Annotated in this window: 44 protein-coding genes, 3 pseudogenes and 1 riboswitch; of the genes and pseudogenes, 21 read left to right on the top strand and 26 right to left on the bottom strand. The window is 44.1% G+C overall.

What is annotated here, in order from left to right; translation table 11 throughout:
• Window positions 1-383 (top strand): annotated as a pseudogene (locus NE536_RS17615) (transposase); the annotation flags it as partial.
• Window positions 384-871: 488 nt separating this feature from the next.
• On the opposite strand, the gene NE536_RS17610 reads toward NE536_RS17615, so the two are convergent.
• From NE536_RS17610 to NE536_RS17590, 5 genes are all read right to left on the bottom strand, one after another.
• Window positions 872-2,779: a hypothetical protein gene (locus NE536_RS17610; RefSeq protein WP_261273499.1), complete on the bottom strand. Its 1,908-nt coding sequence runs from the start codon at window positions 2,777-2,779 to the stop codon at window positions 872-874.
• Complete coding sequence (locus NE536_RS17605; RefSeq protein WP_261273498.1) at window positions 2,769-3,272, bottom strand: ABC-three component system middle component 5; 504 nt, start codon at window positions 3,270-3,272, stop codon at window positions 2,769-2,771. The genes NE536_RS17610 and NE536_RS17605 overlap by 11 nt, the downstream gene beginning before the upstream one ends.
• Window position 3,273: 1 nt before the next feature.
• Window positions 3,274-3,912 carry an ABC-three component system protein gene (locus NE536_RS17600; protein WP_261273497.1) on the bottom strand — a complete coding sequence of 213 codons (639 nt, stop codon included), beginning with the start codon at window positions 3,910-3,912 and terminating at the stop codon, window positions 3,274-3,276.
• A gap of 2 nt (window positions 3,913-3,914) precedes the next feature.
• The gene (locus NE536_RS17595; RefSeq protein WP_261273496.1) at window positions 3,915-4,274 is read right to left on the bottom strand and encodes a hypothetical protein; all 360 of its coding nucleotides are present in this window, start codon (window positions 4,272-4,274) and stop codon (window positions 3,915-3,917) included.
• A 187-nt stretch (window positions 4,275-4,461) separates the two neighbouring features.
• A complete protein-coding gene (locus tag NE536_RS17590; RefSeq protein WP_261273495.1) occupies window positions 4,462-5,370 on the bottom strand; it encodes a nuclease-related domain-containing protein in 909 nt (302 codons plus the stop codon).
• Window positions 5,371-5,722: 352 nt separating this feature from the next.
• On the opposite strand from NE536_RS17590, the gene NE536_RS17585 reads away from it, so the two are divergent.
• Window positions 5,723-6,538, top strand: a complete 816-nt coding sequence (locus tag NE536_RS17585; RefSeq protein WP_261273494.1) for a substrate-binding periplasmic protein — start codon at window positions 5,723-5,725, stop codon at window positions 6,536-6,538.
• 61 nt (window positions 6,539-6,599) lie between these two features.
• On the opposite strand, the gene NE536_RS17580 is transcribed toward NE536_RS17585, so the two are convergent.
• On the bottom strand, window positions 6,600-6,845 hold the full coding sequence (locus NE536_RS17580; RefSeq protein WP_006080205.1) for a DUF3297 family protein: 246 nt from the start codon (window positions 6,843-6,845) through the stop codon (window positions 6,600-6,602).
• A gap of 165 nt (window positions 6,846-7,010) precedes the next feature.
• Window positions 7,011-7,637 carry a short chain dehydrogenase gene (locus tag NE536_RS17575; RefSeq protein WP_259572995.1) on the bottom strand — a complete coding sequence of 209 codons (627 nt, stop codon included), beginning with the start codon at window positions 7,635-7,637 and terminating at the stop codon, window positions 7,011-7,013.
• Between the two features lie 99 nt (window positions 7,638-7,736).
• Between NE536_RS17575 and NE536_RS17570 the strand changes: the two genes are divergently transcribed.
• Together NE536_RS17570 and NE536_RS17565 are read left to right on the top strand one after the other, a co-directional pair.
• Window positions 7,737-8,624 (top strand): LysR family transcriptional regulator, encoded by an 888-nt coding sequence (locus NE536_RS17570; RefSeq protein WP_261273493.1) that lies wholly within the window; start codon window positions 7,737-7,739, stop codon window positions 8,622-8,624.
• Between the two features lie 167 nt (window positions 8,625-8,791).
• Window positions 8,792-9,208 carry a ribosome recycling factor family protein gene (locus tag NE536_RS17565; protein ID WP_261273492.1) on the top strand — a complete coding sequence of 139 codons (417 nt, stop codon included), beginning with the start codon at window positions 8,792-8,794 and terminating at the stop codon, window positions 9,206-9,208.
• A gap of 31 nt (window positions 9,209-9,239) precedes the next feature.
• Here the strand turns inward: NE536_RS17565 and NE536_RS17560 are convergent, their stop codons facing one another.
• Together NE536_RS17560 and NE536_RS17555 are read right to left on the bottom strand one after the other, a co-directional pair.
• Window positions 9,240-9,419: a DUF6435 family protein gene (locus NE536_RS17560; RefSeq protein WP_261273491.1), complete on the bottom strand. Its 180-nt coding sequence runs from the start codon at window positions 9,417-9,419 to the stop codon at window positions 9,240-9,242.
• A gap of 199 nt (window positions 9,420-9,618) precedes the next feature.
• Entirely contained in the window at window positions 9,619-11,283 is a 1,665-nt protein-coding gene (locus NE536_RS17555; RefSeq protein WP_261273490.1) for a methyl-accepting chemotaxis protein, read from the bottom strand.
• 320 nt (window positions 11,284-11,603) lie between these two features.
• Between NE536_RS17555 and NE536_RS17550 the strand changes: the two genes are divergently transcribed.
• The gene (locus tag NE536_RS17550; protein ID WP_106651614.1) at window positions 11,604-11,834 is read left to right on the top strand and encodes a hypothetical protein; all 231 of its coding nucleotides are present in this window, start codon (window positions 11,604-11,606) and stop codon (window positions 11,832-11,834) included.
• Window positions 11,835-12,467: 633 nt separating this feature from the next.
• On the opposite strand, the gene NE536_RS17545 is transcribed toward NE536_RS17550, so the two are convergent.
• From NE536_RS17545 to NE536_RS17530, 4 genes and pseudogenes are all read right to left on the bottom strand, one after another.
• On the bottom strand, window positions 12,468-14,384 hold the full coding sequence (locus NE536_RS17545) for an alpha/beta hydrolase family protein (RefSeq protein WP_261273489.1): 1,917 nt from the start codon (window positions 14,382-14,384) through the stop codon (window positions 12,468-12,470).
• Between the two features lie 65 nt (window positions 14,385-14,449).
• Window positions 14,450-16,495, bottom strand: coding sequence for a TonB-dependent receptor domain-containing protein (locus tag NE536_RS17540; RefSeq protein WP_342455089.1), 2,046 nt, complete (start codon window positions 16,493-16,495; stop codon window positions 14,450-14,452).
• Window positions 16,496-17,107: 612 nt separating this feature from the next.
• A pseudogene (locus tag NE536_RS17535) lies at window positions 17,108-17,296 on the bottom strand (TonB-dependent receptor plug domain-containing protein); the annotation flags it as partial.
• 21 nt (window positions 17,297-17,317) lie between these two features.
• A complete protein-coding gene (locus NE536_RS17530; RefSeq protein ID WP_261273488.1) occupies window positions 17,318-17,662 on the bottom strand; it encodes a hypothetical protein in 345 nt (114 codons plus the stop codon).
• 744 nt (window positions 17,663-18,406) lie between these two features.
• Here NE536_RS17530 and NE536_RS17525 point away from each other — a divergent pair.
• Window positions 18,407-20,596 (top strand): OsmC domain/YcaO domain-containing protein, encoded by a 2,190-nt coding sequence (locus NE536_RS17525; protein ID WP_261273487.1) that lies wholly within the window; start codon window positions 18,407-18,409, stop codon window positions 20,594-20,596.
• A 160-nt stretch (window positions 20,597-20,756) separates the two neighbouring features.
• Here the strand turns inward: NE536_RS17525 and NE536_RS17520 are convergent, their stop codons facing one another.
• Complete coding sequence (locus NE536_RS17520) at window positions 20,757-21,665, bottom strand: GGDEF domain-containing protein (protein ID WP_261273486.1); 909 nt, start codon at window positions 21,663-21,665, stop codon at window positions 20,757-20,759.
• A 381-nt stretch (window positions 21,666-22,046) separates the two neighbouring features.
• Here NE536_RS17520 and NE536_RS17515 point away from each other — a divergent pair, with 381 nt between their 5' ends.
• Window positions 22,047-22,517 carry a cupin domain-containing protein gene (locus NE536_RS17515; protein WP_261273485.1) on the top strand — a complete coding sequence of 157 codons (471 nt, stop codon included), beginning with the start codon at window positions 22,047-22,049 and terminating at the stop codon, window positions 22,515-22,517.
• Between the two features lie 225 nt (window positions 22,518-22,742).
• Window positions 22,743-23,522 carry a prolipoprotein diacylglyceryl transferase gene (lgt, locus tag NE536_RS17510; protein ID WP_261273484.1) on the top strand — a complete coding sequence of 260 codons (780 nt, stop codon included), beginning with the start codon at window positions 22,743-22,745 and terminating at the stop codon, window positions 23,520-23,522.
• Window positions 23,523-23,601: 79 nt separating this feature from the next.
• Here lgt and NE536_RS17505 read toward each other — a convergent pair whose 3' ends face one another.
• Window positions 23,602-24,519 carry an alpha/beta hydrolase gene (locus tag NE536_RS17505; RefSeq protein WP_261273483.1) on the bottom strand — a complete coding sequence of 306 codons (918 nt, stop codon included), beginning with the start codon at window positions 24,517-24,519 and terminating at the stop codon, window positions 23,602-23,604.
• 422 nt (window positions 24,520-24,941) lie between these two features.
• Here NE536_RS17505 and NE536_RS17500 point away from each other — a divergent pair, with 422 nt between their 5' ends.
• Window positions 24,942-26,303, top strand: a complete 1,362-nt coding sequence (locus NE536_RS17500) for an MATE family efflux transporter (protein WP_261273482.1) — start codon at window positions 24,942-24,944, stop codon at window positions 26,301-26,303.
• Between the two features lie 27 nt (window positions 26,304-26,330).
• On the opposite strand, the gene NE536_RS17495 is transcribed toward NE536_RS17500, so the two are convergent.
• Both NE536_RS17495 and NE536_RS17490 read right to left on the bottom strand, forming a co-directional pair.
• Window positions 26,331-26,936 carry a DUF4274 domain-containing protein gene (locus NE536_RS17495; RefSeq protein ID WP_259583299.1) on the bottom strand — a complete coding sequence of 202 codons (606 nt, stop codon included), beginning with the start codon at window positions 26,934-26,936 and terminating at the stop codon, window positions 26,331-26,333.
• Between the two features lie 99 nt (window positions 26,937-27,035).
• Window positions 27,036-27,461 (bottom strand): CBS domain-containing protein, encoded by a 426-nt coding sequence (locus NE536_RS17490; protein WP_261273481.1) that lies wholly within the window; start codon window positions 27,459-27,461, stop codon window positions 27,036-27,038.
• 255 nt (window positions 27,462-27,716) lie between these two features.
• Between NE536_RS17490 and NE536_RS17485 the strand changes: the two genes are divergently transcribed.
• Window positions 27,717-29,483, top strand: coding sequence for an alkaline phosphatase D family protein (locus NE536_RS17485; RefSeq protein ID WP_261273480.1), 1,767 nt, complete (start codon window positions 27,717-27,719; stop codon window positions 29,481-29,483).
• A gap of 285 nt (window positions 29,484-29,768) precedes the next feature.
• Window positions 29,769-30,335: a phosphoribosyltransferase gene (locus tag NE536_RS17480; protein ID WP_006080219.1), complete on the top strand. Its 567-nt coding sequence runs from the start codon at window positions 29,769-29,771 to the stop codon at window positions 30,333-30,335.
• A 326-nt stretch (window positions 30,336-30,661) separates the two neighbouring features.
• On the opposite strand, the gene NE536_RS17475 is transcribed toward NE536_RS17480, so the two are convergent.
• The gene (locus tag NE536_RS17475) at window positions 30,662-31,939 is read right to left on the bottom strand and encodes a glycerophosphodiester phosphodiesterase family protein (protein WP_006080220.1); all 1,278 of its coding nucleotides are present in this window, start codon (window positions 31,937-31,939) and stop codon (window positions 30,662-30,664) included.
• A 370-nt stretch (window positions 31,940-32,309) separates the two neighbouring features.
• On the opposite strand from NE536_RS17475, the gene NE536_RS17470 reads away from it, so the two are divergent.
• Together NE536_RS17470 and NE536_RS17465 are read left to right on the top strand one after the other, a co-directional pair.
• Complete coding sequence (locus NE536_RS17470) at window positions 32,310-32,612, top strand: DUF3622 domain-containing protein (RefSeq protein ID WP_006080221.1); 303 nt, start codon at window positions 32,310-32,312, stop codon at window positions 32,610-32,612.
• 366 nt (window positions 32,613-32,978) lie between these two features.
• The gene (locus NE536_RS17465; RefSeq protein WP_261273479.1) at window positions 32,979-34,163 is read left to right on the top strand and encodes a DUF3103 domain-containing protein; all 1,185 of its coding nucleotides are present in this window, start codon (window positions 32,979-32,981) and stop codon (window positions 34,161-34,163) included.
• A gap of 99 nt (window positions 34,164-34,262) precedes the next feature.
• Here NE536_RS17465 and azu read toward each other — a convergent pair whose 3' ends face one another.
• The 3 genes from azu to rihA form a co-directional block, all read right to left on the bottom strand.
• The gene (azu, locus tag NE536_RS17460; protein ID WP_106651603.1) at window positions 34,263-34,739 is read right to left on the bottom strand and encodes an azurin; all 477 of its coding nucleotides are present in this window, start codon (window positions 34,737-34,739) and stop codon (window positions 34,263-34,265) included.
• Window positions 34,740-35,065: 326 nt separating this feature from the next.
• Window positions 35,066-35,977, bottom strand: a complete 912-nt coding sequence (gene rbsK, locus NE536_RS17455) for a ribokinase (RefSeq protein ID WP_261273478.1) — start codon at window positions 35,975-35,977, stop codon at window positions 35,066-35,068.
• A gap of 19 nt (window positions 35,978-35,996) precedes the next feature.
• The gene (rihA, locus tag NE536_RS17450) at window positions 35,997-36,953 is read right to left on the bottom strand and encodes a pyrimidine-specific ribonucleoside hydrolase RihA (protein WP_261273477.1); all 957 of its coding nucleotides are present in this window, start codon (window positions 36,951-36,953) and stop codon (window positions 35,997-35,999) included.
• A 234-nt stretch (window positions 36,954-37,187) separates the two neighbouring features.
• Here rihA and NE536_RS17445 point away from each other — a divergent pair, with 234 nt between their 5' ends.
• The 3 genes from NE536_RS17445 (at window position 37,188) to NE536_RS17435 (ending at window position 41,940) form a co-directional block, all read left to right on the top strand.
• On the top strand, window positions 37,188-38,630 hold the full coding sequence (locus tag NE536_RS17445) for an RCC1 domain-containing protein (RefSeq protein WP_261273476.1): 1,443 nt from the start codon (window positions 37,188-37,190) through the stop codon (window positions 38,628-38,630).
• Window positions 38,631-38,834: 204 nt separating this feature from the next.
• Window positions 38,835-39,503, top strand: coding sequence for a hypothetical protein (locus tag NE536_RS17440; protein WP_261273475.1), 669 nt, complete (start codon window positions 38,835-38,837; stop codon window positions 39,501-39,503).
• 136 nt (window positions 39,504-39,639) lie between these two features.
• Window positions 39,640-39,872, top strand: a riboswitch (cobalamin riboswitch).
• A 109-nt stretch (window positions 39,873-39,981) separates the two neighbouring features.
• Window positions 39,982-41,940, top strand: a complete 1,959-nt coding sequence (locus tag NE536_RS17435; RefSeq protein WP_261273474.1) for a TonB-dependent receptor — start codon at window positions 39,982-39,984, stop codon at window positions 41,938-41,940.
• Window positions 41,941-42,004: 64 nt separating this feature from the next.
• On the opposite strand, the gene NE536_RS17430 is transcribed toward NE536_RS17435, so the two are convergent.
• Complete coding sequence (locus NE536_RS17430; RefSeq protein ID WP_261273473.1) at window positions 42,005-43,219, bottom strand: hypothetical protein; 1,215 nt, start codon at window positions 43,217-43,219, stop codon at window positions 42,005-42,007.
• A 575-nt stretch (window positions 43,220-43,794) separates the two neighbouring features.
• Here NE536_RS17430 and NE536_RS17425 point away from each other — a divergent pair.
• Window positions 43,795-44,523 carry an HDOD domain-containing protein gene (locus NE536_RS17425; RefSeq protein WP_226058180.1) on the top strand — a complete coding sequence of 243 codons (729 nt, stop codon included), beginning with the start codon at window positions 43,795-43,797 and terminating at the stop codon, window positions 44,521-44,523.
• 100 nt (window positions 44,524-44,623) lie between these two features.
• On the opposite strand, the gene NE536_RS17420 is transcribed toward NE536_RS17425, so the two are convergent.
• Window positions 44,624-45,529 carry a LysR family transcriptional regulator gene (locus NE536_RS17420; protein WP_261273472.1) on the bottom strand — a complete coding sequence of 302 codons (906 nt, stop codon included), beginning with the start codon at window positions 45,527-45,529 and terminating at the stop codon, window positions 44,624-44,626.
• A 200-nt stretch (window positions 45,530-45,729) separates the two neighbouring features.
• Here NE536_RS17420 and metE point away from each other — a divergent pair, with 200 nt between their 5' ends.
• On the top strand, window positions 45,730-48,000 hold the full coding sequence (gene metE, locus NE536_RS17415; protein ID WP_261273471.1) for a 5-methyltetrahydropteroyltriglutamate--homocysteine S-methyltransferase: 2,271 nt from the start codon (window positions 45,730-45,732) through the stop codon (window positions 47,998-48,000).
• A 225-nt stretch (window positions 48,001-48,225) separates the two neighbouring features.
• Here metE and queG read toward each other — a convergent pair whose 3' ends face one another.
• Window positions 48,226-49,428: a tRNA epoxyqueuosine(34) reductase QueG gene (gene queG / locus NE536_RS17410; protein ID WP_261273470.1), complete on the bottom strand. Its 1,203-nt coding sequence runs from the start codon at window positions 49,426-49,428 to the stop codon at window positions 48,226-48,228.
• Between the two features lie 175 nt (window positions 49,429-49,603).
• Here queG and NE536_RS17405 point away from each other — a divergent pair, with 175 nt between their 5' ends.
• Window positions 49,604-50,401, top strand: a complete 798-nt coding sequence (locus NE536_RS17405) for a substrate-binding periplasmic protein (RefSeq protein ID WP_261273469.1) — start codon at window positions 49,604-49,606, stop codon at window positions 50,399-50,401.
• Here NE536_RS17405 and NE536_RS22995 read toward each other — a convergent pair.
• Window positions 50,398-52,321: pseudogene (locus NE536_RS22995) on the bottom strand (diguanylate cyclase). The gene NE536_RS17405 and the pseudogene NE536_RS22995 sit on opposite strands and share 4 nt — an antisense overlap.
• A gap of 156 nt (window positions 52,322-52,477) precedes the next feature.
• Between NE536_RS22995 and NE536_RS17390 the strand changes: the two are divergent.
• Both NE536_RS17390 and NE536_RS17385 read left to right on the top strand, forming a co-directional pair.
• Window positions 52,478-53,002, top strand: a complete 525-nt coding sequence (locus NE536_RS17390) for a phosphatase PAP2 family protein (RefSeq protein ID WP_261273466.1) — start codon at window positions 52,478-52,480, stop codon at window positions 53,000-53,002.
• Window positions 53,003-53,038: 36 nt separating this feature from the next.
• A complete protein-coding gene (locus NE536_RS17385) occupies window positions 53,039-53,473 on the top strand; it encodes a DUF3069 domain-containing protein (RefSeq protein WP_006084096.1) in 435 nt (144 codons plus the stop codon).
• A gap of 127 nt (window positions 53,474-53,600) precedes the next feature.
• On the opposite strand, the gene NE536_RS17380 is transcribed toward NE536_RS17385, so the two are convergent.
• Complete coding sequence (locus tag NE536_RS17380; protein ID WP_261273465.1) at window positions 53,601-55,289, bottom strand: NAD-dependent malic enzyme; 1,689 nt, start codon at window positions 55,287-55,289, stop codon at window positions 53,601-53,603.
• Window positions 55,290-55,510: the final 221 nt, after the last annotated feature.

The raw sequence follows: 55,510 nt of genomic DNA, 5'->3' as shown, positions 1-55,510 counted from the left end.
AATCCGACCATACCAGTATTCAGCTGCGCATTCGGGCCGCATTAAAAGGTGAACAACCTAAAAATCTACTACCTTTTATCGGTAATGAGCGTGAGAACCGGCCCAATGGCATTGCGTTTTCCTTAATTGATTACCTTCAATTGGTTGATGATACAGGTCGAATAATTCGCAGTGATAAGCGTGGAAGCATCAGTGAAAATAGCGCTAAGTTACTGACAAGATTAAATATCCACAAAGACAATTGGCTTAAGCTCACTACCGAGTTTGGCAAGTTATTTCATGGCCCAGTGGGAACGCTGCAAGAACTGACCGATTACTGTGAACATTTAGAAAAACGACGACGGCACTTTGCGGCAAGCTGTCAGTATTTTCACTGCAACTGATAGCGACTTAATATCACTTCTAAAACCATCATCTCCGAACACCTTTCAAGCACTACGGGATGGCTTGTCTCGTCCGAAATACGCCATTTTTGAACGAATTAGCTCAATTTATTATCTCAGATGCACTCCTTGCCACGTTTGATGGTTCTCGTTTAAGCAATTTTAGCCATTGCCGACGTAGGCAAGCCACAAGTAGGTTATGTTGTTGATTTATTATGGATGGCCATTTATTCTGGCCATTTTGTGGCTTCTTGCTACGGTATTCCCCAATTGCCTACCGCAGGCTTTTGCATTCTCTTATATTAGCTACACCAGTGACTCGCCGCCCATGATGTAAACATTAGTCATCCTTGTAGGCTCTACTAAAACATCCATGTTTTAGAAGATCACTGGTGCAACAATGCCAGTTCTGGTGTAACCATTGAGTGGAGAGTTATGTCTGTCCTGATATTCGCAACATATATCTGTCTAGATATATTTCGAATTATTTATAAATTTAAAGTATGTTCACCTTTGTTATAATACGGACCAACACCATACTTTTTATTATTTAATGATTCATCAATCATGGATGTTGTCATTATTACTTGAAAGTCAGTATTAATCTTCTCACACAATTCTACAATAATCCTCTGGAAATTCTTACTTCGATCTTGAGTCATTCCTTTATCTTCGATATTGTCTAACATAGTAAAACACGGAAGTCTAAAGTCTTTATCATTACAGGCTGTGAGAAGCACTGCTAAATGAAACGAGTTTTTGAGCAAGACATTTGAGCTTGCAGAAAAATTAGCTCTATTATCCAAAAGCATAATGTTTTGAGCAAAGTCGAAATCAAATTTTTCGGCTTTACTAAATCTGTCTTCAGTCCCCGTATCTTTCGATAGTATATTAATAACTGAATTTGAAATTTCTGAAAAAACTTTATTTTTCCTTCTATATTGATTTTTTTCAAGTCTACTGAGTTCATCATCTATTTTAGTGAGTATATGTTGTAATCTTAATTTTTCATCAACCTTTAAATCAATCTCTGCAGCTAACTCTAACTTGTCACTCAATGATTTAATTTGAGATTCAATAAAACCTTTTTCGCTAGCAAATCTTGTTAAGTTAAGCTCAAAGTCATCTGTAAATGAGTTTACCTCTCTAAATTCTGACCTTAGTTTGTTTATTTCATTAATTTCTAAGTTTATTCTTGCAAGAATTCGTGATTTATTAATTTTGTTTATTTCAATTAATGATGATGTTTCCTTGTACTGGAAATCAATTTGTTCAATAGCCTGTAAATATGATTCATTTATCACGCTGGCGTTAATTTCTGTTTTACATAAACTACAACAACTGTAATTTTTAGAATCTATCACTCTACTTAAGCAACTAGGACAATATTCAAAATCAACTAAGCCTAAGTAATTTACTGTTGCTTGCGCATTTGTTATAGATGACTTTCTAAACTCAAGCGAATTTAAAAAGTCTTCACTCTCTTTAATGTCATATGTTATGGATACTATTTCATTCTCTAGTTTTGCGATGTTAGATGAAGTTGTAGAGATTTTTTTATTAATATTTATAGCTTCAGCCTTTAGCTTTTCATCGCAATAATTAAAACTTTCTATTCTATTTTTCTTTATCTTTTCTTCAATTATCAATATGTCATTGTTGAGTAACTGAATTTCTTTATTTATTTCCTTAGTAGATGCATTTATATTTGTTTTTCCTAATACTCTATAGATTGAAGTTAGCTCTTCATCAATTTTTTCAAATTTCTTGTTGGCTATTTGTCTTTTTTGACGTAGGTCGTGTATCGATAAGTCATCAAATCCAAATAAAAACTCTCCAATGGCTAATCTCATAGAGTCTTTATCGTAGTTTAAAGGTTCCCATCTGAAAATATTTGATGCTGGAGTATCTTGATCTGCATATAATAATCTGAAAATTTGATGGACGGTCAAATTATCATCTTCAGCAGTGACATGCTGTTTATAACCAAGTAAGTCAAATATTCTGGTCGCAAAACTTACCTTATTTTCTGTTTTCTTATATCCATATTTATGCCATCCATCTAGAGTTTTTGCATCATCTTCATAATTACCCTCTTTCATATATATTGGAGGTTTACTACCTTCATCTTCTATTGGTCTCTTAAATAAAAAACGCCTAGTATTTAGATATAAGTCAATGAATATTTCATCACAAGTTAAAGCCTCGTTTTTCCAATGTTGTCGTTTTATATCTGCACCAATACCATATGATATAAGTTCCATTATCGTAGATTTACCAGTACTATTTTCTCCTCGAATAATATTTATTCCAGAATGAAATTCTTCATTGTATGCATCTTTACCTGATTTCTTTATAACGACACGATTTATTTTTAGTTTTGTTTTATTCGTCATATTTATACTCCATCAATCCTGTTCTTTTTTTTAGGCCATTTTTTCCTTTCCATTCAATCTTGGACAAGAAGTTAGAAACCAAATTTAATGAAATTGCATTATTGTTTTTTTCGTCTTCAATATTTTTCATGAAATCTTCAGAGATCTTTGATTTTTCAAGTTTAATTATCCCATTTTTTGCTAATTTAATTGATAATATTTCTCTTGCACATAATTTCATTATTGCCTGACTTTGTATTTGATTAAGTTCAAAAAAAAGCTTTTTTTTATTCGGGGTGTTCTCGAAAGGTTCAGAGATCTCCTCTGCTATTTTCTTGAAAGATATATATGCTCTTGGCCAGCCATCAATCTCCTTTATGAAATGAGGGAAAATATAATAAAAATCTAAAATTCTTAGTTTTTCCAGTTCGATGCTTTTATCTAGAGTAGATAGAATTGTGAGCATTCTAAATATGCAATGATTAGAGTCTTTATAAGGATGGTAGAGTAGCATGTTATTTCCATGTTAGATGGCAATTGCCTGTTAATATATACAGCATTCCTCTTATTGTATCACTATTTATTGTTGGATCTGCGGCACATACTTCATCAGCTAACGGTTGAATAATCATAGTTGAAATAAACTGGTCAATTTCATTGTAATTTTGTCCAGCTCTAATTTTGGGTGCTATTTGAGAATTAAATATTTCATTGATTTTTCCGTAAATGTAGTTGTGCACCGCAGCTTTATGACTCTGTAGTTGATAACGTGCAATTTTTTTAATGGCATTACTTTTAAGATAAATAGCATCTTCAAGTAATGGTGTCATCTTTGCTCTTTCTAATTTTTTTTCCAAACCAATAATTTCTCGACCTAGTCGTGGCTTTTGATAATTGTCTAGTTCATCAAGTAAATCTCGGTATTCCTCACTATCATCCGCAAATGCTCTTGCAGCTTTAATTAGTAACTCTATTTTGGTTGGATTCGGAGCATAATAATGACCAACAGTGAAATTACCTCCATTTGTATTTATATTTGAAATTTGATTTTCGTGTATAGATAATAAAGAGTTATTTTCTTTCATACGTGATTCAATCATTTCATAATCATTATTTACTCTTTCTATAAGAGTTAGATTTGTACTATTTCCCATTTTTAATCACGCCTAACTCCTACAGTAAAGTTCCCACCACCAGTTTCAACTCCTTTAACGGTGTTTTTTTCTATTATTATACTTTCAGAGTCTAAATTGTTCGTTCCAATTAAAAAATCACCACCATCAGTTTTAATGTTTTCTATTTCTTGTTCAGAAATTTTTATTTCTGATTTAATTTTTTTTCTTAATTTTAGGTAAATGGTTAAATATGATATTGCAACAGTTGATAAAATAATTATCGTTATAATTTCGATGTTAAATTCTAAATCTAAAATTTTGGTGAAAATTGCGTATGGTAGTGCAATTGCTAGAGTAATTATTGGTGATTTTTTGAGTGTTTCTTTAAATATGTTTTCCATTTTATTTATAATTCTCTTAGTTTAGTTTAGTTTAGTTTAGTTTAGTTTAGGTTGTATTAGGTTATTAATATTGCCAGATTAACTTCTTCAATGTAAACCTTGTTTTGCAATAATTCGATAACTATTTAGTACTTACAATTACCGTTTCCTGCTGATTTTGTCTGATAATAAAACCATTCATTCCACATTAAGTTTCGGATTTACTCAAACATCTTTGTGCGACTTGATAAATAATTTGTTCTACTTGTTGCTGGGTGAGTGCTTGGGTTCTTAGTGTTGGGATAGTGCCGACTAATTGTTTGTGGTTGAGGATCGGGAACGGTGGTTTTGATTGACTCGTGACATACCAGCCGGGGAATACTAGGACTGGGGTTGAGGTTACTGGCGTGCCTGTGGCTTTGGTTAACCATTGGCTGACCCATTGGGCTTGGCGCTGCGCTTGTTCGATGGGTTTGGTTTCTGTCCACGAGGGGAAGTTTAATCGCCCGTCTTTATAAAATACTTGATAACCTTTTTTACCAGAGCCTAGGCCATTTCCATTGGTTTGGAGTAGGTCTTTGTTGCGCTTATGGCGGCCTTTGGTTTCAATGGCGAATACGCCATTTTTGCCTACGACAAGATGGTCGATGTTAAAGCCGTCGGCTTGGACATCGTGAAACACTTGATAACCCAATGCTTGTAAGCCTATGAGTTCATTGGCTGTGGCGATTTCTGCTGTATGACCTAGGCGTAACTTGGTGAGCTTTGAAAAGAGTTTCCAGGTTTTAATACCGAAGTAAATTACTCCTATTAAACCTGTTAAGGCGAACAACCAAGGGAATTTTCCGACTGTGATATGCGCTTGGATGCTGCTGGCGGCAAATGGAAGGCAAACAATCAATAGTCCCATCATCATGCAGCCGATTAAATCTAATTGCAGATCATGGATTTGCTCTTGTAAGCCATAGGCGGGGATACGGGTCAGTTGCTCACGATCAACGGGCAGCTTGACGGTTGCATCGCGATGTTTGAGCAACACATACATCACACCCACTGTGACAAGAAGGCCAGACAGAAGTATCCCGTAGGATAAAAGAATGCTGCTGAAATCGGTCATTTACGTCCCTGAAGTAATGCGAGTCAATAGTTAACCCGATGACATAACCCGCTAATAAAATGTACTTATTATTTTGGAAAGTGGTGGCAGACTTGTCTGCTTAGAGTTTGGGCGCACATTGCTGATTTGCTTCTTCTTCCCTAAATGGCGTGCTCGATGATTGAGTTCGAGTTTGCCCTGCATTTTCCTTAAGTGGTCACACTTTTTACTTTGTGGTCACACTTTAACCCGCTCTGTGCAGTTTAATCAATGCGCTTTATCACAATTACAGGCTGGGCCTATGTTTTATGCACTTTAGTTTTCGATTTTTTGAGTTATGCTAAATGCAACATATAAATTCGCGGGCATCTCTATGTATTTTAAAAGTATCCTTGTTTCGTTGCCTTCTGTTTACGCAATTTTGTGTGTGCTTGGTTGTGGTTTTTTCGCGGACATCATTGTCGCCGCTGAGCTGCAATCGGCTCCTTTTTCTAAAGTGCTGCGTGCCGATTTTCGGCATCGTCCTCCTGAGATGGTGCTTGATGAGCAGACTAATACTATGACGAGTCCATTAAAGGATATTCTTGAGGAAGCGGCGGCTAAGGTCGGTTATCGCGTCGAATGGAGCGCGCGTCCTTTTGCACGCAGCATTCATGAGTTGCGGGTCGGAACGGTCGATATTGTGCCGCGCACCATACGAGACGATGAACGAGAGGCATTTGTACGGTTTCTTGGTCCTATCGCCACGCAAACTCGTGATATTTTGTTTCTCGTAAAAGCCGGCGAGGAAGGACGGATTAAGTCCTATGAGGATTTGTATCAGCTTACTGTAGGGGTTAAACGGGGCACAGTTTATTTTGAGCGTTTTAATACAGATCCCGCGCTACGTAAAATTGAGTCTACCGATGATGAAAACATGGCTCGCATGTTTATCATGGGGCGTTTCGACACTATGGTGGTGCTCGATCGTGCCGCCATTGAGAATGCCTTCAAGCAGCTCGGTTACGATCGTTTTAGCTATGCCGATTACCGTCAGTCGAATCGGATCGAACATTATTTTGGTATGTCCCGTAACTCTACCCATGCTGCTATTTTCGATGAACTTAATCGGGCGCTGCTTGATATGGCTGCATCGGGCCGTGTAAAACAGATTTACCAGGCCTATGGTTTAGCCGCAGAAGTAGAATAGGCAAACAAAAACGGCCAATATTAATTGGCCGTTGTTATGATCCTGCTCTTTGCGCTAAAGCTTAACGATAAAACGCTTCAACTGTGCCTTTTACTGTGAGCAAAAGAGGTTGGCCGCGACGGTCTAAGGATTTGCTTGGCACTTTTACCCAACCTTCACTGATGCAATATTCTTCGACATCAAAACGCTCTTTGCCGTTGAGCTTAATACCGATATCGTGCTCGAAAATTTCTGCCACATGGTGTGGGCTGCGTGGGTTAACGGAAAGGCGATCCGGTAAAGCAGGTAATGATGTTGTGTCGGTCATGGTCGTGATCTGTCATTGTCTATAGTGAAAAAGCGTGCGCTATTGTAGGCAATCCCAGCGCAACGCTCAAGACTTTAACTGTGACTGATTACGCGCCTTGCGTTACAAGGTTCGGTTGTCCTGTTAGGGCACAGCTGTTAGGGCATTGCAGTTAGGACACTGCTGTTAAGGCAAGACTGCGCCGCAGCTGGAAAAGGCTTTCAGCACTCGGCCGTTTTCTCTGCCCATGACTGAGCGCAAATAAACCTTGGCTAATGTGTCGGCATTGATTGCACTAAAACCGGGGAAATAGTCCTGATAGCTCGCTAACGACTCGCTTAATACCGTTGGGCTGACAATGTTTATTCGCTGCTGCGCAGGTAATTCTCCCGCGACGGCGGTAACAAAATGCTCAAGTGCGCCGTTTATGGTGGCGGCGCTAACGCCATCTTTTACTGGGACATCGGCGATAATGCCACTGGTTAAGGTAAAACTGCCGCCCGCATTTAAAAACTGACTGCCAATTTGCACTAACTGGATTTGGCCTAACAATTTGCTCTGTATGCCTTTTTGCCAATCGGCTTGGTCGAGTTGGGCAAAGGGTTTAAAGGCGACGTCTCCCATCGCTGCGATAATTGCATCGACTTTACCGACTTTTTTTAGCCCTTGATGGAGTGAATGTTCGTCCCGAATATCTATCAGGACATCCCCCGTTGTTCGCCCTACCTGAATCACTTCATGCTGAGTTGAATGAAATAAGCGGACTATCGCTTGTCCGATTGTGCCTGATGCACCCACTACGACTATTTTCATGACATGCTCCTAAATTGAATACGAATTGAGGATAGTCTGGTTAATTAAATAGAAAAAGCGCATATAATCACCACATTGTTTCGTTAATGGATTCAATTGATGAATCTCACCCATCTGCAGTCATTTATGCTGGTTGCCAAAATGCACAGTTTTAGCGCTGCGTCTGAACAACTCGGCGCTTCTAAAGGCTTAGTGTCGCGCCATGTTAAATCCCTTGAAGATGAAATGGGTTGTCAATTACTCCACCGAACCACTCGGCGAGTATCAATGACCGAAGCAGGGCAAGCGTTATTTGGTAAAGCCTGCGAAATCGAGAGGCTGGCAAATGAAGCTGGGCGTTTAGTGCAGGATTTAACGCAGGACTCCTGCGGCACTTTAAAATTCACCGCTCCAACGGAACTGGGCAAAAAATTGCTGAGTCCTATGCTGCTCCAGTTTATTGCTGCGTATCCTCAAGTGAAACTCGAACTGTGTTTTGAGCAGAATATTCAAGATGTTGAGTTCGGCAAGTTTGATCTCGCCTTAAGAACAAGCATTGCGCACAGCGATAATCTTATCGCCAGATATCTTGGCAGAATTCGCCATGTTTTAGTGGTTGCGCCCGCGCATCCCGCCGCCGCAGAGGTGCGTCACCCTGATGATTTACGCCATTATCGTCTATTGTCTTCGGGTGAAACTCAGTGGGTGTTTGAACCGGTCGCTGGGGACAGTCTCACGCTCACTTTTGAGCCTACACTGTGTAGTTCAAACTATGCCACTACACATTTGCTTACTTTGAGTGGTACAGGTATCGCTAGCCTGCCTTATTATTTGGTAGAGGAGGATATCGCTCAGCACAAACTCACTTTGCTCGTTCCCCAATGGCAATGCTATCCACATGAGTTGTACATGGTTTATGCCAAGCAGAGCCATTACCCAAAGAAGCTGCGCGATTTACAACATAAGCTACAAACTTGGTGCGAAACTCACTCAAAATATGTGGGTTAATGAGTAAAAGCATAATCGCATCAAATCTTATCCGGCAGAGGGCGGAGCTTTTAGAATAAAGTGAGGCAGAGTACACTGCCGCGCATTGAATTTTGTATTTGAATCTAAAGTCGAGCAGGCTTTTCCCTTTATCCATGCAGGCATCAAAGAGCGGTTAACCAAGCGTTATGAACGACGACATTAGTATCTCGCTGCCCTCGCTCATTCATCGAATTGGGCGGGAAGCGGTTAAACAGGCTCAGGCGATTGCAACTCAGTATGATTGCGAGCTTAAGCGTGTGCGGTGTTCAAGGAATTGGTGCATAGTTGGCGCGGCGATCAAGATCCAATCCTGCAGTGCGCATTTACAAAGTGAGCCATTGCTGGCGCAGCAGTTAATCGCTAATGATGGCCAGTTTGGCTATCTTATCAAAAAGTTGGAGTCAGCCTTGCTGCAACATGCGGACAAGTTAGAGCCCTTAGACGCTAAGTTGATTCGGCTTATCACAGACAACCCCGCGATCACTTTAGGTGAGTTGATGCAACTGACGCAATGTACTATCACAGAGGCCAGATTGGCACGTTTTCAAGCCGACTCTTGGTAGTTTGCTTGTTTCGCGTTCTCACTATGCGCCTCTATTGCTGGGCTGCTTTTTCTAGCACTTTTATTTGATTTTCGATTTGCTCGGCTTCAGCGGTCAGCATTGAGTAGGATCTAATATCGCCTTTTCTCTGGGCATGCATAGCTTGTTCAAGCTTGGCGTTATATTGCTGAGTTAATTTTTTTAAGGGATTTTTCTTAAATATTGAGAACATGGCCATTTCTATTGGATTGGGTATTTGGACTTATATACGTAGGCAATGGGATTTAAGTTTTACTTTTTGAAATTAAAAAATCCCACAATCCTTCAATTCCACTGCCATCGGTCTCAGCAAGGCTGAGACCTTATCTTACATTTGCAGCAAACCAATGGGTTGCTATGTCTTCTCTAGCTTGCAACCCATTGAAAATATTTTAAATCTTAAACTGACCGACGAGCTTACCTAAGTTAATTCCTTCCTGCGACACGGTCTGGCTGACTCTGGCAGCATCTTCGCTGGAATGGAGTAACTCATTCACTATCTCTTGGATGGCGAACACATTACGGTTGATTTCTTCGGTTACAGAGCTTTGTTCCGTGGCCGCCGTCGCAATTTGGGTGCTCATGTCGTTAATTGCCGTGACCGCCGATGTCACTGAACCAAGGCTTTCAGAAATTGCACGGGAAGAGTCTACCGAGCGCACGCAGCTTTGCTGACTTTCTTCCATCGTTTTTACTGCCAGTGCGACAAGCTTGTGCAGTTCAGTTAGCATCTCATTGATTTCTAAAGTGCTTGATTGCGTTCGGCTCGCTAAGTTACGCACTTCATCGGCCACCACGGCAAAGCCTCGGCCCTGTTCTCCGGCGCGGGCCGCTTCGATGGCGGCATTTAATGCCAATAGGTTAGTTTGCTCAGCAATACCGCCAATCACTGACAGCACGTTGTTGATTTTTTTAGACTGTTCGCTCAAGGATTGAATACTGCCCGCCGCATTGTTGATTTGCGCCATGAGTGCCGAAATTTCTTCTAAAGAAGCATCGACGCAGCGCTGAGCATTGGCTACATCGCCAGTGGCAGCGTGAGTCGCTTCAGCCACTTGCGTGGTATTTTGCGCTACTTCGCTGGCGGTGGCTGACATTTCAGTGATAGCGGTAACCACTTGATCGGTTTCATTGTTATGGCTGATGAGTTGGCTCGACATCACTTTGGTTTGATCGTGAATCGCGTTGGCGGCGGTTTTAACTTTAGTGGTCGCGTTTGCCACATCGCCTATGATGGTTTGGAGTTTATCGACAAACAGGTTAAAGGATTGGCCTAGTTGTGCAATTTCATCTTCACCTTTCACAATAAGACGTTTGGTTAAATCGCCTTCGCCTTTGGCGATGTCGTTTAAATTGTCTGCCATATTTTTAATAGGCGCGACCATACGTTGGGCGGTGATCAGAATAACAGCGGCAGTAATCGCGGCGAGTAACAGCGCAATTAGCAGAATGGCATAGGATTTTTCGATCATCTGCTCAGTGACCGTCGCACGATAATCCTCAACGACAGTGTCGATATCATCGATATAGACTCCCGTGCCTAGCATCCAGTCAGTGCCAGGGATCATCATGGAGTAACCGATTTTTTCAATTTGCTCATTGGTATTCGGTTTTTGGAAATAGAACGAGAAGTTACCGTCCCCTTTTTTAGCGGCATCGAGTAAACCGACAATGATTTTAGTGCCGCGGGGATCTGTCATATCAATTTTATTTTGCCCTTCGAGGTTGGGCATGACGGCATGGAATAGGTTTTTGCCTTGGGAGTCGTAGATAAAGAAGTAGCCTGAACTGCCAAAACGGATATCACGTAGCGCTTGATTTACATTGCCATTTTCTTTTAAAGACAACTGATATTGCACTATGCCGGCCGCAATTTCGGTGGCTTCTTTTATTTGGGTTTTACGTTCACCGATAAGCTTAGTTCTAAACGTTGTGACTTCATCGGCAAGGGCGCTTTGTTCGACATAGTAAGAAACTGTCATGAGTATGCACAGGGTCAGGATTAACGGGAATAGCGATAACAGCAGTAATTTATTACGTAAACTGAAATTAGACATGCTTGACGACTCCATGATGAACACCCTTTTTATTTCAGGGCAGTATAGCTAATTTCCCATATTCTTAAGTGCTTAAGTTAACAAAAATATAATGTAAATGACAAAAAGCACGCTTTTTTCTTATGCCTCATGGGTTGGGGGCACCTTAAATTGGGCTACTTTCGTTGATCTTAATCAAGGCTCTCTGGGGGAAATGCGTTCACTATATTAGTTAAACTTGATGCAAATGGCGGCTAGAATTTTGCAAACCTTGAGCGTATATCTGATTTGCAGCGGACCAGTAGCAAAGCGACATAGCGGCAAAGGGTAAGGGCGGAACAGTGACGAATGAAAAGCTGATTTTAACGCTGAAAATTTGCATTAGTGTGGGGATTTGTCTTATTGCGCTGGGAATTTATCTGCATAACTTTAATGAAACCGTTGAGGCGATGGGCGTGCAAGGGATTATTATCAGCGCTATGTGTGTCGCCTTTGGCATGGTCTTGTCATTACCCACTAAGATGTATTTAACCTTTCTGTTGGTTAAGCGAGAGACTGAAAAACATCCATAATTTTTCTCGCACAGAGTGTCACTCTGCGACCGATTGGCTTGTCCTTTTTATGTTTTTCTTATGGCTCACTTCGGAGTTAAATTCTGGCCTAAGATAGGTTTAACAAACCATATTTGCAATAGCATAAACTCTGCATTAATGATTTTTAGTTATAGTTTGTTGTCTCGGTTGCGGTGTAACACAAACTTCGGCTACCCCAAATCCCAAATGATAGAGGTAATTATGTTATCGTCGATGACTTTATGTGCAGTGATGAATTTGTTGCGTTAATCAGTATCATGACACTATAAATTGCTTTGAAAAGTTTCGTTGATTACTTGGTACCGCCTGTAGATAGTCACTAATAGGGTAATCGTTTCTTCTGAAATCTTGATTTGATACACCATTACATAAATGGCAACCAGGTGTCTCGTCATATTCATTAATTTAAATAAATCAGTATGGGGAGAAAGTTAATCGCTTGAGCATGTTTCATGTTCAGTCTACATACGGAAAGCATTTTAGCTATGACATGGTGGATTAGTCACTCATCGGGGAGCAGCCTTTGTCCTCAAGCCTGTCCAGATGGGAAAATATGGGGCGCCAACATAAAAAAGCCTAGATTATATCTAGGCTTTCAACTTTAAAAAGTGACTATTTTAAACCACATTTGTTGTCTAACCAATTTAGCAATTCTGTATATAGTATTGTTTTATGGTTATAAAATAATGTGTCACTGAAATGGTCGGCATCTTTAAGTTCTACATATTTGTAGTCCTTTTTATATTCTTCTAACTTTTTAACGAACGCTCGACTATGTTCGACTGGTACACGACTATCGATATCGCCATGAATAACGAGAATAGGGACGTTAACTTTTTCTACCTGCTCTAATGGCGATATGCCTTTGATTGTTGGACGTTGTAATCTTGATAGATAGCGACTGTCATTCAATGTCGCATTAATTCGACTTAAATCACTAACGCCAGCGCCTGCAACTGTGCATTGATATATATTGTTGTCGCGCATAGAGGCGGCAAATGCAGCATAGCCTCCGTAGCTCCAACCAAACATCGCAAGTTTATCTTTTGTGGCTAGTCCCTTTTCAACTAAAAATAATGCAGCGTCATCTAAATCATCCTGCATTTTCAGTCCCCAGTTCTCATCGCCTGCGGTCCAATGCTCAATCCCATAACCCGTCGAACCACGATAGTTAGGCTGGATAACAACGTAACCATTACTCGCTAAAAGTTGAGCCCATTCATCAAACAAAATGGTGTCGCGAACCCATGGTCCGCCATGAGGTAATACGACAGCTGGAAATGGCGCTTTTCCTTTTGGCAAAGTGACATATGCATTAATCTTTCTGCCATCTCGAGCGGTATATGAAACATACTTAACACTCGAAAGTATATCTTCTTGCAAGAATGGCAATCTCTCACCAATTTTTTCTAAAGACTTTTTATCTGTTATCACGTAAAAACTACCCGAGTCTTTTGCTGATGTTGTTCTAACAACAAGTACGTTATCGTCATTTGAACGGCTGATAATAGAAACAAATTTATCTTTAAACAACGGCGCTAACGCATCGTAAAGTGCTTGCTCTTTATCATCAACAAAGTATCTTTCAGGGTGTTTATTGGTATAACTAAATCCTAATGTTTTGCCATTTCTATCAAAAATCACGCCATCGGCATCGACATTTTCGAGTCCAAATAGACGCTCTGAATAGGTACCTGTTTTGATGTTGTATAGATAAATACCAGTTTTATCATTACCCAAATTAGCATTAACATAAATTTCATTAGGATTTTCTACAGAGAATCCTGCAAAACTGTAGCTTTCTCGGCTTTTAGGTGAAATTTGTTTAATGAGCTTCCATTCTTCGCTATTTTTTTCACGAGCAAAAAGATCTATTGCGTTGTCTGCAAAATTCCATCCTTGAGCGGCACGAATATCGCCATCATGATCAGAGATAAAACCACCGGAGATTTTAGTACTACCACGCATAACCGTTACGCTGCGACCAGTATTAATATTGAAGCGAACAACATCAGGAATATAATTCCGATTTAAATCTGTCTCTACAAGTACTTCGTTGTCATTATCTGGTAGGCGATCGATGAGTGAAAATCCCGCACGAGGCTCATCTTTAAATGGAATAAGCCATGATCCTTTACCATCAGCCGAAATAATAGCAAATTTATTTGTCCAAAACTTACTGGCGCCGTCTTTCAAAATTTGGCGAAACATTACCCCTAATTTATTGTTATTTAGCCATACGACTCCTGACACCATCATTTTATCTGCGCCTAGTACAATCGGCTTTTCACTTAGATTATGCGGATTTCTAATCTCAATTATGTAATCACCTTCCTTGCTGGTAGCACGAAGTATAGCGAGTTTTTTTCCATCATCTGATACAGATACACTGCGAATTAGTGGCATCATGGTAAAGGCGTCTAAGGATACCTTTTCAGACGAAGGCATAGTCGTTGTTTCTCTGGCCTCTCCCGAAGCAGATAAACCTATTACTGCTAGTGCAAAAAAACTAAGAGTTGCAAATTTCATGTTAAATCCTTCTATAAAATGGCCCCGCATAGCGAGGCCATTTTTACATCTGATAGAAAAGCCTATTAGAACTTAGCACCAACGTTCATGAATATTGTACGTGGTCTCTCATAACCCACACCTAACGGAATGTTTGTGTTAGAGAATGAGCCCTCTGCATCAACTTTAGGTGGCGCATCGTTAAATACGTTACGAACACCTAAAGAGAATGAGTAGTTATCCATGTCATAAGAAAGTGACACGCTATGTACATAATAATCTTCGGTAAATCCAAGAGGACGACATAGTAATGGACCACCTGAAGAGTTAGTCATACCAGTACAAGCGACTGTATCCTCCACAAAATCACCAAGATCATCCTCAGAACCTGCGCCAATATAACGAGTCTGCCAGCTAAGTTTAAAATCGTTATAATCAAACGAAAGCAATGCAGAAGCACGCCATTCTGGCACATCTGGCTCACCTAAGTTATCGTCTACTGTGCCCAATACATCGTAGAGAGACTCTGTCATTTGAGTCGCTTGTAGATCTAAAGAAATATCCAGTCCTTTGTCAAATAAAACAAACTCTTGGCTGTAGTAAACGTTGTAGTCATAACCTTTAGACGTCAATAGACCAATGTTAATGAAACTAGAATCCACTAAGTTAATCTGACCACCAGCGTCACGATCGATACGATTACAGAACGCTGCATTACCATCTGCGCTGTAACATTGATCGATACTGTATGATGCACTTGGTTCAGCAATACTGTTAGTGACTTCGATGTCGAAACGGGTCATAGATACTGTAAAATTAACATCCTCAAAGAAAGGCTGTTCAATTACGAATCCATAAGTTTTCGCCACAGATGTTTCTGGCTCAAGTTCAGTAGAGCCACCTGTCACAATTTCAGCACTGTAGCTATCGCTAAAGTCATCACCACCATTTACACCCATACCAAGTGAGGTTGGATCAACTCCTGCTGCTTGACATGCGGCGAGCACTGAGGCGTCACGATTATCTTCAGCTGGGTTATATGTTGGTGGTACGTTTGGATTCAACGGATCAGTAATTCGAGCATCTGTTGGCACTACACATGGATCGCTAACGGTATTAAAGCCCGTTGTACCGTTTAAGAAACGCTCACGTAAGTTAGGCGCTCTATAAGAAGTACCTTGTGTTCCACGTAGCGTCACCCATTCAACAGGGCGATAAACAGCCTTTAAACTATAAGTCGATGCAGTATCATAGTAACTTTCAGACGAAAGACGTCCTGATGCTGTTAGGGATAGCTCTTCAATGCCTGGCTTACCTTTAACTAATGGGAATTCAAACTCAGCAAACGCTTCACGTAAAATACGTGAACCATCAGCACCTTGGTCAGCAAAATATCCCCATAGTAAACCATCTGCTGCTGCTGCATTAGGATTAGACTCAATCTCGTCGCGACGATATTCAAGACCTAAAATGCTTGATACTGGCTCAGCGTTCCAAGGTAAATTAAACAGATCACCACCTACGAAACCGCTCACGACAAACTGGTTAACTTTGGTTTCCATATTACGGTCAATGAACAAATAATCGGCTTCTGCTTGACTTAATGTACCACCACCCGCTTGATATAAATCAGGGGCAAATAAGTTAACAGGCACACAACCATCAGTACCATCACCACATGTGATAGAACCATCGGCATTTAATACTGATGTTTCTAACGAATGGACTAATGCTGCTTCATTAATACCGCGGCGCTCATCAGTACCTTTAGAAGCACTGTACGAAGCATAGATATCGTAATACCAGTTATTTAAACCTATGTTCTCAAATACCGGTAAATTACCTGTAAAACCGGCAACTGTACGATACTGTGCAACTTCAACATCAGTCTGATCACGATCACCACGAATATTTATAATTGGTCGAGCATCCACTGGCCCCCAGTCTGCACCCACTTCAGCCATACAATTGATGCCATTGGTGCCACAAGGGTTATACGGATTGGTTGCATTTACCCACTGGAATATTTGTGCTCCGGGATTAAAAATTGGTGACTTACGTTTGGCATACAGACCTTCGTAATAAAAGGTAGTATCACTATCATCTTGGAAATTATATTCACCATTGAGCATGACAGATAAGCGTTTTTGACTAGAGATATAGTCGCCAGAGCGATAGTACTCAGATTGCTGATATGCATAGCGTGGATCTTGTAAATCCACGTCCATAAAGCCATCCATATTACCATCGACCATGACACGATCTGGAATGCCATCACCATTAGAGTCTGCTTCAACCCAGGTTGGTAATAAACCAGCGTATTGATTTGGAACAGTCGTTTCACTAAATCCTGGAATGCCTACGTTTGTATAACCTGGAGTGGAATATAAACTCCCCCAAAAGTTATCAAATTGTACACGGTTAGTTAGCGGGAAAGTATCACAGGTATCGACATCGCCTCGAGCAACAGGGCCATTACCACTAGCACGAGTAATGATGCGTCCATCCTCAGCTTCAAAAATACGTTCTTCACAACCCGTAGTGAAGTCATAGCCACCACGTGTTTGTGTTTTTCTATCCATATATTCTGCGCCAACTGTAATAAAACCATTATCCATGGTTTTACCCCAAAGTGCGGATAAATTGACCTCTTCACCGCCATCACCTTTCGGTTGACTATATGCTGCGTTAACTTCGAAACCTTCAACATCTTGTTTGAGAATAACGTTGGCAACACCAGCAACGGCGTCAGAACCATAGACAGTTGAAGCGCCGTCAAATAAGTTTTCAATGCGCTGAACCATAATACCAGGTATTAAGTTCAAATCTGGAGATGTTGGCGCTCCGCCAACACCAGCAGGTGCCATACGTCGACCATTAATAAGAACCAAAGTACGTTCGGCACCTAAACCACGGAAACCAATCGTACTTGCGCCTGGACCGTTATCAAGAACCTAACCACCAAATGAGTTGTCAATCTGGATCCCTGCCGATTGGTTAGTCGACTGCAGCATTGAACTAGCGTCAAACATACCCATTTCACGAGAAACGTCACCGCTAATCACCTGAATTGGAGAAGCTTGTGAGAACTCAGCTTTACGAATACGAGAACCTGTAACAACGACACGCTCTTGTATGTCTTCAGCCCCTAATAGATCTTCTTGCTCAGTTTGCAGCTTTGTCTCTTGTGGAGCCACTTCCTCTGCTGCCTCTGCAGCGTAAATATTACCTGCAAAAGCTGTGGCACCAAGTAGTAAGGAATACCTTACTGCCGTGGACAATAAATTTCGTTTAAACATACTTTCTCCCTTAGTCCCAACTCGTCCCACGTGATTACAAATCGCATGTAGTTGGATAATAGTTATTATATATTTTTTGCATCATTGAGTTTGCAATCTGTTAACCTGAGGTTAACGATATCCATATCAACATGTAAAATCTACATTCTTTATTAACCTTAAGTCAACAATTGGTGAGTGATAAGTATGAAGATGCACTAAAGCACAATGTTTAAGTTGTTGCGCAGGAGGAAGAAGTGCGGATTTTTTATAAAGGTAAGGTTAGCGCGGAGCCAGTAGGGCGTTATTTGACCATTACTACACAATATATTTAACAACTCCAATTGTGGCATTGAAACTTATTCGGCTTGATTTTGTGAAAAATTAGGTATTTAAAATGCAATAAATAGAATCAGCCCTAGTTTGGTCTAATCACATCAGACACTTAATTTTAAGGCAATATGGTCTCTCTGTCGGTTAAGCGAGAGACTGAAAAACATCCATAATTTTTTCTTGTACAGAGTGTGACTCTGCGACCGATTGGCTTACTTGGCCTTCCTGTTATTTAATCTAAGCTCCAACTCAAACCCGCTACTCAACCCACTAAGCTCAGCCGCAAATGCCCCGATTGTGGTTTTTAACATAATTAACCCAAGACTAATGGGCCAAAAACACCGATAATTCCCCCTTAATGACTCATTACCAATGACGCGACTTGGTCGATGGGCTGCTACAGACTCGCATATTTAGTGGAAATCATATTCAATGGAAATCAAAGTTAATTTTCTCGACAATCTTAGACTTGAAGCCAAGTTTGATGATTTTACCGTGACCGCCGATCAACCGATCCGCTACAAAGGTGATGGTTCTGCTCCTAGTCCGTTTGATTATTTCTTAGCGTCGTCAGCCCTGTGTGCGGCCTATTTCGTGAAGGTGTATTGCAAAGCCCGCGATATTCCAACGGATAACATCAGACTGTCGCAGAACAATATTGTTGATCCAGAAGATCGCTACAACCAGATTTTCCAAATTCAGGTTGAATTGCCAGAAGATATTTCCGATAAAGATCGCGAAGGTATTTTGCGTTCAATTGACCGTTGTACCGTTAAAAAAGTGGTGCAAACGGGTCCAGAATTTAAGATTGAAACCGTTGAAAACCTAGACGCAGACGCCAATGCCATGCTGATGGGCCAGCCTAATGGCGCCTCGAGCACCTTTATTCTGGGTAAAGATCTGCCACTGGAGCAGACCATTGCGAATATGACGGGAATGCTCGCCGATCTTGGAATGAAGATTGAGATCTCATCATGGCGTAACATAGTGCCGAACGTCTGGTCACTGCATATTCGTGACGCCGCTTCGCCAATGTGTTTTACCAATGGTAAAGGCGCGACCAAAGAAAGCGCACTGTGCTCGGCACTCGGCGAGTTTATTGAGAGGTTAAATAACAACTTTTTCTATAATGATCAATTCTTTGGTACCGAAATCGCTAATAGCGAATTTGTGCATTATCCCAATGAAAAGTGGTTTGCGTTAGAAGAAGACGATGCGCTGCCAGCGGGAATTCTGGATGACTATTGTTTAGAGATTTATAACCCAGACGATGAGCTGTGCGGTTCGCACTTGATTGATACCAACTCAGGTAATGTTAAGCGCGGTATCTGTGCGATTCCTTACACCCGTAAATCTGACGGTGAAACGGTTTATTTCCCATCGAACCTGATTGAAAACTTGTTCTTAAGCAATGGCATGAGTGCGGGTAATAATCTGCAAGAAGCCCATGTACAGTGCTTGTCAGAGATTTTTGAGCGCGCTGTAAAACGCCAAATCATTGAGCAAGAAATTGTCCTGCCCGATGTGCCTATGTCTGTACTCGAAAAGTACCCAAGCATCCTCGCAGGCATTAAGGGCTTAGAAGAGCAGGGCTTCCCGGTTGTGGTCAAAGATGCCTCACTCGGCGGCCAGTTCCCTGTGATGTGCGTGACCCTGATGAACCCGAAAACCGGCGGCGTGTTTGCCTCATTTGGTGCGCACCCAAGCTTTGAAGTGGCACTAGAGCGCAGCTTAACAGAGCTGTTGCAAGGCCGTAGCTTCGAAGGCTTAAACGACGTGCCAAAACCAACCTTTAACAGCATGGCGGTCAGCGAGCCAGAAAACTTTGTTGAGCATTTTATTGATTCAACAGGAGTGATTTCATGGCGCTTCTTTAGCAGTAAATTTGATTATGAATTCTGCGAATGGGATTTTTCTGGCACCAGCGAAGAAGAAGCCAACGGCCTGTTTGGCATCTTAGAAGCGTTAGGTAAAGAGGTGTATATCGCCGAGTTTACCGATTTAGGCGCATCGGCGTGCCGTATTTTAGTTCCTGATTATTCGGAGATTTATCCAGTTGATGACTTGATTTGGGATAATACCAACAAGGCGCTGGCGTACCGTGAAGATATCTTAAATCTACATTCGTTAAGCACTAAGCAATTGGCTAATTTGGTCAATCGTTTAGAAGAAAGCCAACTCGATAACTATACGGATATTCGCACCTTAATCGGCATTGTATTTGATGAAAATACCGTTTGGGGTCAGCTCACGATTATCGAGCTTAAGATCCTGATTTATTTGGCACTCGGTGCGCATGAAGACGCGATTGAGCTAGTCGGCGAGTTCCTGCAGTTTAACGACAATACCGTTAAACGCGGCCTGTTTTATCAAGCCATGAATGCTGTGCTAGAAGTGACTTTAGATGAAGAGTTAGAACTTGATGATTTTATCCATAACTTCACCCGTATGTTTGGTGAGGAAGTGATGGAGCAAGTGGTTGGCAGTGTTACAGGAAAAATACGTTTTAGCGGTTTAACTAAGACCAGCATGCAGCTCGAGGGTATTGAGCCGCATTTAAGATTGATTGAAAGCTATAAAAAACTGCATCAAGCCCGTAAAGCTGCGAAAGACGCGAATTAATTCTGTTATTTAGCATTAGCTTAATGTGTTTAAAAGCGAACCTTAGGGTTCGCTTTTTTGTTGGCTGCCTTTTGATGCGTGCTGCTTATGAGCACTTGTGGCTATCACTTATTAAGGGCGCTTGTTATTGCTATGTGTGGTTTGAAATGTTCAACCCAGCTCAGGCGGTATTTGATATAACTCGATTTTTACCGTTACGTTTAGCTTGATACAAGGCGGCATCGGCCCGCTTAAGCGTGTCTTCATAGGAAGTATCCAATGCTTCTATGCTGGCGACCCCGATACTTACTGTGGCAAATAAGTCTTTAACCGCATATTTTTGCAGTTCAGTGTAAAAGCAATCGCAGAGGTATTCTGCAAATTCAACCGCTTGCGAATGCTCGACACCGGGCAGGGCAATCACAAATTCATCACCACCAAAACGATACGCGCTATCGGTTTTTCTAAATTGTGTACGACAGGTTTCGGCAACGGCGATGATAATTTGATCGCCAGCATAGTGACCTAGCTGATCATTGATGGACTTTAAGTGGTCTAAATCGAGGATCAAGATTGAGGTGGGCGTACGGTGGCGCTGAAAAGTGTCGAATTGAACGATTAAGTCACGTTCTAAGCGGCGGCGATTATATAACCCTGTGAGCTGATCGGTGTCGCTGAGCTGACGCAGTTGTAGTTCAAGCTCATGCCGCTTTGAAATATTACTGGCGACCCAGAGCACCACAGGTTCATCATTGACGAGAAAATCTAACGCCTGAATTCGCCCCTCAAACCAAATGGGTTTATCTGGGCCCGCATCGGGCAAGCCTTTGACATCTTTATTGCTAAGTTCATATTCCTCAATCAGTAATGTTCGGCTAGCCAAAGCTTGCTCAATAATGCCTAAGAAGTAATTTGTTTTATTGGGGTTTAATACATCGGTAAGGTACAAGCCGACTAAGCCACTGCCATCGTGGTAATAACGCCCATCTTTACCGCCGAATACAGCCACGTACCGACCACTTTTTGACAATATTAAGGCAGGATCTGGCAGTGCATCGAGGATTAACGCCATCTGTTCAATATTGATCATCAATTAAGATCCCTGTGGAAAGTCACTTAACTTTATGTCTGCGTGTCCAAGTCATCATTACGAGCCGCTCTTTGGAGCTTTATTTAGCCGCCAATGAATCCCGCTAACTCATAATAATCTAGCCGCTTTGGGTTTGAACAACAAATCATTACGGCACGGCGTACAATTTATTTGTCGTCATGATTTTGCCAAGTCACTCACGCGATTGATACCACAAAGCCATTACTCGTTCTTTGCCTATCATAATGACTCTTAAGTGATGTTTTGCTTTGGCGTGTGTGCTTATGTTCAAAAAGCTTAATTATGGCGCTTAGTGGGCAGATGATTTTCGAGTAGACTTAGAAGCTCAATTGCGGTTTTAATTTTATCCAGGGATTTATCATGCACACTGCCGATGATTTTATTGAACATTTAGCGCTAGAACAGCATGTTGAGGGCGGCTATTACCGCTCATCCTATCGTTCTGAAACGCCGTTTGATCAGACTCGGGCATTATGGAGCAGTATCTATTTTTTACTGCGCACGGGGGAAGTTTCCCACTTTCACCGACTAACCGCCGATGAAATGTGGTACTTCCATGCAGGACAATCGCTCACCATTTATATGATTGACCCTGAAGGTGTGTTAACCACGGCGCAATTAGGGCTTAATTTAGCGGCGGGTGAGCGACCACAGTTTTTAGTCCCTAAGGGCTGTATCTTTGGTTCAGCCATGAATCAACCCGGTTTTTCGCTCGTGGGCTGCATGGTGTCCCCCGGTTTTACCTTCGATGATTTCAAGCTATTTAGCCAAAAAACGTTACTAGCCCACTATCCACAGCACAGCGAAATCATCAAACGTCTGAGCCGCTAGTGGTGTAAAAAAGCGCGTCCATTAGTGCGTGAATTAACCCATTAATGAGTGAGAGTTCGATTCGGTCGAAATTGCATCATTCTGCTAATTCGGCGCTATTCAGTGTCGTTAAATTTGGCTCAATAGTAAGATATCCCCGCGGCAAGGCTTGTCTATTGGCGTTTAACCACGTAAAACAGGCTTTTTGGCGTACCTCTATGTACCAAGTGTTAGGAGTAATTGAATTTGGAACACTTAGTGTGGGAGCTCGATCCTGTATTAATCTCGTTTATGGGACTAAAAATACATTGGTATGGAGTCTTGTTTGCTGTTGCTATCACTGCCGGTTTTCAGGTGATGAAGCGGATTTATATCAAGGAAAACCTCGATGTCGAGTCCCTTGATAATCTACTGATTTATTGTGTGGTTGGCATCATAGTGGGCGCGCGTTTAGCCCATTGTATTTTTTACGATCCGGCTTATTACTTTGCCCATCCGCTTAAGATTTTGGCGATTTGGGAAGGTGGACTCGCCAGCCACGGTGGGGGTTTAGGGGCGATTCTGGCGCTGTATTATTACCAACGCAAAGTGAAGCTGCCATTCCTGTTTTTGTTGGATAGACTCGCGATCGCCACCGCCATTTTTGGCTTTTTTGTGCGTATGGCGAACTTTGCCAACTCAGAGATTTTAGGCGATCCAACGACTAAACCTTGGGGCATTATATTTGCCCGTGTTGATATGTTGCCAAGACATCCGGCGCAGCTTTATGAGGCTTTTGCCTATTTGGCTATTTTTATTGCGCTTTATGCTCTGTATCAATTTACGCAGATTAAACAACGGCATGGCGCGATTTTCGGCCTGTTTCTGGTGTCGGTATTTAGTGCGCGAATTGCGATTGAATCGATTAAAGTCAGCCAAGCGGCTTACTCTGAATCAGTGCTAAGTGCGGGACAACTTCTGAGCTTACCGTTTTTAGCCGTAGGTATAGTCTTGTTGTTCTTGGCGTATCGAAAGAAAACCGTTTAAATTTAAATATCAAACGGTTAAAAAAGGCTTTCTATCTAGATAGAAAGCCTTTTTTATGAATTAATCATCAAGTATGACGTTAGGCTGTCTTCACTATATTGGTCACCTGCACCATGGCATCCCGAGCGGAACGGCTCACGCCCGAGAGTTGGAAGAAACCATGGATGACGCCAAGATAACGACGGCAGTGGGCATTGACGCCAGCCTCTAATAGATTCCTAAATAGCTGTTCACCTTCATCGACGAGTGGATCGAATTCGGCGGTGATGATATGGGTTTCGGGTAAGCCTGCTAAGTCATCACGGCGTAGTGGACTGGCTTCGGCATCGGTTCTGGGGTGCCAATCTAAATACAGATCGAAACCTGTTAGCAAGGTGTCGCGGGTGATGATGTATTTCTCGCCATTGTCGCTATAGCTTTGGCTCTTCGCGGTGGCATCGAGCATAGGATAGATAAGCACTTGTTTGTGTGGCAACCATTGCCCTTTGGCTTTTAAACGCAGGCAAGTGACTAGGGCTAAATGGCCGCCGGCGCTGTCGCCCATTAGGGTGATCTTGGTGTTATCACCGCCCCATTGGTGGCAATGTTGATAGATGACTTCTGCTGCATGGCAGGCATCGTCGTGGGCGGCGGGATAAACATGTTCTGGGGCGAGGCGATAGCGAACGGCAATCACCAGTGCGCCAGCATCATTGGCGAGTTTACGCAGTTGTTGATTGTGGGTTTCAACGCCGCCACTGACAAAACAGCCGCCATGGTAGTAAATGACAACGGGTAAATCGTTTACTGCCGAAGGTTTGAACAGGGTCAATTCTGCGCCATCGATAGAAACTGCGCGCACCTCGAACACCTCTTCCGCTTCACCTGCGAGTACCGTGCTGGCGATATAACCTTGTCTACGTTGCTCAATGGTCTGCTCTCGCACCGATGGACAACCCGCCGCGATAAACTCGCTAACCAATTGTTTAATTCCCTCTTCTAAATAGAGTTGGCTCATTTAATACTCCCTCAATGTTCAGTGCGCTCGGCTGTTCTGTAATGGGCAGAGTTTATCGGCAGCTTAACGGAATTGGTAGCCAAGATTAATGCTCAGCTATGAGCTTTGTTATGGGCTTATCATGATGGCGGAAGTTAACTTTGGCATTAACTCAGTAATGAATACGGTTGCAGCCAGCATCTTTTTCACGATCACAGATTGAGTTGTAGTGTGTCATGTAAGAAAATTACCAACTAAATTGACTGACAGGCTTTATGCACTTAAATTTCCGCCTGATTGTGTGTTAGTTAGCACTAGGTTGTCTATTTGTGAAAGTTGCTTTCAGTCTCTTGGCTAAAATATAGGTTGCCAAGATACCGTTTGAGCGACACATTGAGCCAGCGCTCACATCGTTATCCGTACTCTATTTGCAGGAATTCTTCGTGGCTAAAGCACCCAAAACATTGCAACAACGCATGAGCATAGTCGCCCTCACTTGGCCGATTTTTGTCGAGACCTTGCTGCAATCACTGCTTGGGATCAGCGACATTTTTATGCTCAGCCATTATTCCGATAATGCGGTTGCAGCGGTGGGACTCACGACTCAACTGATGTTCTTCATGATGGTCATGTCCATGATGGTGAGCACAGGCGCGAGCATCTTGATTAGCCAGAACAATGGCGCAGGCCAGTCGCAACAGGCGGTCGATATCGGGGTGGCAAGTGTCGCATTGAGCTTAGGACTCGCCTTGATCATGGGGGCCTCTATGTTCTTCGGCGCTAAGGGGATTATCGGCCTGTTTGCGCTTGAACACGATGTGGCAGGCTTTGGATATGACTACTTAGTGATTTGCGGCAGCTTGAGTATTGGCTTGGTCATGAACATCGCTTTTGCTGCGATTTTAAGAAGTTACGGCTTTACCCGCTCGGCCATGTTAGTTACCTCAAGCACAGGCTTGATGAACGTCATCGGTAATTATATTGCCCTGTATTCTCCTTTTGGCTTGCCTGTTTATGGGGTAACAGGGGTGGCAATTTCCACCGTCACCAGTCAGATCATCGGCGCTGTGATCATGCTGATGGTGATCCGGCACAAGCAAATTCCGCTGCCACTGCAACGACTTAAGTTACTGCCGCGCAGCACTTATTGGAGCGTGATGCGTATCGGTTTGCTCAATGCCGGCGAGATGCTGTCTTACAATGTAGCTCAGATGACCATTATCTATTTTATCAGTCAGATGGGGACGTTATCGCTCACGGCTTATACCTATGGGCTAAACATCAGCCGGTTTATTTATTGCTTTGCGGTGGCGCTCGGACAGGCGACGCAAATTCAGACCGGATACTATGTTGGCAAACAATGGTTCGATGAAATCACCACTCGGGTGCAGCGTTACTGTCTAGTGGGCTTTATGGTTTCCCTTGGTATCGTCTTAGTATTCTACTGGCAGCGATTCACTATTGTTGGCTGGCTAAGTGAAAACGAAGAAGTCATCCAACTGACAGCGTTATTACTTGCAGGTTCAATCGCGCTCGAAACGGGGCGGGTGTTTAATCTGGTGATAATTTCGGCATTAAAAGGCGCGGGTGATGTGGCGTTTCCTGTGCGGGTTGGCCTCTTTAGCATGTGGGGCATTGGCGTGCTATTGGCATGGTTCTTTGGCTTGCATTTAGGTTACGGCGTGCTTGCAGCATGGCTTGCCGTTGCGGCAGATGAATGGATCCGCGGCCTGATTATGGTGTATCGCTGGCGCTCGTGCCGCTGGCAGCGTTTTACGCGTATTCCGCCAGTAACCCCAGCTTAAACCGCGCTGATAACAAAAGGTCAGCACTTATTGGCTGCCCCATTTGCCCGATTTCAGTAGTTCATTTTTAAATTGTAGATACCTTGGATGCCCTTCATAGGTTTCGATTTCCATAGTGCTGTAGGGGGCAAAAATAGCCCCTGGAATTTGGCATCCTCTAGTAAGAACGTCTTCTAATGAGGGCATAAAACATTCTTTAATCGGGTCAAAATGGATTTTATAACTGGCATAGCCGCGCGCAACAAATCTATCGGTTATGGTTTTGAATAGCTGTCCAAAAGGCGTGTCGAGCGTCTCCGGCGTGGAGTAATAAAAGCCTTGTCCGTACCAGTAGAGTAATAAGGCGGTACCTGCGTCGCAGAGTGGATGTTCGATAATCGCCCTGACCATGTCGGGATCATCGTTATCCCAATTCAAGTTGGCCGCGACAAAATGCAATTCCTCCATACTTTGTAAGTCACTGATACAGGTGATTTGTGTCGCCGCTTTGCCAAAGTAGGTACTGTCTTGATGTAAAAAGTCGTAATCGGGATCGGCGAGTAATTTGGCGAGTTGTTGTTGATTGGCAAAACAGCCAAATTCTGCGCATTCATAGGCGCGAATAAATTGTTCTTGTGAGAGTAATTTAGCCAAGGGAATCCTTTCTTTTTATAGAAAACACAGTTTATAAAAAAGACAGCGTCAGCCTTTACGTAGTAAAAGGCTGACATAGAAGAAAAGGAGCGTAAAACGTTACGCTTGCTCTTGCAGCAGGGTACGACACAGCTTGATAAAGTCGGATGAGGTGACGATACCGAGTACCTTTTTATCAACATCGACAACGGGCAAGCAGCCGAGTTTGTTTTCGATAAAATATTCCACCACCACAGTTAAGGGCTCGTCGGCGGTAAGATGCTGATAGTCTTGGTCCATCACGGTTGTGATCGGCGTGTATCGCTCTTTACGATCGAGCGCGCCTTGGCCGTATTTATTCAACATAGTCATCACGCTGGCGATCATCTTTTTATGGGTGAGTACGCCAACGAGGGTGCCATCAATTTCAGAAATCACAGGTAAGTGGCGTACGCCACGGGTTTGCATCAGATGGTGGGCATCTTTCAAACTGGCGCCATCGCTGATGCAGATGACTTGATCACTCATAATATCGCTGACTTTCATTGTTAAATTCCTTTTCTTGCCATTCTTAGGCGTGCATTTAACACGCTGCGTTAGCCTGCACCGATGTTAGCAGCTTCCTTGTTCGCTGCGCCAGCCCTGCTTAAATAAAGTACGCCATTCAGTATAAGTATTTGAATTGATAGAAATCATAAAAGGCTGACAAAGATGTCACAAATGTGTAACAGTGATGTCTCACAATCGGGGTCTCATTAGACCTCATACCAGTGAAGCCTTTTCTAACAAGGAATAATAATAATGAATCGTACCGTAACTCGTCGTGACTTTTTGGCTATGTCGGCCAAAGGTGTTGGCGTTGCTGTGATCTCTTACGGCTTGATGGGCTGTAGTGATAGTAATGATGATAATTCTGTACCTGCACAATTTTTACATGGGATTGCCAGTGGCGATCCTGCGATTGATGCTGTGATCCTTTGGACCCGTGTCACGCCTGAATCTGAGGGCGATGTAAAAGTGAGTTGGCAAGTGGCAAGCGATGCGGCCTTTGCTCAATTAGTGACCACGGGTGAGATGGTCACTAATGCAAGCCGTGACTACACGGTTAAGATTGATGCCCGCGGCTTACGTGCTGGCCAAAACTATTTTTATCGCTTTATGACAGGTGACAAAACCTCAGCCGTGGGTAAAACCCGTACTCTGCCTGAGGGCGATGTGAGTTCTGTCAAACTGGCGGTGATGTCCTGTGCGAACTTTCCAGCCGGATACTTTAACGTATATGAATTAGCAGCGGCGCAGGATGACTTAGATGCCGTGGTGCATTTAGGCGATTACATCTATGAATATGCCCGTGGCGGTTATGCCAGTGAGCATGCTGCAGAGCTTGGCCGTGAAGTCTTACCGGCCACTGAGTTGCTGACGTTGGGCGATTATCGCACCCGTTATGGCCAGTACCATACCGATGCGAGCCTGCAAAAGTTACACGCGAAAGTGCCTTTTATCACAGTGTGGGATGACCACGAAGTGGCCAACGATACTTGGCGTGATGGCGCCGAGAATCATAACGAAGGCGAAGGCGATTTTGCCGTCCGCAAAGAAGCGGCACTGCAAGCTTATTTCGAATGGTTGCCTATTCGTCCATGGCGCGAAGGGAACCATGAAGAGATTTACCGCAGCTTCAGTTACGGAAATCTCGTCGACCTGCACATGCTCGATACCCGTGTATTGGCCCGTGATAAACAGCTCGATTATGCTGATTATATGGATCCGACAACGGGTTCGTTTGCGGGTGAGCGTTTCCTTGCCGATGTGACTTCGACCACTCGCACTATGCTGGGTCTGACGCAATTGTTATGGCTGCAGGGCACTCTGCTGCAAGCAACGGGCAAGTGGCAGGTGTTAGGGCAACAGATTTTGATGGGCAAGATGTCATTGCCAGCGGCGATTGCGACTCAGCAGATGAGCATTCCCCAATATGCCATGTTAGGCGCGTTAGCTAAGCTAGCGGCGCGTGCGGCGGCAAATGATCCCACACTGACCGCCCAAGAGTTGCAATATCTTCAGGCTAATCAAGCTTTACTAACCCCAGAAGTTATCGCACTGCTGCAATTACCTGCCATTCCATACAACTTAGATGCTTGGGACGGTTACGCCTACGAGCGTGAGGTGATTTTAGGTACGGCTAAATCGAAAAACCTCAACCTAGTCGTGATCGCGGGCGATACCCATAATGCTTGGGCTAACGAGCTTAAAGATGTGGATGGCGATACCGTTGGGGTGGAGTTTGCGACCAGCTCAGTGTCTTCACCAGGTCTTGAGTACTATTTGAATCTGCCCGCTGAGCAGATCCCTGCGACTGAGGCGGCGATCGTCGAGTTAGTGCCAGATCTTAAGTACGCTAACTTAAGAGATCGCGGCTTTATGACGCTCACTTTCACCGCTGATGAGGTGCGCAGCGACTGGCATTATGTGGATACCATTCTATCGAAGGATTTCCAAGCGGCACCGGCACGTGGTTATAGCGCCAAGGCAAAAGTGGGCGAGCATGTGATTACGCCTATCGTTTAACGCAGGTATTTATTCGTTGTTTTTAGGCCACCTTAGGGTGGCCTTTTTGTTGCATTTTGCCTAAAAAGGCAAAATAAATGTCTGTTGTCACGCAAGTTCTTACTATTACTGCAGCACATCGCATTTTTTTGGTATAAAATTCGCTCCCAAAATTCGGCGGCTGCCTACACTTGCTAAGGCAAAGCTGTTTTAGTGTTTTGGGAACCTTTACCCGCCGAACAGACCTTACAGGGGTCATAAGCTTTAACGACCTAAGAATAAAATCAATGTGATGGGGACTGTGTCATGTCAGAAAAGTATTTTGTTACCGCGCAGCAATTGCTGGAAGATTCATTTTTATTAGCTTCGCAAGTGTATGAGAGTGGCTTTCGTCCGCAGTTTATCGTGGGTATTTGGCGTGGCGGCGCTCCAATCGGGATCGCGGTACAGGAATTTTTCGACTTTAAACAAGTAGAAACCGATCACATTGCCGTGCGTACTTCTTCCTATTATGGGATTGGTACCGACAAGCAAAGCAAAGAAATCAAAGTTCACGGCCTGCATTACATCGTTGAAAATGCGAACGCAAGCGACGGTTTATTGATTGTGGATGACGTGTTTGACTCTGGCCGCAGTATCCATGCATTAAAAGAAAAACTCGGTCAGTTGATGCGCCTGAATATGCCAACTGATATCCGTATCGCTTGCCCTTATTACAAGCCAAAAAATACCGCCGTGCCATTAAAGCCTGACTATTACATCCATGCCTCTGAAGACTGGTTAGTGTTCCCGCATGAAGTCACAGGTTTAACGCCGGAAGAAATTGCCGAAGGCAAGGGCGATTTAAAGAATATCCAGCACCTGTTTAAATAACCTGAATTCGGGATAATGAGTGTCGAAAAATCTAAGTTTAGCAAGTTAAATCAATAATATAAGTGATTTATTTGAAACGAAAAATCTATTTTCTGACTGAATGCGCAGATTTTTGCGCATATCAAGGCGCTCTGTCGTACGCCATAGCGAGCTATGGTTAGACAGAGCAACGCAGAGAGGCCCGAAAAGATGCCTATTCAGCGGCTCTGCTTATCCCGAGCTCAGGTTAAATAGCTTGCTCGCGGCGAAATATAGACTATTTTCGCAATAAAAAAATGCGTTAACGAGCAATCGTTAACGCATTTTTTGTTTTCTATATCGATGACTTATAAATCCATACAGTTCGCATAGTAAGTCACAGTGGCGGGCCAGTCGGAGAATACTCCAATCACACCGACATCTTTAGCTAACACATCGAGTAATTCAAAGGTATCGCCTTCGTTATCTATGGCTTCGGTAATGCTTTGATAATAAAAGCCGCCACCATTTTTTAATAATCCAGAACGTTCCAGCGACCAAGTGATGATCTTAAGCCCAGCGCCTTTGGCGGCCTTAGCGTATTCCGAAGGAATGATTTTCTTATCCGCATCTAAGGCGACTAAAACCCAGAGTGGCGGCGCAATAATTTCGACGCCTTGGGTTTTCAAATCTGCCATTGATGGTGACCAAGTGGCAGAGTTTTGCGGATCGAAAGCGCTGTTATAATCGTATCTGTCATCGAGAAATACGGCTTGTTTCGCAAACTCAGGTGCGTTGGCGACCCAATATTTGATGTCATCTAAGATAAATGATTGAGGGAATACTTGCGAAGCATCGACGCCTGCCGCCGTGTATTCATCTAACATTTTTTGCGCGTAATCCTGCTGAGTAAAACCATCGAATGGCATAGATACGCTGGCGGCTTTGAGCTCTGGCGTCATCTTCACACCAGCTTTTTTAAACATTTCAATACTTTCGGCGTGGGTCATCAAGGTGCCATTGCCAGCGTAGAGATCGGTGCGCCAGCTTGGAGTGCCATTGATGAATTCGGCCGCAGTGGTCGCTTTAGGATTGCTGCCTTCCATCTTACCCTTGAGGGTTTTAAATTCGGCGAGGGTGATATCGCTGGTGCAACAGGTCGCCGATGCGCTGACGCCATTGGCTGCATCAGCCGGAGTGAATGGGCTCGAACATTTATTGGCCAGTTCAGGCACGGCTAAAATGTTGGTCGTGCTGGCAAGATCGCACTGTGAGTGGCGGCACACTAAGGCTTTATCGGCGGTGAAGGTGACATCACATTCAACTATGCCAGCGCCCGAATCGATAGCCGCTTGGTAGGATTCCTTTGTATGCTCAGGGAATTGCATTGGTGCGCCACGGTGGCCGATGGAAAACTCGCTGCGATAAAAATTGTCAGTGGTGCATTGTTCTAAGCGGGTTTTAAGTGTGCTGTCTTGCATTTGACGCACGAGGAATAAAGGTCTTTCTCCCACTTGAGCCGGAACAGGTTTGCTGGCAGGTGGCGTGACTTCTGTGTTGTTATCGTCACTATTGCAACCAGCTAATAAAGCGCTGGTGGCAATTAACAGGCCGAGTGAGAGCGACGAAATAGGGCGTAGTTTCATCAGATTTACCTATGAGTAATGATGTAAATTATTAATATTAATCAGAAACTCTAAAGTGTTAATGTGACTAAAAAAGCCTATTTTTATGACATAAACAAGAATATATACCGTTTGCACGACGATTATCTAAAGCACGCTAGCTTGCGATGAACAGCCATAGACAGAGGATGAGCGGGATATATGCGCAGTGTTGTTTTAGACTTGAGAATTGACTCCACTGGGCGAGTCGATGAAACTGGCATGAATATTTTCATCTGGGCGATCTTTCTGGGCCGAAATCAAGTACACTGCGCTCCTTTTGTTTTATGATGAGCGTTTGGTTCGCTTGATAAGACAAACGTGACAAGCATCATTTAGGAAATAGAGCAGAATGAGCAAGGGCAAAAAATACGATTTTCGCGTGACACAGGGCGACAAAGGTTGGAAAACTGAAATCACTCGTCGCATGACATCAACTAAAACGGTTGTGTCTAAGAGCCATGATGGTTTTGCGACCGAAGCTGAAGCGCAAGCTTGGGGCTTAACAGAATTACAAGTGTTTTTAGGCACGTTAACTGAGCGCAATAAACGTCGTTCAGAGAAACAAGCTAAAGCAAAATTAGCGGCAGCATTAGCGGCTGAAGCGGCAACTGATGCCGAAGATCTTGATGAAGATGATTTCGACGAAGAGTAACACTCACTCGTTTAGTATTGTCTTATCAAGCTAGTGTGACTGTTAGGGCGCGCATGACGTGTTCTGAAACGTCACTCTGGCTATGAATAACAAAAGGCGGATCTTAGGATCCGCCTTTTGTGTTTTTGTCGCTCAACCTCTTTGAGCTTATCAACTCATTTTTTCCTGTTCACTCCGCACGTTTTGGTCAATTGAGAGCCGTTATCGCTATAGTCTTGTTTTTAGAGAGTTTCAGCGCTATTGCGTATTCTATACCATTAATAAATAACGATAATTATTATCGTTTGGTTTACTTGGATTCGGGTCTGTGCTCATATGTAGAGAATTCGAACACACGTTTAATTTTATTAAGGTAAGGGAACTCCTATGAAACTACTTCAATCCAGTTTATTGCTGTGTTTGTCGGCTTCGGCAACCATGAGTTATGGCCAAGCCTTAGATGGAGAGGCGTTACGCTTGCTACAGGCGTCGCTAAAGGATTCGACTTTGGATGCACAAGCTCAGTTAACCAATACTAAGCGGGCATTGGCGTTAGATTTGAGCCATCAATATGCGCAGCTTGCGCCTATCTTACAGACTGAAATAAACCAGTATCAGTTGGCAGTAAATGCCGATGACATTCTGTCTCAGCATAGGCTCAATGATAATGTGATCACCAAAGCCGATGCGTCGATTCGCCGAGTGAAAGGCTTAAGTGCCAAAGCAGATTCTCTGGTGCAAGTGCGTCTGGCGGATGAAACCATGTTAACCCCATGGCAGCAAGGTGAGTCTCCTTTATTTGCCTATGAGCCCGATGGTGACGAGAGTCAGTGGGATTATATTGAAGCCTTTGATATTCATGGACAAGTGCATCAATTAGACGTGTATAACCTACCGCAGCAGCCGGTGTTTGTGGTCGGTATCGACAGTAAAAAAGCCTTTGTGGCTGGCTTAGAGGTGATGCGGGCGACATTTGCCGAAGCACAATCGGCGAAAAAAGATGGCGCGCTACTGAGCCGTGCGCAAACACAGGCGGTGGCAGACAAGCCTATTTCAACCACAGTGATCAAACAAATATCCTTGAAGGATGACCATGAGCCGTGGATTTCTGGTCGTGCCGAGATTTACGGCATAGTGACTGGGGTTGACCCGAGCCGTGAAGAACCTGTGCTCGATATCGTCGAAATGCCCTATTTAGATTATGCGGATACGACCTATTATCCGAATCAAATCATCATCCATTGGGAGCGTTATCGTTGGGCGGCTGCGGACATGATCCTAATGGAGCATGACGATGGCACTAACTATAAAGTGTTGGCCACTAAGTTGTTGGAAGCGGCGGAGCAGATCTTAAAGTCGATCCCCGATCCTGAAGCTCAGGGTTATGCGCTGATCCCACAAATCACCAATGGTATTTTAAGTGTGATGCCGGATGCTTGGTTCACCAATGACGATGACTTTGTCGACGTGTATTACACCTTACTGGAAGGGGTTGAATATCCTAACTTGAACGGCGCTAACGGTAATGCGATGACGAGCTTTGCGCCATTAGTTATCCAACCAAGGCCCTGATGAATTATTGCGGCTAAATGCGATGGCTGAAATGTAAAAGCGGATCCTAAGATCCACTTTTGTGTTTTTATCACTTAACGTTAGGTTAAGCCATTCACCTTAAGCTTTTAGCTTGAAACTACCTTGCATAATCGCCCAGTGACCTGGGAAGCTGCAGAAGAATTGGTAAGCTTCGGTAGCGCTCATGCCAGCAGTGCTAAAAGTTATAGATGTTGATTCGCCGCCGCCCACTAATGGCGTGTGAGCGATAACGCGAGTATCACCCGCTTTAACATAGGCTGCATCAGGACCGGCACTCATACCTTCAGTTGCGACGGCTGACATATCGGCTGCCTTAGTTAATACCCAGTTATGGCCCATAGCTGCTTTTGGCAAAGTGCCTGTGTGGGTTAAGGTTAAGGTCACTTCTTTACAGCTTGCAGGTACTGACAGCTCTTTAGTGTCAAATTGCATTGCATCAGTGGCGGCAATTTTCAGTTCACATTCGTTGGCACTCGCTTGGCTAGCGAATAATAATCCTAGGCCGATTAGGCTAGTGCTGGTCACGTTACGTAAAGCTGTGCTTTTTGCTTTCATCTGGTACTTCCTTAGTTGAACAAGGGTAGCCGAGTCCTTTTGACTCGGACATGCGCCTACCAGAATAAGCAATCTTCATTAAATGGGAATGAAATCAGCGTGTAAATTATGTATATGCAACTTTCGTTTGAGTACTGCATTCTCTGTGACTGCAAAATTCTGTAACGGCAAAATCGCTAGCGGTAAACATAGACGAGCGAGTACTGAGCTGGAACCAACTAAATACTCGCGGATTATCATTAATGGATTTGATTTATAGCTATGATTTATAAGTGATAATTTAGATGAGCGGACTCAGGGCGTCTAACTCAAAGTCGCTTACTTTTTTAGTACGAAAGCTCCTGTCGATAGGGAATCGCACGTTGTGCGCCTTGGCGAGTCACTGTAATGGCACTGGCCGCATTGGCAAATCCCACGGCGGCAGCAATTGACATGCCTTCGCTCAAGCCGACGACTAGGGCGCCGTTGAAGGTATCCCCTGCAGCGACTGTGTCTATGGCTTGCACTTCAAGTGCGGGCACTAGTCCGGTAAAACCTTGGCTGCTGATATATGCGCCGCGACTGCCTAAAGTGATCACTACAATTCCTACACCTTGCTGGTGCAGAAGCTGCGCAGCCATTTGAGCATCATCGAGATGGTTAATTTCAACGCCAGTTAAAGCCTCTGCTTCAGTCTCATTAGGCGTAATCACATCAACCCATTTGAGTACATCGTGGCCAAGGGCGGTCGCTGGGGCGGGATTTAATACCGTCGTCACGCCAAGGTTTTTGGCCATTTTTAGTGCTTTTGCCACTGTGGCAGCAGGTGTTTCTAGTTGCGCTAACAAGTACTGCGCATTCGCAAACAGAGCATAGTGATTTTCTAAATCATCGGGTGAAAGAGTGGCGTTGGCACCCGCAGCAACACCTATGGTATTTTCACCGTTATCACCGATAAAAATCATCGCTGTGCCTGTACTCTGCTCCGCTATCTGGCTAATACCTTCTGTACTGATGCCATCTTTGATCCAGCTTTGACGCATATCATCGCCGATACTGTCTTGGCCGAGGTGGCAGATAAAGTCAGTGCGGGTGCCTGATTTAGCTAAACGCGCGCAGGCGACCGCTTGGTTGGCTCCTTTACCTCCCTGTTCGAGTCGATAGTCTCGGCTCATCAAGGTTTGCCCTGCTGCGGGCAGGTACTCAAATTTCATCACATGGTCGGCATTCGCACTGCCGATAACGAGTATCTGGCTCATAGAAAACTCACTGTTATTTTCATCTGCGATTGAGATAAGTTGGATCATAGACACGTAAACTGTCTACCAGTAAATCGACAAAACCGAGTCTGTCGAGCCCAAACAGCACAGTCGCATTGGCGGGTTTGCCAGTGAGTTGATAGCGATCAACCACTGTCATGCCTAAGGTCAGCTCGCTTTGGGTTTCAATCCCGACCCAGCAATCTTGTGCCTCAAACAGTTCAGGTTTGAGCAACCAAGCGATAGTACAGGGGTCGTGCAATGGCGCGCCAATAAAGCCCCATTTAGGATCTCTGTGGTAAATCATAAAGAAATCCAATAACTCGGCGACGCACTGAGCAATTGGATTTGGGATGGCGCGAATCCGTTCTATATCTTCATCCATGATTTGCGCTTGATGGGTCACATCGAGCCCGCACATAGTGATGGGAATGCCTGACTTAAAGACAATATCGGCGGCTTCGGGATCGACAAAAATATTAAACTCGGCAGCAGGCGTCCAATTACCGACACCCGCGGCGCCGCCCATCAGCACAATGCGCTCTATTTTCGGGTGTAGCTCGCTATGACTCGCCAGTAAAAGAGCAATGTTAGTCAGCGGCCCTGTGGGCACTAAAGTCACTGGCTGAGTGCTTTGGCGGATTTGCTGCGCCATCAGTTCAACGGCCGTTATGGCTTGTGGGCCGAAGCTCGGTTCGGGTAATACTGGGCCATCGAGGCCTGTCTCGCCGTGAACATTGTCGGCGATAATCAGTTCACGTGTTAGCGGTTTAGTGGCACCGCCTGCGACTGGGATATCACCACGGTTTAACAGGGTTAAGATCCGCAGGGCGTTGTTGAGGGTTTTATCTGGGGTTTGATTGCCAGCGCTAGTCGTGACGGCAAGGGGTACTAGGTCTGGGTGAGCTAAGGCTAAGATCAGCGCGATAGCATCGTCATGGCCGGGATCGCAATCAAGAATGATGTGACGAGTCATACTGTTACTCCTTTAAACAGCGGTACTGGATACTTAGAATAGCATGCCATAAGTTAGGCGCTAGCCTGTGGAGACCACTTGCAGAGTAAACTGTGAGCATTTTCGTCTTTTTATCAACAAGCTGCTAGAATTCCGCCCATTTTTGACATTAGGCGATGTTAGGTTATTCCATCTTCGCTCTGTCTGCTGCACAAAATTGAATGACATCTCCAAGCAAATACAAGGAAATAAGTAATGCTCACCCATCGAATCACTTGGCCTAAGGCTTTACTCGCGGGCATGGTTGCCATACAGATCTCTGGCTGTAGCGATCCTCAACCTATGGCCGTAGTGGAAAGTAATAACGAGTCATTGCTGCAGTTTGATAACGGTAAACTCATCCAATTTAAGGAAAAACCGAGTCCGCAGTATCGTCATATTCCCTGTGATTTACCCGCAGTAAATACCGTTGTAACAAATGATATGGCAGTGGCTGCTATCACCCCCAATGGTGATGTGGTCACTTGGGGTAATAGCTTTAGTGGCGGCGATAGTCGCGAAGTGACTGCGGAGCTTAAACAGGTTAAACAAGTCGTGCCTGTAAAGGAGGGGTTTGCCGCCCTGCGTGAAGATGGCACTGTGGTGTATTGGGGGCGAGCGGGGAAATTGAGCCTCGACAAAGTCCTGCAAAGTCGAATGACAAACATCACTAAACTCTATGCTAATCGTGAGGCGGTAGCCGCACTCGATGCCAGTGGAAAAGTGCACACTTGGGGTTATGGTCCCGAAGGCGGCAATAGCCAACATGTACAGGATAAACTGTTTGATGTCGTGGATATTTTTGCTGAAGGACGAAGTTTTACTGCTCTTAAAAAAGACGGAAGCACTGTGATTTGGGGGCAAGTTGAACGGTCAACCAATATGAAAAAGCTGCTGCCACAGTTAATGGATGTTGTGAGTGTTGAATATACCCAAGGAACTTATGCCGCTCTAAAAAAGGATGGCAGCGTCGTGACTTGGGGGCAGAGTAGCGATATTTACCCTATTCGCAGTGCGCTACTGGATGTCGCGAGTATTACGTCAAATAGCTGTGCTTTTGCAATCTTAAGTCCAACGGGTGAGGCGCACTTTTGGGGCAATGAAACGAACTGTGGTATCGATTGGCTTAAACAAACGGATATTAAAGGCGTGAACAGTATTGTCAGTGTTGGCACGGGATTTTTGTTGCTGCGTGACAATGCCGTACCGCAAATCCTGGTCGATGATAGTGACTACGCCTATCTATATGGTTTTCACTATGCTCAAGATATTCTCAATCGGTATTGGCAGGAGGGAAGCAAGATCACCCCAGGTTCGGCATCATTTGTATTTACCCGTCCTGACGGCAAAGTCGTGCCAGTAGGTTATAGGGCTAACCTAGACAATGTTGAGAAGCTCATAGCGCGTATTCCACGATTAACTTGGTTAGCGAGGGCGGGTGAGGGGTATGTCGGGATCAGTGAGCAGGGAGAGTGGGTCTCTTGGTCGATGAATAACGAGATGTTCGCCAAATCTCCGCTACCGCCTGCCGATTCGTTGGTGATTAAGCCGCTGGATTTTACCCCTGTTGCCCAATGTGAAACGCCAGAGCAAAGACAGGTGATTCTGAGTCAGGAAAGGCCTAAACCTGAAGTAAAAATGTGGTTATTTAGTGAATAGTACTAACCTTTTTGCCGCTATTGTGCTGATAAACGGGATATTTCCCTGTTATTCAAGCCGTGATAGTGATTATTTCTTTTAAAGTGGCAGTTAATATAACTTTTTGACTGTTTTCAGCGAAGGTTCTTCGTTAGAATGCTGGGTGTTTTCTGTTCAATTTCATGATGTCGTATTAATTATAAGTGCGATACAAGGATGATAAGTATGAAATTAGCATTGTGTTCACCTATTGGATTGTTTCAAGGTGCCAGTGTGTTATTACTCTGCAGCTTAATTGGCTCAGAGCCAGTTCAAGCCACATTAGATATAGCTCGGAGCGAAAGCGGCGCAGCTCATACCCATGTATTGCCGGTATTTGGTCAGCAATTAGGGTTCAATCTGCCTGCGGGCTGGAAGCAGGCTTATCATGAGGAGCAAGCTGGCATGTTTATGGCAGAATATGTGCCTGAGCAGGAAGCATTAACCCAGTGGAGTGCACTATTTTGCGTGCAGGGCTTTAAGGATATGGCCGAGAGTATTAGCCCTGAGCGTTTTTTAGATGCGATGGCCCAGACCTATAAATCGACCTGTGACGGCGAAGTGGTGTACCAGAAGCTCGGCGACACTGAAGTTGATGGACACGAGGGATTTAAAGCTATTTTAGGCTGTACAGCCATGCCCAATATCCACAATGCCACGCAAGTGAATCCCAAAGCCTATGCTTCGATTCCTCAAGGGGAAATTGGCTACTATACGGTTGTTAGTGGTAATAAAGATTTGTATCTACTGCATAAGTCGATGCGAGGTGCCGTTTTTTCTGCCGATAAACCGCCGCTGCAGGCAGATAATAGCCAAGATTTTATCTCCGCTTTAGTCCCATTCTCCTTGAAGTAGACTGTAGACGTTCGCTTGAGTTTGATGGACTTTCATCCGTATAGACGTCTATAATGCGCGCGCTCAGGCTCTATAATGTGCTGAGCCTTAAGGGAGTATCGCTGTTTTATTGATGGCTGTGCCCTATGAATCAAATTTTTAGTCAACCTTCTGAGGTGCTTGCGTGCGAAAGCCGCGAGATAATCGGGAAGCCAGTGAAATTCTGGCACTGCCCCCGCAACGGTAAAAGGTGAGAGAAGACCGCGTTTGATTGGTGTGTTCAAGACAGAACCCGATAGTCAGAATGTTAAAGGTCAGTCTCGCGTTAATTCTATTTTTACGGATTAACATAGCCTAAGTCCGGAGACCGGCCCTAAAGGTGTTTTTGAGATTTCGGTGGGCAGATCTCAAAATGCGATAGTCACTGTCAGTATCTTTTACTGAATGAACTGTATCGTGGCGCTAATGCCTCGTTTTCCTTGCAGGAGTTAAAGGTAAAATGGGAACAAATCCAACAAAAATCGCGCTGCTGATCGGTAGCCTTTGCAGTTTTTCCGTTATCGCGCCCGCTATGGCGGCTGACGCTACCAGCACAGCTAAAGTCGACGAGCATCTTGTCGTGATCGGCCGCTCTGACAATACCCCGTTAAATATTGCCGCGAATGTGAATGTGATTGACGCTGCGGCGATTGAAATGAGCGGTGCCACTAGTGTGACTGAAGTTTTACGCGGTCAAAGTGGTATTCAAATTTCAGATAATAACATCGGTACTAGCTTTGCGATGCGTGGCTTTAGTGCCAGCACTGCTGTGAATAACACGCTGATTTTACTTGATGGTCGTCGCCTCAATAATATCGATATCGCTGCTCCTAGTCTTAATGCCATACCGCTTAACCAAGTCGAGCGCATCGAAATTTTATCGGGTAGTGCGGGTGTGCTTTATGGCGACCAAGCGGTAGGCGGCGTGATCAATATTGTCACTAAATCCCCTGAAAATACTGGTGGTAGCGTGCAGTTATCCGGCGGCAGCTTTGATACCTATGAAGGTCGCGGTGATGTGTCTGGCGCGATCAACAAGGATTGGCGTTACTTTTTCACTGGTAGCTATAACCAAGGTGACAACTACCGCAAGCATAATGCCAATGAAACAGGGTCGATTTTAGGTCGCATTCAATATAAAACGGCCACAGACTCCTTCTTTGTTGAAACTAGCTACTACGACAACGATCGTGAAAATCCGGGCTCGCTGACTGAAAAGCAATTTAAAGATAACCCACGTTACTCTGGTAACGATAAGCAATATTCCCATGAAATGACTACGGCGGCGCGCACGGGTTACCAGCATCAGCTCAATCAAAACTGGGCGCTGGCGGCGGATTTAGATTACAGCGATACCTTAGTGTCATCATTGAACTGGGGACAGAGCCGTAACACACGCTCACTGTTGATGTTTAGTCCTAAAGCGTTAGCGAACTACAGTACGCGTCAAGGTGAGCTAAACCTAGTCACAGGTTTAGACATCAGCCGTGGTAAGGCTGATTTTGACACTATGGCGCGTAGTAATGTACAGCAAATGCAAAGCGCCTATCTACAAGCCACAGTGCCTTTAAGCCATATCTTAAGCTACGTTGTGGGTGGTCGTTATGCGCGGGTGACCGACGAGTTAGTCGATGGTAATGTCTATCCTAATGGCATGGATTTAGACGAAAATGCCCACGCATTTGAACTGGGTTTAAATTACCGTCCAACTGCTGAGCACAGACTTTATGTTCGCGCTGATGATAACTTCCGTTTTGCCAAAGTGGATGAGCAAGCTTATACATCGCCTGGTGTACTTGGCTTAAAGCCGCAGACGGGTCGCTCCTATGAAGCGGGTTGGGATTGGACTCTTGCTAGCCAAACCCTACGAGTGAGCTTATACCGTCTCGATTTAGAAGATGAAATTGTGTATGACTCAAGCGCCACTAAACCTATTGGTGGTAATTTCGATGGCGCAAATGTCAATGCTGACGCTTCACGTCGTTATGGCGCAAGTGCCGATTGGGATTGGCAGGTGACTAAAGCAGTACAACTAGGGCTTGAGTATAACTATATCGATGCCGAATTTACCGACGGTAATAATGATGGCAAGGAGCTGTCTTGGGTGGCAAAACACACGGGGCGCGGATATGTCAGTATGGATTTTGCTGAGCATTTCCAAGTCTTTGCCGAAGCTATCTACACGGGTGATCGCTTTGTGGAAGGTGATAACGGTAATGAAGGCGATAAGCTGGCCAGTTACGTGCTCGGTAATTTAGCCTTGAACTACAACCGTGATGCTTGGCTTGCCAGCCTGCGTATCGATAACCTATTTGATAAAGACTATGTCAGCGCAGGCTATTACGGTGGCCTTTGGGGTGATAGTTATTACTCTGGCCGAGGTCGAGATATTCGTTTAACCCTTGGTTATCGTTTTTAATATCTGACTAAATGAGCGAATTTAGCAGCCTTTAACTCAATATAAAGGCTGCTTTTTTTTGCTATTATTTACTCTTAAATTGTTTATCTTGTTCTTCTTTATTTAGCGGTTTAATACCAAGATAATATTCATAGCTATTTTTATCGCTGTTATCGACAGTCGTCTCATTTTTGCTATTAATTTCTTTCGATGTACTATCTTCTTTATTTGCATACATAGTTAATTTAGGCTTAGTCTGTTTAGACTTAGTCTCCTCTGCAGCAGACACATTCGCTATGCTCTTAATGTCCTCATTATCAGTAGCGGATTTATCTTCTACCTTGCCAAATTTATAGTTAAAAATAGCATTGGTTTCTACTGTTTCAATGGTTGATTTCTTCATGGTTTTGTATATTGCGACAATACCATGTTTACCTAGAGTGACTTCAGGGTGAATTTTCTTACCAGTACCAACCTTAGTGCCATCGACATACCAGTCTGCATCAACGTTACTCGTAAGGGTTATGACCGTGGACTTAAGGCTCAGTTTTTCATTGAGTAATGATTCAATTTTATTGTTATATGACGGCTTAAACGTCATATTAACTTTGTAATGTAGCTCACCATTCATATTCATACTTGCGTCAATAACTTTGTATGATAGTAGTACACTTTTATCACTGAGGAATGGATCTGAATTAATCGTGTTTTTAACAGTATACTTTTCAGTATCTTTTAAACACTCATTTATAGATTGGAATTTTGAGCAGGTCATTGAGCTTTCTAGGTCAACGGACTTAACACTATCAGAACTAGATAGTTCAGTAACAATTCGATTAACAATTTCTTTTTTCAATGTAAAAAGCTGCGCACTTTTTTCTGCACGCTGAGTATTTATAACTTCGTATTGTTTTAGTATATCTTGATAGTTCTCTTTGTTTTTAATTTCGTCTTCTACTGATTTTTTTTCAAGTGAATCAATTTTTTTTACTAAGGTTTCGATTCCTTTGAAATAGTTGATTGGGTCACTTTCTGTTAAAATAGCATTGGGTAATGCCAATATTGCCTTATTATAATTTTCTTTTTCATTTTCAATGTTTATTAATAGTGAATCATAATCATATTCACTTTTCTTATGATTAGATAAGCGATCATTAATAGAGATTAGCAAGTTATCAATTTCAAACTTTTGCTCGATTTGGTTTACTGTTTGGTTTTCGGTTGCAGTTATCAACTCTATGGCATACGAGTTACTTGCACACAAGCACAACAAAGCAATGGTAAATTTACTGTATCTCACGTTTCTCTCCGATATTTTATCTGAAACAGTCAAAACGGCTTACTATTTCGGTGCTTTGAGCAAAAAACTCGACATTTTAACCATGATACTTAAGTTGATTTTTCTTTTCAAATGGATTGTTTGTTTGTTAATTTTGATAAGGATAGGCTTCACTTAATATCAGATTGTGCTTTAATTGTAAAGTGCTGATTATTTTACCTTCTATTGGCAAGATTCACATGATTTTGGTGCTAAATATATTCATTACAGAAGAAGTGTTGCTTAACTTATACTGTGGCATCTGGCAGATAAGTGGTAATGAGACCTAAAAAGTTTACGATTCAGCGGGAATATTTTGTTTTAATTCCTATTTTTGAATTGGTAATGCAATGCGAATAAGAATTGTTGGGCGTTGCTTACCTTCGTTGTATATACTAAATTTGCTTCGTCATTAGATGCTACATACAGGGTAGTCATTTTTTTATTATTATCGTTAGACTAATGTGATACTTAGTACTGAAATTCTTTTAATTTTTGGTATGATATCAAGAGTAACCGAATCATCTTATTGTTAATAAACAGGTGTAAAGTGTCTTATGACTGATCTTGAGCAACAGGTTTTTACTCAAGTTAGAGCTATCATAGCGAACGAAGAGCAAGTGATTGGCCGCAGAGGGATTTTAATTCCACTCAAAAAAGCGATCCTTGCTGAAGGCGACATTCGTAACGTGATCGACATTATCTCGAGCGATCCCGCATTGGCGGCGCACATGCTAATGCGCAGTAATTCCGCACAGGCAGCTGTAGTGGAAAATCATAAAACTCGCTCGTTGAAAGAAGCTTTGATCCGCTTAGGTCAAGTGAATATCTATCGTTATGCCTTTACGTTTTATCTGAAAGAACGCCTCGATGAGCTACCGCAGCCCTATAAAAAGTTAGTCCAAGGTTATTGGAAATTGACTGAAGATATTGCAACTGATGCGGTGGACAGTTTAGCGGAGATGGAAGGTGTCGAGGTTGATGCAGATGAAGTGCAAACCTTGGCCCTGTTCAGTGTGTTCGGCCAAATTATCGCGCTCACGGCATTTGCTTATTTAAATGCTAATGCCGAACAATCATTTCCTTTAAGCGTGATTAAGTCATTGATTGATAATCAACAGCAGACTTTGACCATAGAATCATTCGAAGCGTTAGATTTAGATCAGGACTTACGCCAAGAGTTTATGATTGCCCATAATTTGCGTCAGACCCGCAATTCGAATTCCCCTGGTTTAATCTTGCGCCGTGTATTGTCTATGCGTGGTCTGTTGATGAATCCGCTGTAATATTTCGATGCATTAAATCGCTGTTTGATCCTATGAAATAGTCATTAGATTCATTAAAAAAGCCTGCATCAGCAGGCTTTTTTGTTAGGTTTCACCTGTGTTAATTTGTCTTCTGCTGGCGGGATAAACCTTCACTCGCCACCAGTTGTAACCAATTTTGGATCAAGGCTGAGTTGGCGCTATGGCGGCGATAGGCACCAAATAGAGGACGTTTTAAACCTTCTTGCCCTAGCTTCACTGTGGTGAGGCTTAGGCCATGTCCTTCATTTATCGACCAGTTCGGCAGTGCGGCTATGCCGTCTTTACAGGCGATGCGTTGCAGTAACATTATGGTTAAATCACAGGTTTTCTGCTCACCCGCTTCTATGCCTGCGGGCTCTAAAAAGTGGCGATAGATGTCTAAACGCGTCAGTGGTACGGGATAGCTGATGATCGGTAAATGCGCTAATTGCTTAGGGGTGACATAGGCTTCTTTTGCTAGAGGATGATCTCTAGCAACCACTAACTTCACTTCAAAATCAAACAAATGCTGATAAGCGAGTGAATGCCCAGGCACAGGATCTGAGGTCAGCACTATATCCAGTTCGCCCATTTCTAGGGCATTGAGCGAGTCAAACAAGTGACGGCTCGACAAGTCTAACTCGGCTTGGGGATGTTCTTGTCTAAATTGCTCCATCACAGGCATTAACCAGCGAAAACAGCTGTGACACTCAATGCCGACACGTAAATGATTGGTTTCGGTTTCAAGGCCATTCTTAAGATCTGTCTCGGTTTCTAGCACCTTAGGCAAAATTTCTTCCGCGAGATGAAGCAGACGCGCACCTTCTTGGGTGAATGACAGCGGCTTACTTTTACGCACAAAAATAGGCGAGTTAATCCTTTGCTCCAACTCCTTTATTTGGTGGGAGAGGGCTGATTGAGTGACAAAACGTTTTTTGGCTGCGCCCGCCAAACTGCCACTTTCCTTCAGGGCCATTAAGGTTCGCAGATGTCTTAGTTCGATCATGTTCACTCCAGGTGAATTTCGCTCATGTTGTGCTTGAAATCAATTCGGTTGCTGGAATAGAGACTAACACAATAAACTTCTAGACGTCCAGACGCCCATTGTTATTTATCAAGGCGGAAATACTGAAAAGTGCCAAGAGAACACAATCTGGTGGGTGCAAGTGCCGAATTTGGCTTATCTCAAATAAAGGAAGATAGGGTATGCAATTAAATAGTCTTGGGTTTCCCCGTATCGGGCGTCGACGTGAATTGAAATTTGCCTTAGAAAAATATTGGCGTGGTGAGAGTACTCAAGCCGAATTATGTGAAGTAGCGAGTGAACTGCGCCGTACCCATTGGCAGTGGCAAACCGCAGCGGGCATCGAGCAAGTGCCCGTGGGGGATTTTGCCTTTTACGATCAAGTATTAACCCTGAGTGCGACCTTGAATGCCATCCCTGATCGCCACCGCGGCGAAGGCGCTATCGATCTCGATACCTTATTCCGTGTTGCTCGCGGCAGAGCGCCGACAGGCCAAGATGCGCCAGCCTCTGAAATGACCAAATATTTCAATACTAATTATCATTATCTGGTGCCAGAGCTGACGCAAAACCAAGAGTTTTCGATTGCTTACGAGCAGTTTTTTGATGAAGTCAGCGAAGCGCAAGCGCTAGGCTATAAAGCAAAACCTGTGCTACTCGGCCCTGTTAGTTACTTGCACCTTGCTAAAACTGTGGGTCAAGAGTTCAATAAGTTAAGTTTATTGTCTAATTTATTAACTGCTTATGCTGACATCTTGGCGCGTTTCGCTGCCCAAGGTGTGGAATGGGTACAGTTAGATGAGCCTGTGTTGGCATTAGAGTTAGACACGCAGTGGCAAGCAGCGATAGCAGAGACTTATCAAACGCTAAGCACTGTAAACGTCAAGGTTCTTTTGGCGAGTTATTATGGCGGTATTGTGCATCATCAAGCCCTAGTATCTGCCTTGCCTGTTGCTGGTTTGCACTTAGATTTAGTTACTGCGCCAGAACAACTGGCTGTGTTTGCAAATGCGTTGCGCAGTGAGCAAATTTTGTCGGTGGGCGTGGTTAATGGCCGTAATGTGTGGGCGGCAGAAATCGATTTGATTGCTGAGCGTATTGGCGCAGTGGCGCGTGATTTAGGCGATCGTCTGTGGATTGGCACATCATGTTCATTGCTGCACAGCCCAGTCGATTTAGATGTTGAAGTCAAACTATTACCTGTGCTGCGTAAGCAGTTAGCCTTTGCTAAGCAGAAACTGTTGGAATTGAGTAAAATTCGCCAATTATTGTTGGCGCCTAATTCGGATGAAGCGCAAAAAATCAGTGCTTTTTGTATCGCTCGTCGTCAAGCCAAAGCGCAGGCTGCAGATAAGCAAGTGATTGAGCGTGTTGCGGCATTAACCACTGCGGATTACGAGCGTGTCAGTGATTTCAGCGTACGCCAAAGCGTGCAGCAGCAAAAAAACCGTTTACCCCTGTTACCCACTACGACCATAGGTTCGTTCCCGCAAACACCCGCTATTCGAGGATTACGCAGCCGCTGGCGTAAGGGCGAGATAAGTGATGCTCAGTATACTGAGCAGTTACAGCAAGTGACCCGCGATACTATCGAACGCCAACTAAAACTGGGTATCGACGTACTCGTGCACGGTGAAGCCGAACGTAACGACATGGTGGAATACTTTGGCGAGCAGTTAGCTGGCGTTGGTTTTAGTAAAAATGGCTGGGTACAAAGTTATGGCTCACGTTGTGTTAAGCCACCCTTGATTTACGGCGATGTGAGTCGTCCAAAAGCTATGACAGTCGAGTGGGCTGAGTTTGCCCAGAGTCTTACCGACAAGCCCGTAAAAGGCATGTTGACGGGGCCAGTGACGATTTTGCATTGGTCATTTGCCCGTGAAGATATCAGCCGCGATGCGATTGCGACACAACTGGCGCTGGCTATTCGTGATGAAGTGGTCGATTTACAAAATGCGGGGATTGGCATTATTCAAATCGATGAACCTGCCTTCCGTGAAGGTCTGCCATTGAAGCAAAGTGAGTGGCAAGCCTATTTAGATTGGGCGGTGAATGCCTTTAAACTCAGCGCTGCTGGCGTGACTGATGAGATTCAAATCCACACCCACATGTGTTACAGCGAGTTTAATGACACGATTGCCGCGATTGCAGCCATGGATGCCGACGTGATCACAATCGAGACTTCGCGTTCACGGATGGAATTACTCAACGCCTTTGAAGATTTTGAATATCCAAATGAAATCGGCCCCGGAGTGTATGACATTCACTCACCAAACACTCCAAGTGTGGAGACCATGGTGCAGTTAATCGAGAAAGCCGCGCAGAAAGTACCTGTGCGTCAACTGTGGGTCAACCCAGATTGTGGCCTAAAAACCCGTACTTGGGATGAAGTCGAACCTGCACTGAAAAACATGGTCGATGCTACCCGCGAACTGCGTCGCCGCCTTGGATAGGATTTATGCTTGAGTGAGAGTTTTTAACTGAGCTTATTGAGCTTACGGAGTAAAATGACAACGGATGCTTATGCATCCGTTGTCATTTCTTTTTTGCGAATAAGGGAAACGCGAAGGTCGGTTGGTAATGTTTAATATCAAGGTTCAATAGACGTGCTGAGCTAATAACGACTCTTGCTTTATGATTATTAATCAGTGGTATAGGCATTGATTGTATAAGGCGCCTTAAGCATCTCGCGGTAAACCCTTTTCGATAATACGCACCATGCGTTCGGTTTTGCGGCGCGCTTTTTGCTGCTCAGTTGCGGCGGTGTCGGCAAGGCGCGATTGCTGAGCATTGAGCGCCCATTCGATATGTTCACGCACTATCTCATCGATATCTTCGTTGTCCTTGCGGGCGTTAAGTGCGGCAATAATGCTTGGGCTTGCGGGGGCGTTACCCAGCGCGACTGCGATATTACGTAGCCAGCGTTTATGGCCAATTCGGCGAATGGCGCTGCCTTCGGTTTGCTTTAGAAATTCGGCCTCGCTCCAAGCAAAAAGGCTGAGAAGGTCGGGCTGCTTTAACTGAGGGCGAATATGGAAATCGGTTTCTGCTGTGAGTGGCGCTTGGCGATTGATGGGGCACACGAGCTGACAATCATCACAGCCATAGATGCGATTGCCCATAAGTGGCCTAAATTCTTCAGGAATAGCGCCTTGCAGCTCGATGGTGAGATAGGAAATACAGCGTCTGCCATCGACCACATAGGGTTCTACGATTGCACCTGTTGGGCAGGAAGTGATGCAGGCGACGCAACTGTTACAGCCTTCTTGAATGGGAATATCCACAGGTAGAGGCAAATTGATCAGTAGCTCACCTAAAAAGAACCAACTACCCGCCTCATGGTTGAGTATGAGTGAGTGTTTACCTGTCCAGCCGATACCGGCTTTTTCGGCTAATGGGCGCTCGAGCACGGGCGCTGAGTCGACGAAGGGACGGAAATCGGTGGCATCGAAACCGAGCGCAACTAACTCTGCACTGATTTGATCCCCCAGCTTTTTAAGCCGAGCGCGGATCAACTTGTGATAGTCGCGGCCACCCGCATAACGGGAGATATAACCTAAGTTGGGATCGGTGAGATTAGTGGCAAAGCCAGCTTCGGGTGGTAAATAGTCCATCCGTACGGATATCACTCGCACTGTGCCCGGATGTAATTCCTGCGGGCGAGCTCGCATCATGCCATGGGTTGCCATATACGCCATTTCGCCATGAAACCCTTTGTCCAGCCACGCTTGGAGTTTGGCTTCTTCAGCCGTTAAATCCGTATCGCAAATGCCAACCTGCGCAAATCCGAGTGCTTTTCCCCACGTTTTTATTTGCAGCGCAAGCCGCGACAGTGTGCTGGCATAGGATTGGTTGGGGATTTGATTGGCTAAAGTCGACATGGATTCATTGCAGTGAGGCTCTTGGCTAGGTGGCAATATGATAGCAAGTTTTCACTTGTTACGGACGAGTTTACTCAGTGAGCATGAATGAGAGGCTATTTTCTTTGGGCATATGTTTATTTGCAGCAGGGATTGAGTCTATGATTAGGTTTAATGTTTCCCGTTTGGTATCCGTATGCTGAGTGCGTTTCCCCTTAGGGCGTGTTTTCTTGCGATGAGCTTATTAGGCCTGATGCCTAATCTTGTTTTTGCGGTGCCAGACAAGTTGAAATTGGTGACCGAAGCTTGGCCTCCAATGAGTTACGAGCAAGATGGCGTTCCCCAAGGTTTTGCGGTGGACTTAGTCAATACCTTGCAATCGAGACTGGGCCAGAGTGAAAAAATTGATGTGTTACCTTGGGCACGGGCGTATTCGATTGCCAATACTTCGGCGAATGTCTTACTTTTTGCGACGTCTATTAATGACGAGCGTGAAGATCATTTCGATTTTATCGGCCCGATTGCAACCAGCAAAATTGCTTTGTATGCGAGGTCGGCAGATCCCATAGTGCTCGAGCAACTTGCTGAACTGCAATCTAAAGATATTGTCGGGGTTTATCGAGAATCCGCTGGAGCACAGCTGTTACAACAAGCGGGTGTCGATAACTTACTGGTGGCGAGTTTTCCACAGCAATCGGCAAAGCAGTTACTGTTTTCTCGAATTCGTTTCTGGTGCCAAGCGGATCTTGCGGTTAAGCAGATATTAGAAGAGGTTGGCGCAAGTGAGACCGATATACGCCAAGTGTATGTCGTATCTGAGATTAATCTGTACTTAGCTTTTTCTAAAGGGACCTCGGCGGTCACAGTCACGAGTTGGCAAACAGAGCTTGAGAAAATGAAAGACTCAGGGGAATTTAGTCGTTTATATCAGACATGGTTTGGTGCTCTGCCACCGCCCTTACAGCATCAAGTGTTTTGGCATAAAAGTGTTTAACTCTCTCTCGCAGCCTCATTTTTGGCGGCTTTAACACAATTTCTTCCCGCATTTTTAGCCTCATAAAGAGCGTCGTCAGCCCGTTTCAGTAGACTGGCAAAGTCTTTGTCTTGATAGGTGTTGTCACTATTGGGCTGCGGCGCTAAGGTGTGCGACACCTGCACTAACGGTCAATTTGAGTTCAGCCGGTAAATCCTCAGCGCCTAGACGACTAATTTGAGCTTGCAACTGATGGGCAAGTTCACAAGCACGTTCAGCATCTGTGTTGGGTAAGAGAATTAAAAACTCTTCACCACCGATACGGCCAATAAGATCTTTATTACCCGTTAGGGCTTGACTTGCGCTTGCGATCGTCAGTAAGGCGCGATCGCCCAGCTCATGGCCGAAGTTATCGTTAATTTTCTTGAAGTGGTCCGCATCAAAGATAATCACCGAAAAAGGGCTTTGTTGTTTTAAGGCTTGCTGAAAATACTGTGCGGCTTGGGCATAAATATGCCGACGATTAGGGAGCTTGGTGAGGTAATCGGTGAGGGCTATGACCTGTAATTGGCGATTTCTCTGCACTTGTTTATACGCAAATATCGACACTATTGTTAGGATAAAGCCCGTCAATAATAAAATGATGTGTTGCAATGACTTATTCTTCTCAAGCAGCGCGAGTTCTTGTTCTTTAAGGTTTTGGTTTTCAATCAAGCGCTGATTTTCAGATTCAATCCTAGTGGTGTCAAACTTCATTTTTAATTCTGTGGTTTGATGAGAGAAGGAGTTGTCATCGACTTTTTTGGTGAGGGCGACAAATTCCTGCAGTGCGCCATAGGCCGCAGGTAAATTATTCATCGCCGCATAGACATCACTTTTCAGCTGTAATAGTTGGGTGAGTCCCCGATCATTTTACAGAGTTCGAAAGGCTTTTTCCCCTTGTTCGAGTTCGGTAAGCGCTTCTTTATAACGTGCTTGTTGAAACTTGATATTGGCCGTAAAGAGTTTCATAAAGCTATAAGCGGCATAATCTTTTTCGCTAATCACAGCTGCGGCTTCAGTTAAATATTTTTCCGCTTCATTAAGACGATGGAGTTTGATTAAGCTAAAGGCAATGTCCGTCGCCATAGTGGCGGCCACTTTTTCTAGCTGATGTTCCTTAAAGTATTGATAGCTGAGCAAGAAGTGATCAATAGCTTGTTGATGTTCACCCAGTTCATCTAAAGCCAGACCTATTTCTGAGGTGACATACATTGCCTGCTCTTGGTTATTGTTCTTTAAATAGAGTGCTTTGAGTTTATTGTAGTAACGGATTGCACTTTGGGGATCGCCATAACGTCTAAAGCTGGTGGCCATATCGGCAAGATTGATGTTAGCCCAGCCGGTTAAATTCAGTGACTCGTAGAGATCTTGTGCAGTTATCAGATCGTCTAATGCCGCAGAAAAATCGCCAATATAGGAATACAGAGCGCCGCGAAGGCTGCGTGAGTCGGCAATGAGTTTAAGATCCTCATGCTCATAGGCACGCTTAACGCTGAGGTTATAGCCTTCCATTGCGCTATCTACATCACCATTTAACTGCAAAAACCAAGAATGACAAAGCATGAGGTCGGTGATGAAATGCGCGGAAGCCGTTGGTGGAATAAGGGTGAGTGTTTGACTCGTATTCTTAACTGCCTGTGCTATGTCTGTATCCGTTTCGGCACTTTGATCCCAGCATTTTAGTAGCTGTAGCTTTTCATTGCGGAGTACATCGTCGGTTGCAATCAGTTTGCTCAATAACGCAAGATCGCTGTTAATTGCTTCGCGGGTCATGGGTTCACCGCTTTCAAATCTCTCAAATATTTTATCAACCTGAGTCTTTTCTTCTGCCATAGCGAGACTGAGCGGCAGTAAGAGCAGCAACAAGGTACATGATAAGTATCGGAATGGACGTAGCAAAAAAAGTTTCCTGTTCGCATTAAAATCAATAGCTAATAATCAGCTTAGCATAACTTGTTTGTTCATTTTGAATATAGATGTATCGCAATTTTGCATTCGGCTAGCTATCAAGGTATAAACTTCGCCTTGGAAATCATCCTAAAAAAGGAATCACCCTTGAAAAAATTACTTTGTGCTGCCCTACTCATGATGAGCGGCACTAGCTGGGCGGGCTCAGATTTAGAAACCTCGGGCGATGTATTGCATTTATTGCTCCCCGCAACGGCAATGGGTGCGACGTTATTTTATGAAGACGGTTACGACGGTAGTTGGCAGTTAATTCAGGCGGCAGTATCGAGTCGATTAATTGTTGAAGGCCTAAAATATGGCGTGAGTAAAGACAGACCCGACGGTAGTGGCGATGATTCGTTCCCATCGGGTCATACCTCTGACAGCTTTATGGCGGCGACGTTTATTCAGCAACGTTATGGCTGGCAGTATGGTTTACCCGCCTATGTCGCGGCATCGTATGTTGGCTATACCCGAGTGGAGAGCGATCAACATTACCTAGAAGACGTGTTAGCGGGTGCTGCAATTGGCGCACTAGCGGGTTGGTATTTTACTCAGCCCTATGAAGGAATTACTGTCACACCGATAGCAGGTAACGGCGTTTATGGTTTATATGTGAGTGGTCAGTTTTAAGTCTATTTTTTGAATGAATGTTAATCGAGATTTTTTATGAGTGAATTATCAGCTGTTTACCGTGAAACTGCCGAGCAGATTTCTTACAATGTTGCGAATAAAGTGCTGCCAATGGCAAAACTTCCGGATGGATTATTGGCTGCATATCAAAGCCTGTGCGCTGAACTGTTGGAAGACAGAGAGGGCAAATTTAGCCAAGCTTGGGCATCTTTGCCTGCTAGCGCGCGTAATCTTATGGAGCAAGCCGCATTCCACGGTTTTTATATTGCGAATGCTTGGTTGCAGTTGAGCCGTGTTGCCCAAGAGATTTCTGAGCAGGCCGATACCGATGGTGAGATCCAAGAGCAAGAATATAACGGTATCTTCACCCGTTTAGCCGATGAGTCGCTCAAAGAAAGTCTACGTAAGTTGAAGAAAGCACGTACCGATCGCTCTATGCTCAATAGCTTTAAACAGGTGATGGCGCCTTAGTTTTTATTGAAATAAGCGCTGAGTCTGAAAATCAAAAAGCCCGTCACTTTGCAGTGACGGGCTTTTTGCTGGTACAAACGTTGAGTTAAAGCTGCTTGCCACGACTTAAATCGCGGCAACGCTATGTTTAGAACGAAGTGCGTTTGTAGCGGCGATATTCTGGACTCCAGAAATTGCCTTCAATTGATTGTTGTAAGATTTCATCGCTCATTGGCAGCGTTAAACCTTGTTCAACTGCGACTTTACCTACGGCGAAAGCAATGTGCTTGCTGACCGCGTGGATATCTTCAAGTTTCGGCAATAATGGGCCGCTACCGTCGATTGCCAGTGGCGAGCATTCTGCAAGTGCGCGGCTTGAGGCCATTAACATGGCATCGGAAACGTGGCGGGCACCAGAGGCTAAAACACCTAAGCCAATACCTGGGAAGATAAAGCTGTTGTTACACTGGGCAATCTCATAGGTTTCACCATCGACCACAACTGGCTCGAACGGGCTACCCGTGGCGACTAATGCTTGACCTGAAGTCCAATGCAAAATGTCTTTTGGTGTCGCTTCAACACGGCTGGTTGGGTTAGACAGTGGGAAAATAATCGGGCGGGCACAATGGCTGTGCATAGCGCGAATAATTTCTTCGGTGAATAGACCCGGTACGCCAGACACGCCAATCAGCACGGTCGGCTTAGTGTTGTTAACCACATCCAATAGCGAAATATTGTCGCTGAAATTACTCCAGTTTTGGATATTGGTGCATTTCTGCGCCAATTTTTGCTGGAATGGCAACAGGTTAGGCATGTTGTCTAACAATAAGCCCCAACGGTCAACCATGCACACTTGAGTGCGAGCTTGCTCGTCGCTGATCCCTTCGGACACCATTTGCGCCACGATAGCTTCGGCGATACCGCAACCCGCGCTACCTGCACCAAGGAAGGCAATACGTTGTTGATTTAATTCAGTGCCTGCAGCTTTACAAGCGGCTAGCAATGAACCGACGGCAACGGCAGCGGTACCTTGAATATCATCGTTAAAGCAGCAATAGCGATCTTTATAACGCTCTAAGATCGGCATGGCGTTCTTTTGGGCAAAGTCTTCGAACTGGAGCAAAGTGTCTGGCCAACGCACATGTACAGCTTGCATAAAGGCTTCGATAAACTCGGCGTATTCTTCGCCACCGATGCGCGGATGGCGCCAGCCCATATACATAGGATCTTCTAACAACTGCGGATTATCTGTGCCTACGTCTAATGTAATAGGCAGAGTATAAGCCGGGCTGATGCCACCACAGCTAGTGTAGAGTGACAACTTACCGATAGGGATCCCCATGCCGCCAATACCTTGATCGCCAAGGCCTAAAATACGTTCGCCGTCGGTAACAACGATGATTTTAACTTTTTGGCGAGTCGAGTTATTGAGAATGTCATCGATCCTATCTTTGTTCGGATAAGAGATAAACAAACCACGGTTGCGGCGATAGTTTTTCGAGAAACGTTCACAAGCCAAACCTACCGTCGGCGTATAGATGATGGGCATCATCTCGCTGATGTTATTTTGCACTAGACGATAAAATAAGGTCTCGTTAGTGTCTTGGATATTACGTAGGTAAATATGCTTGTCTAAGTCGTTGTTGAAACTTCTAAATTGATCGTAGGCGCGGGAAGCTTGCTCCTCAATCGTTTCAATGGCATAGGGAACTAAGCCTTCGAGGTTAAAGAAAATACGCTCTTCTTCAGAAAATGCACTGCCCTTGTTAATCAGTGGGGCTTCAAGAATGGCAGGTCCTGCAAACGGAAGATAGAGGGGGCGTTTATTATCGTCCATGGGTAACCTTTTGAGTTATTGTTTAAGTGGTCAATACGTGCTGTAAGTCACGTAAGGTTATCATGAAATGTGATCTTTGTTGTCCGTGGAACGAGGTATTTGTGGTTTTTTTTGCAGCAGTAAAAAAGTCCGCTGTTTTAAACAGGATTTATGAGGTACTTCAGATGGAATTGTTATGCTGTTGTTTATGCCTAAGCAACTTTAGGTATAGCTAAATCGGA

This window comes from Shewanella septentrionalis (genome assembly GCF_025370265.1).
Lineage (GTDB): Bacteria > Pseudomonadota > Gammaproteobacteria > Enterobacterales > Shewanellaceae > Shewanella > Shewanella hafniensis.
Note: the sequence above shows the minus strand (reverse complement) of the source record. Positions and strands in the feature narration are given on the sequence as shown.

Coding starts and splice junctions, on each gene's coding strand:
- NE536_RS17465 (WP_261273479.1), top strand. CDS start 32,979: ATGAAACTACTTCAATCCAGTTTATTGCTGTGTTTGTCGGCTTCGGCA.
- NE536_RS17520 (WP_261273486.1), bottom strand. CDS start 21,665: ATGATCAATATTGAACAGATGGCGTTAATCCTCGATGCACTGCCAGAT.
- NE536_RS17490 (WP_261273481.1), bottom strand. CDS start 27,461: ATGAAAGTCAGCGATATTATGAGTGATCAAGTCATCTGCATCAGCGAT.
- NE536_RS17575 (WP_259572995.1), bottom strand. CDS start 7,637: ATGAAAATAGTCGTAGTGGGTGCATCAGGCACAATCGGACAAGCGATA.
- NE536_RS17475 (WP_006080220.1), bottom strand. CDS start 31,939: ATGAAACTACGCCCTATTTCGTCGCTCTCACTCGGCCTGTTAATTGCC.
- NE536_RS17405 (WP_261273469.1), top strand. CDS start 49,604: ATGCTGAGTGCGTTTCCCCTTAGGGCGTGTTTTCTTGCGATGAGCTTA.
- NE536_RS17485 (WP_261273480.1), top strand. CDS start 27,717: ATGAATCGTACCGTAACTCGTCGTGACTTTTTGGCTATGTCGGCCAAA.
- NE536_RS17600 (WP_261273497.1), bottom strand. CDS start 3,912: ATGGGAAATAGTACAAATCTAACTCTTATAGAAAGAGTAAATAATGAT.
- metE (WP_261273471.1), top strand. CDS start 45,730: ATGCAATTAAATAGTCTTGGGTTTCCCCGTATCGGGCGTCGACGTGAA.
- queG (WP_261273470.1), bottom strand. CDS start 49,428: ATGTCGACTTTAGCCAATCAAATCCCCAACCAATCCTATGCCAGCACA.
- NE536_RS17605 (WP_261273498.1), bottom strand. CDS start 3,272: ATGCTACTCTACCATCCTTATAAAGACTCTAATCATTGCATATTTAGA.
- NE536_RS17555 (WP_261273490.1), bottom strand. CDS start 11,283: ATGTCTAATTTCAGTTTACGTAATAAATTACTGCTGTTATCGCTATTC.
- NE536_RS17580 (WP_006080205.1), bottom strand. CDS start 6,845: ATGACCGACACAACATCATTACCTGCTTTACCGGATCGCCTTTCCGTT.
- NE536_RS17385 (WP_006084096.1), top strand. CDS start 53,039: ATGAGTGAATTATCAGCTGTTTACCGTGAAACTGCCGAGCAGATTTCT.
- rihA (WP_261273477.1), bottom strand. CDS start 36,953: ATGACTCGTCACATCATTCTTGATTGCGATCCCGGCCATGACGATGCT.
- NE536_RS17610 (WP_261273499.1), bottom strand. CDS start 2,779: ATGACGAATAAAACAAAACTAAAAATAAATCGTGTCGTTATAAAGAAA.
- NE536_RS17540 (WP_342455089.1), bottom strand. CDS start 16,495: ATGCTCAATGGTGAATATAATTTCCAAGATGATAGTGATACTACCTTT.
- NE536_RS17440 (WP_261273475.1), top strand. CDS start 38,835: ATGAAATTAGCATTGTGTTCACCTATTGGATTGTTTCAAGGTGCCAGT.
- NE536_RS17565 (WP_261273492.1), top strand. CDS start 8,792: ATGAACGACGACATTAGTATCTCGCTGCCCTCGCTCATTCATCGAATT.
- NE536_RS17515 (WP_261273485.1), top strand. CDS start 22,047: ATGCACACTGCCGATGATTTTATTGAACATTTAGCGCTAGAACAGCAT.
- NE536_RS17480 (WP_006080219.1), top strand. CDS start 29,769: ATGTCAGAAAAGTATTTTGTTACCGCGCAGCAATTGCTGGAAGATTCA.
- NE536_RS17595 (WP_261273496.1), bottom strand. CDS start 4,274: ATGGAAAACATATTTAAAGAAACACTCAAAAAATCACCAATAATTACT.
- NE536_RS17470 (WP_006080221.1), top strand. CDS start 32,310: ATGAGCAAGGGCAAAAAATACGATTTTCGCGTGACACAGGGCGACAAA.
- NE536_RS17525 (WP_261273487.1), top strand. CDS start 18,407: ATGGAAATCAAAGTTAATTTTCTCGACAATCTTAGACTTGAAGCCAAG.
- NE536_RS17585 (WP_261273494.1), top strand. CDS start 5,723: ATGTATTTTAAAAGTATCCTTGTTTCGTTGCCTTCTGTTTACGCAATT.
- NE536_RS17545 (WP_261273489.1), bottom strand. CDS start 14,384: ATGAAATTTGCAACTCTTAGTTTTTTTGCACTAGCAGTAATAGGTTTA.
- NE536_RS17530 (WP_261273488.1), bottom strand. CDS start 17,662: ATGTTTAAACGAAATTTATTGTCCACGGCAGTAAGGTATTCCTTACTA.
- NE536_RS17590 (WP_261273495.1), bottom strand. CDS start 5,370: ATGACCGATTTCAGCAGCATTCTTTTATCCTACGGGATACTTCTGTCT.
- rbsK (WP_261273478.1), bottom strand. CDS start 35,977: ATGAGCCAGATACTCGTTATCGGCAGTGCGAATGCCGACCATGTGATG.
- NE536_RS17435 (WP_261273474.1), top strand. CDS start 39,982: ATGGGAACAAATCCAACAAAAATCGCGCTGCTGATCGGTAGCCTTTGC.
- NE536_RS17445 (WP_261273476.1), top strand. CDS start 37,188: ATGCTCACCCATCGAATCACTTGGCCTAAGGCTTTACTCGCGGGCATG.
- NE536_RS17380 (WP_261273465.1), bottom strand. CDS start 55,289: ATGGACGATAATAAACGCCCCCTCTATCTTCCGTTTGCAGGACCTGCC.
- NE536_RS17505 (WP_261273483.1), bottom strand. CDS start 24,519: ATGAGCCAACTCTATTTAGAAGAGGGAATTAAACAATTGGTTAGCGAG.
- NE536_RS17425 (WP_226058180.1), top strand. CDS start 43,795: ATGACTGATCTTGAGCAACAGGTTTTTACTCAAGTTAGAGCTATCATA.
- NE536_RS17560 (WP_261273491.1), bottom strand. CDS start 9,419: ATGTTCTCAATATTTAAGAAAAATCCCTTAAAAAAATTAACTCAGCAA.
- azu (WP_106651603.1), bottom strand. CDS start 34,739: ATGAAAGCAAAAAGCACAGCTTTACGTAACGTGACCAGCACTAGCCTA.
- NE536_RS17420 (WP_261273472.1), bottom strand. CDS start 45,529: ATGATCGAACTAAGACATCTGCGAACCTTAATGGCCCTGAAGGAAAGT.
- NE536_RS17570 (WP_261273493.1), top strand. CDS start 7,737: ATGAATCTCACCCATCTGCAGTCATTTATGCTGGTTGCCAAAATGCAC.